This window comes from Aeromonas sp. V90_14, assembly GCF_029967615.1.
Classification (GTDB): Bacteria; Pseudomonadota; Gammaproteobacteria; order Enterobacterales; family Aeromonadaceae; genus Aeromonas; species Aeromonas hydrophila.
The window spans coordinates 228,313-284,999 of record NZ_JASCAS010000002.1; the positions used below are offsets into that span (position 1 = coordinate 228,313).

Sequence of the window (56,687 nt, forward strand, 5' to 3'; positions counted from 1 at the left end):
TGGCGACCGAGGCCGAGAAGCAGGTCACCAGGAAGATGGGCCAGTCACCGCCAAACAGCAGGCTGAAAGCGCCGCAGGAGAGCCCCACCATGGGCACCACCAGCCAGGGGTGATAGTGAAACGGCACTATGGCATCGAGCCGTTGACGCACTTCCCGCGCGCCGATCAGCTCCTTCTCCGCCATGATGCAGATGCGCTGGATCTCGCACACCACCTGCATGTTGATGCCATGCTCACGCACTCGCCGGGTGGTGGTGACGCAACTGCCCTGATAGAGGCTGGTGAGCACGATGGCGCTGGAGGAGATGGCCATCTCGACGCTCTCCAGCCCGAGCGCCATGCCGAGCCGGACCGTGGTCTGCTCGATGATGCGACTCTCGGCGCCGAACTGGGCCAGCATCTGGCCCACCTTGACGATAATGCGGGTGATCTCCGTCTGCTGCTCCCGCGACAGCACCCGTCTTGGTGTGATACTTCTCATAATCCCTTCGAGTCGTAGCAAATTAAAAAAGTCTCGCCATATTAGCCTAACAATCGGCGCCATACATCTACACATATCACGCCAATAACCAAACTCAAATAAAATAAAAGACGACACAAAAATACATCAAATGGATTACAAATCACGCCAAACTATACAACGTTGGTCAGCCGGCCTCACCCGGCAACTGCGCAGAATAACGGGGATACATTTCAATAATTACTCTGGAATAATATTATTTTTTCTTGCGGTAATAATCGCTGAAATAGAAGACATTGTTCTCCTTATATTCCGGCAGTGGTTCAGCATAATCAGGATCATTGAGATGAACCATTTCACAGCGCATGGAATAAAAGGAGTCGTGCATCATGGCGGCAATCCGGATGCAGCTGTCCAGGTTGTTTTTGGCCAGCTGACGCTGACAGTCGATGCGAAATTGCAGGCCGCGCAGACGCATTTGCTGCTGCGGGCTGACCCGGTCGATCAGTCCTTCAATCTGCTGCTGCAGCAACTCGTCGAGCCGCTCGGGCTCCGCCACCGCCAACCGTTTCAAGGTATCAAAATCAGGCAACTCCATATGCCCTCCCGCGGCCAGCCGCTGCATGGTGATACTCAAACAACAACAATCGGTTCATATTTTCACCAATCGCATATGGAGTTATATAAGCCGAACCCCGCCGCGGTTCAATCTGCCGGGCCCGCTTTCCCCTCCTCTTGCGCCAAAAGATGACGGCGCGGCGGGACCTCAGGCGGGTTATTCGTTATGGATCAACCGATTATTCCTGAATATCGATGGCGGGTTCGTTTATACATTTTTGGCACGGCAATATGCCGATGTTATGTCTTATTGAAAGGAGGCTGCCAATATGGCTTGCCATTTGACGCTCGCCTTCGCGCCACCATCCGGCTGGTTTAACATATCTTGCTGATTATGTTATTTTATTTGCCACTTATAGCGGCAACCAAGAGCAGACCATGAGCAAGGCAAGAATCGGTATCGTCACCGTCAGCGATCGCGCCAGTGCAGGCATCTATGAAGACCTGTCCGGCAAAGCCATCATCGACACGCTGAACGCATATTTGACCTCGGCGTGGGAGCCCGTCTATCAGGTGATCCCCGATGAACAGGAGCAGATCGAAGCGACCCTGATCCGGCTGGCGGACCAGGAGCTGTGCAGCCTCATCGTCACCACCGGTGGCACCGGGCCGGCCAAGCGGGACGTCACCCCGGAGGCCACCGAGGCGGTGTGCGATCGCATGATGCCGGGCTTTGGCGAGCTGATGCGGGCCGAATCCCTCAAGTTCGTGCCGACCGCCATCCTGTCGCGCCAGACAGCCGGCCTGCGCGGCAGCTCGCTCATCGTCAACCTGCCGGGCAAACCCAAGTCGATCCGCGAGTGCCTGGATGCGGTCTTCCCCGCCATCCCCTACTGCATCGATCTGATGGAAGGCCCCTATCTCGAATGCGACGAGACCATCATCAAGCCGTTTCGTCCGAAGAAATAAGGGCTGACTGGACGGGGGATTTGAACCCCCGTCCAGCGTTTATTTGCGGCCGTACACCTTGACCCCGGCCTTGCTCCCTTCCGAATTGCCGTACACCTCGATCCGCTTGATGCAGAGCCGACTGCCAAGGGATTTCCACCCCGACTCCTGATCCTCTTTCAGATCCTTGTCGAAATAGAGGGTCTTGCTGCGATCGTTGCCATAAAACACCTTGACCCGCTCCAGGGTCAATTCCCGCCCTGCCTTGACCATGATGGATTTGGTCGGCCGGCAGGCGAGCATGGGAATGATGGCGGGGTGATCGCCAACCCCGAGCAGAATGGTCTTGCCCAGCCGAAATTCATCATCGGCCATGGCCGGGGCGGCCAGCGCCCACAACAAGCTGGATAACAGAACGCCCTGCAGGACACGCAGCCGCGCGGCGGCACAAGAAAAACCAGATAACAAAGACATGATGCCTCCCGAAAAAAACGGGGGGCATATTAATTCATCAAGGCTAAACCCAGCCTGTACCGGCGCCCTGCCTGGCAGGGCACCGACACTCAGGACCAGCGTTTGAAGATGAGGGAGGTGTTGATGCCGCCGAAGGCGAAGTTGTTGGACATCAGGTACTCCACCGCCAGCGTGCGGCCGCTGCCCACCACGTGATCGAGGGGGGCGCAGGCCGGGTCCGGCTCGGTCAGGTTGATGGTGGGGGCAAACCACCCCTCCTGCATCATCTCCAGCGCCAGCCAGGCCTCGATGGCGCCGCAGGCCCCCAGGGTGTGGCCGAAGTAGCTCTTGAGCGACGAAATTGGGGTGCGAGCGCCGAAGATGGCGGCGGTGGCGTGGCTCTCGGCGATGTCGCCGCGCTCGGTGGCGGTGCCGTGAGCGCTGATATAGCCGATCTCCTCAGGCTGGAGCCCGGCCTGGGCCAGCGCCATCTCCATGCAGAGCTGCATGGTCTCCTGCTGGGGCTGGGTCACGTGGGCCGCATCGCAGTTGGTGGCAAAGCCCACCAGCTCGGCGAGGATGGTGGCGCCGCGCGCCTGCGCATGCTCCAGCTCCTCCAGCACCAGGGTGCCGGCCCCCTCGCCTATCACCAGCCCGTCCCGCTGCCGGTCAAACGGACGCGGTGCCAGTTCGGGGTTGTCGTTCATCTGGCTGGTGGCAAACAGGGTATCGAACACCACGGCCTCCGACGGGCAGAGCTCCTCCGCCCCGCCGGCCACCATCAGGGTCTGGTAGCCGTGCTTGATCGCCTCATAGGCGTAGCCGATGCCCTGGCTGCCGGAGGTGCAGGCGCTGGAGGTGGGAATGACCCGCCCGCGCAGGCCGAAGAACAGCCCGGTGTTGACCGCCGCCGTGTGCGGCATCATCTGCACATAGGTGGTGGCCGTGATGCTGGCGGTGCTCTTGTCGTTGAGCATGACCCCGAAGGCGCGGATGGGGTCCGTGCTGCCGGTGGAGGAGCCGTAGGCGATGCCGGTGCGCCCGTCGGTGAGCGCCGGGTTGTCCAGCAGCCCCGCCTGCGCCAGCGCCAGCTCGCTGGCGACGGTTGCAAGCGCCGAGACCCGCCCCATGGCGCGGGTCTTCTTGCGCGGATAGTGGGCCGGCAGCGTGAAGTCCGGAATGGGGGCCGCCAGCCGGGTGTTGAGGCCGTCGTAGATGGCCCACTCCGGCATGTTCACCACGGCGTTGCGCCCCGCCTGCAGGCGGGCCCGCACGCTCGGCCAATCCTGCCCGAAGGCGGTCACCCCGGCCATGCCGGTCACCACGACCCGCTTCATACCATGCCTCCGTTGATGGAGATGACCTGGCGCGTGACATAGCCGGCGATGTCTGACATCAGGTAGGAGACCAGGCCGGCCACCTCGTCGGCCTGCCCCATCCGCTTGAGCGGGATCAGCTTCAGCGCCTCCGCCTTCACCTCTTCGTCCACCATGCCGGTGTCGATGAGGCCGGGGGCCACGCAGTTGACCGTGATCTTGCGCTTGGCGAGCTCGAGCGCCAGCGCCTTGGTGGCGCCCATGATGCCCGCCTTGGCGGCGCTGTAGTTGACCTGGCCCCGGTTGCCCATCAGCCCGGACACCGAGGAGATGGTCACGATGCGCCCACCCTGGCGCAGGCCGATCATCGGCATGATGCAGGGTTTGAGCAGATTGTAGAAGCCGTCCAGGTTGGTGTGCAGCACCCCGTCCCACTCCTCGTCGGTGAGGGCGGGGAAGGCGCCGTCACGGATGATGCCGGCGTTGCAGACCACGCCGTAATAGGCGCCGTGTTCGGCCATGTCGGCCTCCAGCTGCGCGCGGCAGCCCTGCCGATCGGCGATGTCGAACTGGAGCAGGCGCCCCTGCCCACCGGCCGCCTGCAGGCTGGCCAGAGTGGCTTCGGCCCCGGCCCGATCGCTGTGGTAGTGCACCACGATGGAAAAACCGTCGGCCGCCAGCTTGAGGGCGATGGCGCGGCCTATCCCCTTGCTGGCGCCCGTGACCAATACGCTAGAGATCATGAAGCTTCCTCAGGCTAACAAATCGGACAATTCGCCGGGGCTCGGCTGGTAGGTGGAGAGCCGCGCCTGGGCGCACTCCTCCCCCGCCAGCAGGATCCGGCAATCAAAACTGGCCATGCCGCCGTCTTGCAACAGGCAGCAAGCCTCGATGGTGAGCAGGCTGCCGGCTGCAAAGGCGGGGCGCAGGCAGCGGTACTTGCGACTGCCGAGCAGCATGCCGATGCGCACCGGCTCGCCGCGCAGACGCCCCTGCATGCCGGCCCAGGCGGCGATGGTCTGCGCCATCAGCTCGATGCCGACCCAGCCGGGCAAGTTGCCCTCGCCATCGAGCAGCAGGGCATGGCGGGCACCGATGCGGGTCTCGCAGCGCGCCTGCTGGGCATCCGCCGCGCAGAGCCGGTCCAGCAGCAGCATGGGGGCCTGGTGGGGCAGCAGGGTCTCGATGGCGGGCAGTGAACTTGGCTCATTCATGGTGCACGCTCCCAAGCAGCAGGCTGACATTGTTGCCACCGAAGGCAAAGGAGTTGGAGAGCACCCGGGGCGCCGCCAGCGGCACTTCACCGCTCACCAGCCGGATGGGCGCCAGCGCCGGATCCATCGTCGTCACCCGCTGGGGTGGCAGCGGCAGAGCGTGCTCCAGCAGCAGGCAGGCGAGCGCCGCCTCGATGGCCCCCGCCGCCCCCAGGGCATGACCGGTGAGCGGCTTGGTGGAGCTGCAGGGCACCTCGGCACCAAACAACCGATGCACCACCTGGCTCTCCATGGCGTCGTTGAGACGGGTGGCGGTGCCGTGCAGGTTGACGTAGCCCACCTGCGCCGGCGTCAGGCCCGCCTGGGCCAGCGCCATCTGCATCGCCGCCTCGGCGCCGATACCGTCTGGATGGGGTGCCGAGATATGCCAGGCATCGGACGATTCCCCCGCCCCCAGCAGCGCCAGCGGTGCAGGCGTGCGGCTCAGTAGAAACAGCGCCGCCCCCTCGCCAATGTTGATCCCCTGACGCGCCTCATCAAACGGCTGGCAGCGCGCACAGCTGAGGGACTCCAGGCTGTCAAAGCCGTTGAGAGTGAGCCCGCACAAACTGTCGGCACCGCCCACCAGCACGGCGTCCACCAGCCCGGCCGCCAGCAGCCGCTGGCCGCTGATGAAGGCGCGCGCGCTGGAGGAGCAGGCGGTGGAGATAGTCCAGGCCGGCCCGATCAGGCCGAGGTGGCGGGCCAGAAATTCCGACGGCGAGCCCAGCTCCTGCTGGCGATAGTCAAAGGCGGGCGGCACGGCCTCCCCGCGTCGGGCAGCCGCCACCGCCAGCTCCGCCTCGCCGATCCCGGCGGTGCTGGTGCCAAGCACCAGCCCCACCCGCGCAGGGCCATGGGCCGCCAACGCCTCGTCGAGGGCGGGCCGCACCTGGGCCAGCGCCGCCAGCAGCAGCTGGTTGTTGCGCGAAGCATAAGAAACCAGCTCCGCCGGAATGGCCGGCAACTCCCCCTCCACCCGCCCCACCGGGGTCAGGCGGCCATCCAGCAGCGGCGCCCGGTGGCGATCCAGCGGGCTCATGCCCGACTGCTGCCAGGCCAGCAGCGCCTCGGCGCTGGCATCGCGCCCGATTCCCAGCGCCGAGACGAGGCCATAGGCGGCGATATAACAGCTCATTGGCTCAGGGTCTCCAGTTGCAGGCGGTAGTGGAATACGTGCTGCTGCAGGCCGACCGGCTCGCGCACGCCGTCTGCGTCGCGGTAGCGGATTTCGGTCACCAAAGTGCCGTCGGGGGCCCGCAGCCGGCGCAGCGGCCCCTCGTCGCGCAGCGTCCAACCCGGTGGCAGCTGTGGCTGCCAGCTGGCGAGCGGCCAGTAGCAGAGCATCACGTCCGCCAGCACCTGGCTCACCGGCGGCATGCCGGTAGTGAGCAGCGGGCTGAGCTGGCGGGTGGAAATCCCCTGCTGGTCATAGCGCACCAGGAACAGCCGCACCCCGCTCGGGGTCAGCCCCACCAGGGTCAGCTGGCGGCCGTCGGCCTCCAGCACCGTCATCAGCTGGTGAGTGCTCTCCCCCACGCTGGCGGTCAGCAGCTGCTGGCGATAGAAGGGGGCTGCCAGCACGGGGGCCGGCAGCGTCATGACGGTCCCCTTGTCGAGATAGGCGGTGGGGGTCGGCAGGCTGCTGCAGCCTGCCAGCAAGAGAATGATAAAGGCGAACAGTGGTCTCATGGTTGCTCCTGCTCCCGGTGGCCCCGCACCGGCGGGGTGCATGCCGGCTTGTCCAATCCCTGTTTATCCAGCACCAGAGGCGACAACAGGAAGGCGGTAAAGATACCGCCGCTCAGCACCAGACCAAAGCCCGCGATGGCAGAGGTGTGGCTCAGCGCCAACAAACCGAACGAGAGCTGGGTGGTCAGGTTGGCCAGCAGGATGGCGAACATGGTCGAGCGCTGGCGCAGGGGATCCCCGCCGCTGTACGCAAAAAACAGGCTGTAGTCGATGCCGATGCCGAAGATGAGGCTCATGGCCAGCACCCCGAACAGGGTGAGCGGCTGGCCGCAGGCGGCCAGCAGGGCCAACCCCGACCCCAGCGAGAACCCGCTGATCAGCAGGATCCGCCCCCCCTTGCGCCAGCCGAAGCGGGCCCACAGCAGCCCCCCCACCAGGGTGATCGCCACCAGCAGCAGTTCGGTCAGCTTGACCCGGTAGTGGGCAAACAGCTGGCTCCACTGATTGCGCGGATCCTGCCAGAACACCCCCTCCTGCCCCTCGGCCAGGGCCGCCACGGCGGCCGCATCGGTCACGCCATTGACCGGCAGCCAGAGCGCCACCCGGCCATCGGCCATGGTATGCCACAGCAGCCGGCTGCCCTCGCTGACCGGGCTGGCCAGCCACTGCTGCGGGGTCAGAGGGTGCCAGGGGCGAGGCTCGGCCTTGACCGGCACCCCGGCCTGGTTGAGCCGCGACACCACCTCTGGCAACAGGCCCGTGAGGGCGGCGTGATCCGCCTGCTGCCGCGCCAGCGAGGGCAGCCACTGGGCCAATGACACGAAGCCCGTCAGCTGACCCTCTGCCTTGGCCTCGGCCAGTTTGCGGCTCATGGCTTCGAGCCGCTGCAACGCCGTTTCACCATCGGCCGCCGTCACCAGGAAGCCGGTCATGCCTCCCTGCTGGCCGGTGAGGCGCTGGATCTGCCGCTCCTGGGCCTGCAGCTCGACGGGCAGCGGTTGCAGGCGGGCGATGTCGTCGTCGACGGCCAGCCGGCTCAAGCCCGCCCCGATCAGGGCCAGCCAGAGCAGGGGCACACCCCAACGCAAGAGACGCCACTCGCGCCACCACCTGAGCCAGAGCGCCATCGGCACCAGCACGCGCGCCTCCCGCTGGGGCAGCTCCCCGAGCCAGAGCGGGTACAGGCAGAGCACGGTGATGAACGACGCCGTCAGCCCCACCAGGGCGCACAGGGCCATCTGCTGCAGGCCGGGGAAAGGGGCGAGCCAGAGCAGGCCATAGCCGACCAGGGTGGCGAACAGCGCCATCGACAGGCTGGGCAGCAGGCGGGCACGGGTCTGGTGCGGGCTCTCCTGCCGGCCATGCAGGCGCCGCTCGGTCAGGAAGTGGATCCCGTAATCTATGATGCCGACCAGGCTGGAGCTGATCACCAGGGTGAACATGTGCACCTCGCCAAACCACAGCAGCACCGCCAATACCCCCCAGGCGAGGCCGACGGCGATGGGCAGCAGGGAGATCCAGAGCACCCGCAACGAGCGAAATGCCAGCCACATCAGCAGCAAGACCCCGACCGTGGAGCCAAGCCCTATGGTGGAGATGTCCTGCTGGGCCAGCTCGCTGGCATGCTGGCTGTAGAAGAGGGTGCCACGGCGCAGCAGCTCCACGCCCGGAAACTCGGCCTTGAGGCGCTGCTCCGCCTCGTTGAGCCGGCTCAGCAGCTCGCTGTTGCGGGCAAGATCGAAGGCCGACAAGTCCAGCTCGGCGCGCAGCAGGTACCACTGCCGCCCGGCCTCGTCTCGGCTGATCAGCCAGCCGTGGTCGAGGCGCAGGGGGCTGGCCATCTGTCCCTGCACCGCGGCCCGGGTCAGCAGCAGGGGATCGGCCAGCCACTCGGTGCGAGAGACGCCGCCAAAGGGGCTGTAGATCTGGCCGAGCACCCACTGGCTCCAGACCTCTGGCCCTGCGGCCAGCCGCGCCCGGCTGCCCTCGTCGAGGCGCTGCCAGCCATAGTCATAGATGAAGCCTTGCCAGGCGGAGGCCAGCTCCGGCTGGGCGGCGCGCACCGCGCTGAGCTCGGGCAGGGACTGCAGGTTGTTTGCCCACACCTGCGCCGCGGCCAACCCATCCTGCCCCGCCGGCAGGCTCAGCATCCAGACAAGCTGCCTGTCGACCTGGCGCAACAAGCCCTCACGCAGGGCGGGATCCAGCGCGGAGCGCTCCTCGTGGGGCAGCAGGTCCATCAGGCTGGTGTTGATGCGGCTGTGGGAGAGTTGCCAGCCGAGCAGCGCCAGCGCCAGCGCGCTGAGCAGCAGCCAGAGCCAGGAGAGCCAGCGCCAGGTGGTTTCAGCTTGCAGCAAGAGGGGCACTCCTCGTCCCGGCGGGGACGCCGCGCTGGCGCGTCATCGTGCTAGTGGGCAGCAAAGCGGGCCTGCTCCTCGGGGGTCAGCGGCAGGGCGCGATCACGCCAGGCCGTGAAACGGATACGGGTGCTGTCGCCCTGCTTGTCGGCGATGAGCAGCTGCTCCAGCTGCCCCTGCCCGCTCAGGGTGAGGCTGGCAAACACCTTGTCGAGCGGTGCCAGGGTCGGCACCAGCACCAGCTGCCAGCCCGCCTCCGTGCTGTGAAAATCGATGCTGAAGTAGCGGCTCAGGGTCGCCTCGTCCGAGCCGAACAGCGCCAGCAGCATCTGGCTGAACTCCAGCAGCTGGGGGTTGTCGATGACGGTGGCGGGCTGGCCCGCCATCTGCTGCACCATGCGCGTCGGCGTCAGGACAAGGGTCAGCGGGAAGGGTTTCTGTTGCTGCCACCAGAGCCCCTGATCGCGCACCAGCAGCAGCTCGCCGGAAGCTTTGAGCGGCTGGCTCAACCCCGCCACCAGCTTCTCCTGCTCGAAGCTGGCCTGCTTGGCCTCGTTCAGGGCGAGCAACTGCTGCACCTCGGCCCGGCTCAGGGGCGCCGCCTGCAGCGGCCATGTCAGCAGCAGGAGCAGACCGGCCAGCAGCGGCCTTGTCAGCCGGCTCATTGGCTCACCCCCAGCTTGTCCAGCAGCACCTGGGGCGAGGCCAGGCACATTTCGCCGCTCGCCTTGCTGACCGCCACCTGGATGCTGTAACCCTTGCTGGTGCGGGTGCCGCTCGCGGCGTCGCTCAGCAGATAATCGATCTTCAGGCGGTTCTGGTACTCGGTCAGGGTGGCGCGCACCCGCACCCGCTGGCCGAAGCGCAGCGGCGCCAGGTACTTCATCCGGGTGTCGATGATGGGCCAGAGGTAGCCAGAGGCCTCCATCTGCGGGTAGTTGTAGTCGATGAGATCGAGCAGGGCGCAGCGGGCCAGCTCGATGTAGCGAAAGTAATGGCCGTGCCAGGCTACCGCCATCATGTCCACGTCGTGGAACGGGATGGTCACCTCGATCTCAGCACAGATCTGCCAGGGTTCATTCTGCATGGCTTGTCTCATCAATAGTGACCTTGTCTCAGTTCCGGTTCGGCCCATAGAGGGGATAGTGGCGCTGGCGAATGCGGGCGATCAGCGCCCTCAGCTCGGGCTCGAGCCCCCGATCTTCCAGCAGCGGGGCAAACTCGGCCCGCACCTGTGCGACCATGGCGGCCAGCGCCGTGCCAAGCGGGCGGGTGAAGGGGGTCGGCCGGGCCAGGCGCAGCTCCACACCCTGCACCGCCGCCAGCAGGCAGGCGGCCGCCACCTGTTCGGTCAGGGTCAGCACCCGCAGCGCATCGCGCGCCGCTATGGTGCCCATGCTCACCTTGTCCTGGTTGTGGCACTCGGTGGAGCGGGAGAAGACGCTGGCGGGCATGGTCTGCTTGAGCGCCTCCGCAGTCCAGGCCGAGACGCCGATCTGCACCGCCTTGAAGCCGTGGTTGATCATCTGCCGCCCCTCTGGCGCGCCGGAGAGGTTGCTCGGCAGACCGCCGTTGAACTTGCTGTCCACCAGCTGGGCCAGCTGGCGATCCAGCAGGTCGGCCAGGTTGGCGACGGCCGCCTTCATGCTGTCCATCGCCATGGCGATGTGGCCGCCGTAGAAGTGGCCGCCGTGCATCACGTGCTCCTCCTCGCCGTCGATCAGCGGGTTGTCGTTGGCGCTGTTGAGCTCGTTTTCGATGAGCTGGCGCCACCAGGGCAGGCTGTCGGCCACCACCCCGATGACGTGGGGGGCGCAGCGCAACGAGTATCTGTCCTGCAGCCGGTCGCTGTGGCGCGGCAGCTCGCCGGCCACCAGGTCCTCCCTCAGCCAGGCCGCGATGCCCTGCATGCCGGGGTGCGGCTTGGCGGCAAAGAGTCGCTCGTCGAAGTGGAAGGCGTTGCCCCCCATGGCGACGCTCACCAGGGCGGTGATCCGGGTCGCCAGCCGCATCAGGTAATCGGTACGGGCGTAGGCGAGGCAAGCCAGCGCCGTCATCACCGAGGTGCCGTTCATCAGCGCCAGCCCCTCTTTCGGCCGCAGGGTCAGGGGGGCGACCCCCAGCTCCCGATAGACCTCGGCGGCGGGGCGCAGCACACCATCATGATGGAGCTCACGCTCCCCCACCAGCACGGCGGCGACGTAGGAGAGCGGGGTGAGATCGCCGCTGGCGCCCACCGACCCCTCTTCGGGAATGCGCGGCACCAGATCCTGCTCCAGCAGCCAGCAGAGCCGCTCGAGCAAGGCCGGGCTGACCCCGGAGACCCCCTGCGCCAGCGAGCAGAGCCGGGTCGCCAGCACGGCGCGGGCGGCATCCAGTTCGAGATCCGCCCCCAGCCCGCAGCCGTGAAAGCGGGTCAGGTGCAGCGGCAGCTCGGCCACCAGCTCGGTCGGCACCGGCCGGGTCACCGAGTCGCCGTAGCCGGTGGTCACCCCGTAGATGACCCCCTCTTCGGCCAGCAGCCGGTCGAGAAAGTCGGCGCCCCGCTGGATGCGGGCCATGAAAGCCGGATCCGGATTCAGTGCGGGGGTGGCGCGCCCTTCGGCCAGCGCCACCACGTCCTCTATGGTCAGCGGCTTCGCGCCAAAGGTGACCCGTCTCATCTCACTCTTGTTCATCGGTCAGCTGCCAGAAATCAAAAAAGTTGAACCAGTCCAGCGGGGCCTGCAGGCAGTGATGCTGCAGGCGATCGGCATAGGCCTGCACCCGGGACGCAAGAATCTGTTGGCGCCCCTGCCGTGGCAGGGGTTGGCCATCGGCAAAGGGCTCGAAATGTACCCGAAAGCGCCCCTGCTCCTTGAGGCCGAACATCAGGTAGACCGGGCAGCCCAGCACGCTGCTGAGCACGAAGGGCCCGAGCGGAAAGGGCGCCGGCGCGCCGAGAAAGTCGGCCCAGATCACCCGCTTCTCCCGGGTCACCGAGGTGCGATCGCCGACGATCACCACCCACTCCCCTAGCTCCAGCTTCTCCTTGAGCAGGATGGCGGTATCAGCCCCCAGCTCCTGCACCTGGATGAGATTGAGGTGCGAATCCGGGTTGATCTGCTTGAGCAGGGCGTTGAAGCGGGCCGCGTGGCGGGTGAACACCAGCGCATTGATGCGCAGTCCCTGCTTGCGGCTGCCAAGGGCGCGGCACAGCTCCAGATCGCCGAGGTGGGAACCCAGCAGCAACACCCCCTGACCGCTGTTGATGGCCGCCTGGTAGTGCTCCGCCCCCACCAGTTCCACCTCTTGCTCGGTGATGTCGCCGCGCCAGCCTGCCAGCTTGTCGAGCGCCGCCTCGCCAAAGCGCAGGAAGTGGCGAAAGCTCGATCTCGGCTCAGGGGGCAGCGCCACACCGCTCGCATCGGCGAAGGACTCGAGGCGGGTCAGATAGGCTTGGGATGCCTGGCGCTGGGCCCGACCGGTCAGCCAGAAGTAGCCGATGACCGGGTAAAGCAGCAGGGAGAAGCCGCGCCGCCCCAGCAGGCGATAGCTGGTCAGCATGATCTGCATGCCGAGCAGGGATCCCCGCTCCGGGGTGCGCGACCAGTGGGTGCGCCGCTCGCGCCACAGCTGCGCCGCCCGGGCGCCGAGGCGGCGGGGCCAGTGGCAGAGGCGCAGCAGCTGATCCCACAGCAGGCGGCACACCAGCCGGGTGTGCATCCAGGAGATGTCGCGGTTGTCGCGCCAGAGCTGGAAGTGGGAGCTGCCATCGGCGGGATAGATGACCCGGGTCGGTACGAAACGCACCGCCACCCCGGCCCAGTAGAGGCGCACCATCACCTCGGTGTCGAAATCCATCCGCCGGCCGAGCGCCACCCGTTCAAGCAGTGCGCAGGTGGCCGCCAGCGGATAGACCCGAAAGCCGCACATGCTGTCCTTGATGGCGAACGACAGCGTCTCGATCCAGACCCAGACATGGGTGATGTAGCGGCCGTAGAGGCGCCCCCTTGGCACGGAATCATCGTAGAGCGGGCGGCCGGAGACCAGCGCCGCCGGGTGCTTGTCCGCCTCGGCCAGCAGGGCCGGAATGTCAGCCAGATCGTGCTGGCCGTCGGCATCCACCTGCAGGGCGTGGCTGAAGCCGAGTGCATGGGCGCGGCGCAGCCCCGTCATCACGGCGCCGCCCTTGCCCTGGTTGTGGGGGTGGCGCAGCAGGGTGACCCAGGGGTAACGCGCAGCCAGCGCAGCCAGCTCGGCGGCGGCGACCGGCTCGCTGCCATCGTCGATCAGCAGGCAGGGCAGCCCGTATTCGGCCAGCCGTGCCAGCACGGCGGCCAGTGGGCCGGCATGGTTGTAACAGGGGATCAGGATGCAGGGTGTCATGGGGCCAGCCGCACCCGGCCGCTGCTCGCCGGCTCATCGCCGAGCAGATAATGAAAGAGAAGCTGGCCCTTGTCCGCCTGCCACTGCAGGCGCAGGCTGCACTCGGCCCCGGGACGCAGGGGGCGCTGGAACTTGAGCTGATCCACCCCGTGAAATGGCTGCGCCAGCTTGAGCAGGCTGGCGGCATAGTGCATCACCCAGTGGATCTGGGTCACCCCGGGCAGCAGGGGTGCACCGGGGAAATGGCCTGCAAACCAGGGCAAATCGGGATCGAGTCGCAGTTGCAGGCGCACCCCGTCGGCCAGCGTCTCGCAGGCCAGCACGGTGGGCAAGGTGTTCGCTGGCAGAGAGTCAACCGAGAGGCTCATCGAACAGCTCCTTGAGTTGTGGCCAGGGGCGCTTGCCCTGGGCGTTGACGGGCATCTGTTCGACCCGGCGCACGCTGCGCGGCAGGGCGACCGGCTCAAGCCAGGGACGCAACTGCTGGCGCAGGGCCAGCAGGAAACGTCCGGGCCCGAGCTCAGCCCAGCGGGCGGCGCCCAATTCGCTCAGCACCAGCACGGCGCCGAGGATCTGGCGCTGGCCCTGCTGTAGCGGCAGCACGGCGGCCGCTTCCACCTCCTCCAGCGCCTGCAGGCGCGCCTCCACCTCGTCGAGGGAGATGCGCTTTTCTTCCAGCTTGACCACCCGATCCTGGCGGCCCAGCAGCTCGAAACCGCCCTCGTGCAAGGCGATGCGATCGGCGCAGGCCAGCCACTCCGCCGTCGGCAGGAAGGGGGAGCGCAGCAGCAGACCCTGCTCCGGGCCGACCCGCACCTCGACCCCGGGCAGCGTCGTCCAGGGGGTCTGTACCTGGTGGCGCTGGCGCCAGCCGATGCCGCCGGTCTCGCTGCTGCCGAAGATCTCTACCGGCAGCTGACCGAACAGCTGTCTGGCCTGCTGGGCATCGCCCGGTTGCAGGGGGCCGCCGGAGGAGACGATCAGCCGGCAGCCGGCGGCAGCAATGGCCGGGTCGAGCCGGCTCAGAAACGCTGGCGAGGCGATCAGGCACCAGGGGGCCGTTTGCAGCGCCAGCTGCTCCGGGTAGTCGATGCTGCGGCGATCAAAGGGGCGGCCGAGGCCAAGCGGCAACAGAATGCGAAACAGCAGGCCGTAGATGTGCTGGTGACTGACGCTGGCCAGCACCCGGGTATCGGCCAGCCGCTCGCCCCACAACGCCATCTGCACCCGCAACTCCGCCTCCAGCTGGGGCCAGGCCTTGGGGATCGCCTTGGGCTCGCCGGTGGAGCCGGAGCTGAACAGGGTGAGACTGAGGCGCTCGGGCGGCAGGGTTGCGCCGTCTGCCTCCCGCTCCTCATCCACCGCCAGCAGCGGCAGCCTGAGCTGCGCCGCCGTGAGCGCCGCCCCCGGCAGCTCGCCGTCGGTGAGCAGGCCGTCGAACTGGCTCTGCAGCGCCTGCAGACCGGTCAGCCGCTGATGACCCGGCAGGATGGCCCGGTGCCCGCCGAGGGCGCAGGCGAGCAACGCCTGGGCAAACAGCAGGCTGTCATCGAAACAGAGCGCCCAGCGCATGCCCGGCCGATCTGGGCCGGCCAGACGGGCCATGGCCCGCGCCAGCTGCAGGCTGCCAAGGCGCAGCTCGGCCAGGGTGACCTCGCCATCCGGGCCGAACGCCACCACGCGCTCGCCGTCCCGCTGCCAGATAGTTTGCAGCAGGGTCATGGGGCCAGCCTCTTGAGCAGGCGGCGGCGCACCAGATACTCAGCGCCCATCAGGCCGCCCATCAGGGCGTAGCTGATGAGGCCGTTGTAGAGGCTCCAGAGCGCCAGATCCCCGTGCCAGATGGTGAAGGCCGCCAGCGCGCCGTTGATGACGAAGAAACCGCACCAGACCTGGGTCACCCGCCGGGTATAACCGATGGCTGCCGGTGGCAAAGCGGGATCCTGCAGGCGGGCCAGTCGCTCCACCAGGCTCATGGGGCGGGTCAGGCTCCAGCCGAACAGGCAGAGCAGCGCCAGGCTCACCGCCAGCGGGTAGTAGAGCAGCCAGTGCCGGGCGCTGAACAGGGCCGACAGCAGGGTCAGCCCCAGCCCAATGCACGCCAGCAGGCGGCCCAGCCAGAGCCACTCCGGCAAGGGGCCGAGCCGGACCCGCCCCTTGAGCAGGCCAGGCAAGAGTCGCAGCGAGAAGATGAGCAGCAGGCCGAGCAGCAGCGGGGTCTGACCGGCGTGGGTCAGCCCCCAGTAGACCGCCAGCGGGTAGAGCAGCAGGGCACCACCGGCCAGCCAGGAGAGCCAGCGCATCATGGCAGGGCGTGCACCGGCATCAGGCGTCGGCCAGCAGACGCTCGACCGCATCCACCACGTCGTTGACGCTGCGCACCGACTTGAACTCTTCCGGCTTGATCTTCTTGCCGGTCAGCTTCTGCAGGTGCACCACCAGATCGATGGCGTCGATGCTGTCGAGCTCGAGATCCTGATAGAGACGGGCCTCGGGGGTGATGGCCTCTTCGTCGACCTCGAACAGCTCGACGAGGGCAGCCTTGATCTGGGCAAAGATGTCGTCACGGGTCATGGCTCAGGCCTCCCCTTTCGACTGGGCCTGCACCAGGGCGACCAGCGCCGCGACGGAGGCAAAATGACGACGGGTGTTTTCATCCTCGGCGGAGAGCACGATGCCGTAGCGGCCCTTGATGGCAAGGCCCAGCTCCAGCGCATCGATGGAGTCCAGCCCCAGGCCGTCACCGAACAGCGGTGCCTGACTATCGATGTCGTCAGGGGTGAGCCCCTCGAGGTTGAGGCTGTCGATGATGAGTTGTTTTATCTCTAGATGCAGGTCTTGCATAACTGTTCCACATGCTGTCATTGGGGCCCCGGTTGCAGGGCCTGGGTGAGAAACCGGGTCAACTGGCGGGCGGCCAGCGCACTGCTCTGGCCGGTGGCGACCACCTCGTCCGCCGCCACTTGCTGCAGGAATTCTATGGTGAAAATCGGCTTATTTTCCGGGATCTTGAACCATTTGTCCTGCTTGGTGAGAAATCGGGTGCTGCAGTGGATCCGCACCAGTTGCAACGGCACCTGGCTGCGCACCGCCAGCTGGGCGGCGCCGCGCTGCAGCTTGATGGGCTCGCCCGGGGTGGTGCGGGTTCCCTCCGGGAACACCAGCAGCAGGCCGCCGGCCCGGATCCGCCCCTGGCACAGGGCCAGCAGATCCTCCCCTGCCACGTTGGGCAGGTAGTCGGCCGCCCGCACCACGCCGCCGATGAAGGGGTTGCGCCAGAGGGACTGCTTGACGATGCAGTCGCACACCGGCATCTCCGCCGCCAGCATGACATAATCGAGCAGGCTGGGGTGATTGGCCACCACCAGGGCTCCGCGCAAGTGGGCGGGCATGCCGCTCACGCTGTAGTCGAGCACTCCCCAGCCGCGTAGCACGCCGAGAAACAGCCGAAAGCTGTGGCGAATGGTGAGCTGGGCCAGGGTACGACGCCGCTCGCCGCGCAGACAGAGCGCCAGCAGCGGAAACCAGAACAGGGAGAGCAGCAAGCCCCCCACCCCGAACAGGGTGAAGCCCAGAGCCGTGCCGATCAGTCGCCAGCCCCGGTTCAGCAACGCAGCCATCTCCACTCCTGACGGTCGTCAGCGAGGAGCAGGGTCGGCTCGCCTCGCAGCAGGGCACGCCAGCAGGCCAGACTCTGCGGCAGCGGGCGGGCAGCCGACTCGACTGTGCCACGCGCCCCCGCACAGTGCCACTCTTCGCCTGCCGTCAGCACCAGCCCCAGCGCGTGGGGCGGCGCCTCCTCCGCCAGCCAGGGGCGGTGAAACTCGGGCACCGGCCCCTCGAAAGCCACCAGCAACACCCGACGGGCGCCGGCCTGCAGGGCGCAGACCGCTTCGGTCAGGCCCGCCATCAGGCTGTTCTCCCCCGCGGCCAGCGAGGTCATGGGGATGGCGGCCTTGCCCTGGATGGAGCAGAGTCCGGCGGCGGTGTTGTGCACCGACATGGAGAAATCGGTGGGCGACAACGCCTGCCCGTCCGCCAGCGCCTGCAGCAGGGTCATGGAGCGGGCGAGCTCGCCGTGGCGGCTGACGAAGACGGCACTGTCTATCTGGTGGCGGGCCAGCAGGCTCAGCCCCACCTGCACCGCCAGCCGGGCGCCCTGACTCAGGCGGCGCGCCATCATCATCGGCAGCAAGGGGGTGGCGGGAAACGGCGGGTCGACCGGCCAGCGGCCCTGCTGCGCCCACGCCTGCCAGGCAGCCTCATCGGCCAGACCGGGTGACAGGGCCTGACTATCCAGCAGCGAGAAAGAGAGCATGTTTCGGGCAACCTGTCCTTACATCGATGGGTGGACGCGAAGACGATAAAAGGCACTCACCCGGCGGGCAGTGCCTGCTCCACGACATTGAATGGCGTCATCGGCTTAATACCGGCGGATAATACCATTATTCATCAAAAATAATAGCCAGCGCAGATTATCAACCGCCTTGGTGATTGAAAATAAACTATTTGTGTTGTCTCATTGCCACGCCCAAATTGATGAATATCCTTCTCAAGGAAAATATTATGAAACTCATTAATAAAATATCCCTGCTGCTGGCCTGTGCCCTGCTTGCCGCCTGCTCCACCAGCCAGCCAATTCGCAATATGGCAGCCAATCCGGTGCCCTTCAATCTGACCGAAGAACAGGTAGCCAATGCCATTATTACGGCCGGCATCAGCAAGAGCTGGGTAATGCGCCAGGAGCAGCCAGGACTAATTCGAGGCCAGGTCAATGTGCGCCAGCATCAGGCGGTGATCAATATTCCTTATAGCGCTCGCGATTATTCCATTAATTATGTGAGCAGCGTCAATCTGGACGACAAAGGCAAGGGCAGCATCCACCGCAGTTATAACCGCTGGGTACTGGGTCTGAACCAGGCCATTCAGGCGGAACTCGCCCGCACCCAGAGCCGCTGATCAGGCAGGAGCCACCCCGTGAATCACTATCAGGCGGACCCCTACAACGCGCTGGAAGCCATCAGCGAGGCCCAGAAAATCGCCTTCGGGCCCATGTTGTTTCAGGCCAGCTGGTGCCTGCGTGAAACCGGGGTGCTGGCCTATCTCGAGACCTGCAGCTCGCAGGGGGCCGCGCTGGCCGACATCGCCCAGGCGTGTCAACTCAGCGAGTACGGCGCCGGCGTGCTGCTGGACATGGGGCTCGGCGGTGGGCTCTGCTATCTGAGCGAGGAGCACTATGTGCTGGGTCGGGTCGGCAAATACCTGCTGCACGACGCCATGAGCCGGGTCAATCTCGACTTCACCCAGCACGTCTGCTATCAGCCCCTCGCCCACCTGCTCGACGCCATCCGCGACGGCACCCCGGCCGGTCTGCAGGAGTTCGGTCCCTGGCAGACCCTCTATCCGCACCTGAGCGAGCTGCCCGAGCCGGCCCGCCGCAGCTGGTTCGCCTTCGATCACTTCTACTCCGACTGGGCCTTCCAGCAGGCCCAGGACAAGGTGTTCGGCTACGAGCCGCGCCACCTCTACGATCTGGGCGGCAACACCGGCAAGTGGGCCATCGCCTGCGCCAGGCGGGATCCGGCGCTGCAGGTCACCATCCTGGACTTGCCCGAGCAGCTGACGCTGGCCCGCTGCAACATCGAGGAGGCGGGGCTGGCGGCGCGGGTGCATGGCCACCCGGTGGACCTTCTGCAAGCGGGCCCCCTGCCCGGCGAGGCGGATATCTGGTGGATGAGCCAGTTTCTGGACTGCTTCAGCCACGCGCAGATCGTCGCCATCCTGAACCGGGTCCGGCTGGCCATGAAACCGGACGCCCGGGTCTGCATCCTGGAGCTGTTCTGGGACAGGCAATCCTTTGAAGCCGCCAGTTTCAGTCTCAACGCCACCTCCCTCTACTTCACCTGTCTGGCCAACGGCAACAGCCGCTTCTACCACTCCAAACAGCTGTACCAGTGCCTGCGCGAGGCCCACTTTCACGTGGAGGCCGAGCACGAGATCCCGGGGCCTGGCCACACCCTGCTGGTTGCCCGCCCGTTGCACACGAGGCCATAATGCCGCCATCGGCATGGAGATGATGATGAAACGAGAAGGAGCACGGCATGAGGCGTGACTGCATGACCCTGATGGCCCTCGACCTGACCCTGGGCAGCCTGCTCGGCGGCTGTGCCGACATCAAGGAGGCGGGCAGAACCGTGGGGCACACCACCCGCAACGTGACCCGCGAGATTGGCCACACCACCCGCGACGTGACCCGGGAGATCGGCCACGGCACCCGGGATACCGTCAAGAAGGTCGGGGATGAACTGAGCAAATGAAAACAGGGGCCGCGGCCCCTGTTTTCATGGTGCTCATGACCAGGCTCAGTTGCCCCACATGGCCATCAGCTGAGACTCCATGGCCTCTTCCTGCTCATCCGGCAGCTCGGCGAAGAAGTCGAGTCCGGTCTGCTCCTCCACCGCATCCACCGTCACTATGTAGTCTGCCAGCTTGCTGGCCGACACGTTCTGCTGCGGCAGGATGAAGGCGATCGCCTCCTTGTTGGCCACATCCATCACCACCCGGTAATAGGCGTGGGGCACGGTCACGCCGTTGCCGATGGAGGCGTCGGAGTTGGTGAAGATGGGGCCGGTGATCACATAGACATCCTGATAGGCGATGGCCCACTGCCGGGTCTTCTCCTCCAGGATGCGCCAGGCCCCCTGGTTGAGCGCCGGCAGCTGCGGGGTCATGTTGGTCAGCAGGAAGCTCTGCTTCATGGTGGTGGCGGTGGAGCGCATGTCCGCCGCCGGTGCCTGATGGCCGCGGTCATAACCGGAGCCCTTGTAGTCGGCCAGGGTGGCGCGGAACTGCACCGGCACCTCCTTGTCCTCGGCAAAGGCGTCCTTGCGCGGCACCTGGCCCTGGGCGCTGGCGGCCGTCATCCGGTAAGAGACCCAGTCAGAGACCTTGGTGTCGTAGTTGTAACCGGCGGCATAGCCGTCCCGGCACAGCAGTTGACTGGATTGGCTGGGCACCCCGAGCTTGACGTGATCCTTGCATTGGAAGCCCGCCGCCAGGCTCGGGAAGGTGGTGAGAGTGAATCCGATAGCCAGAACTAATTTATTGATATTATTCATTATTATGCCACTCCTTGTATTAGGCGGAGTGATTTGACACCAGGTCGGATGAGTAAGGCAATCGAACAAATTGTGAGCGTGCCGGAAATGTGAAGAGAGCTGCAAATCGGTAAAATCGCCGCCGCCAGCTGGGGGATTGTCATCCCTTTGTCATTGTGTAGTGCAGTAACTTCGAGAGGCTTATCAGATAGATAGGAATGAAAAAGCGGAGCCGGTGACTCCGCTGCAATCATCAATCCCGCTCAGCTCTTGACCTGAGGCCTGGGAGTATCGGGTTGGGAGGGCGGCAGAATAGGCAACACGATCTGCGGCTGCTCGCCGGTCAGGCTCTTGAGGTAGGCGGTCATGTCGTCCGCCTCCTGCTCGCTCAGGGTCTGGCCGAGCTGGATGTCAGCCATGATCTGCACCGCCTCCTTCAGATCCCACACCGAGCCGTCGTGGAAGTAGGGGTAGGTCAGCTCTATGTTGCGCAGGGTCGGCACCTTGAACCAGCCGATGAACTGCTTCTCGCCGGTCACCCCACCGCGTCCCTGGGCCGGGTTGTCGGTCTTGAACGGCTTGACCAGCCCCATCTTCTGGTAGGAGTTGCCGCCGATGGCCACCCCGTTGTGGCAGGCGGTGCAGCCCTTCTCCTTGAACAGCTGATAGCCCTTCAGCTGCTGCGCGGTCAGCGCCTTGGCATCCCCCTTCAGCCAGCGATCGAACGGCGCATCGGGGGTGACCAGGGTCTCCTCGAAGGCGGCGATGGCATCGGTCACCTCGTCGATGCCGAAGTCCGCCTTGCCGTACACGGCGCTGAATCGGGCCCGGTACTCGGGCAGGGTGTGCAGGGTCTCCACCGCCAGCTTGTGGGTGAAGGCCATCTCCAGCGGATTCTCGATGGGGCCCGCCGCCTGCGCTTGCAGATCCTTGGCGCGCCCATCCCAGAACTGCACGAAGTTGAGGCTGGAGTTGAGCACGGTGGGCGAGTTGATCGGCCCCTCCTTCCACTTGTGGCCGAGGGAACTGACCTGGTTGTCTACCCCGCCGGTCGCCAGGTTGTGGCAGGAGTTGCAGGAGATGGCGTTGGATTTCGAGAGCCGCGGCTCGAAGAACAGCATCTTGCCCAGCTCGACTTTTTCCGGTGCGCTCACCTTGACCGCTTCCACCGGCTGGATCGGCTCGTTCGCCCACCCCATCCCTGGCAGGCCCAGCGCCAGCAACAGACAATATTTATTCATTTTTTCTCTCTCCCTTGTGGCTGTGCATAACAGCAGCCTCAGCCTGCCCGGGAAAGCCTGTGCATTATTTGTTCAAGATCAAATGAGACCAACAAAAACCACATTAAAAACAATGGATTAATATATTGCAGACGGACTGGTGGCGGGGACTTGCGCGGCAAAAAAGAGCTGAATTCCGATGAATGAATTATGAGCGAATTCATCTGCGATAACAGCCAATTAATTAGATTGCTGTCATTGAATAAAGCGATTATTCAATATGCAGACGTGACTGCCCATTATTTAGATTCATCTTGAATACATCATAAATATCGTCGGCGATCACCCAACCAATAATAAAAATACCGTCTGACCTTCTGTATCCCGCAATTCAGATGATGCCTTCCGTTATTTCCTCGTCAATGCAGGAAACGGATCGCCGTGCTTTTCAATCAAGATAAGGATGCATGATGAGAAAGTCCCTGTTGGCCGTTGCCCTGTTGCTCTGCCCCGCCGCCTTCGCCGCCACCCCGCATTGGGAATACAGCGGTGAGGCCGGCCCGGCGCAGTGGGCCAGACTGACCCCGGAATTTGGCCAGTGTGCGGGCAGCAACCAGTCGCCGGTCAACCTCGACGGTCTGGTCGAGGCCGAGCTGGCCCCGCTGCAGTTTCACTACCTGGCGGGGGGCCGCAGCGTCACCAACAACGGCCACACGGTGCAGGTCGACTATGCCCCGGGCAGCAGCCTTGAGCTCGACGGCATGCGCTTTGAGCTCAAGCAGTTCCACTTCCACGCCCCCAGTGAAAACCTTATCAAGGGCAAATCCTACCCGCTGGAGGGGCACCTGGTGCATGCCAACGCCAAGGGTGAGCTGGCAGTGGTGGCGGTGATGTTCGAGCCGGGCCAACCCAATGCGGCCCTGAGCCAGGCCTGGCAGGTGCTGCCAGCCAAGGCGGGAGAGAGCCACGCCTTCAAAAAACCGCTCTCGGCCGAACAACTGCTGCCCGCCAAACGCGACTACTACCGCTTCAGCGGCTCGCTGACCACCCCGCCCTGCTCGGAAGGGGTGCGCTGGCTGGTGATGAAGCAGCCGGTGCAGGTGAGCCAGGCCCAGATCGACGCCTTCAAGGCGGTGATGCACCACCCCAACAACCGCCCCGTGCAGCCGCTGCACGGACGCCTGGTGCTGCAATAACGCCCCCGGCAGCTCACAGAGCCGAGATAAAAAAAAGAGGGCCCGCGGGCCCTCTTTTCCATTCTCCACGAGCCATTACAGGCTGGCGGCGATGCGCGCCCCCAGCGCGGCGTTGTTCAGTACCAGCTGAATGTTGGCTGCCAGCGAGTTGCCGCCGGTCAGTTCGCACACCCGGGCCAGCAGGAAGGGGGTGGACTCCTTGCCCTTCACCCCCTGCTCGTCCGCCTCTCGCAGTGCCTGGGCAATGGCGGCGTCGATGTCGGCCTTGGGCATGGCAAACTGGGTCGGGATCGGGTTGGCCACCACGGCACCGCCCGCCAGCCCCAGCTCCCACTTGAGGCGCAGCGCCTCGGCGATCGCCGCCGGGCTCTCGAGGCGGTAATCCACCTTGAAGCCGCTCTCACGGGTGTAGAAGGCGGGCAGCTCCTCGGTCTGGTAGCCGATCACCGGCACGCCCTGGGTCTCCAGGTACTCCAGGGTCAGACCGATGTCGAGGATCGACTTGGCACCGGCGCAGACCACGGCCACCGGGGTCTGGGCAAATTCCTGCAGGTCAGCCGAGATGTCGAAGGTCTCCTGGGCGCCGCGGTGCACGCCGCCGATGCCGCCGGTGGCGAACACCCGGATCCCGGCCATGGCGGCGATGATCATAGTGGAGGCCACCGTGGTCGCCCCCAGCCCCTTGTTGGCCAGCACGAAGGGAATGTCGCGGCGGCTGCACTTGGTGGCGGCATGACCGGCCCGGCCCAGCGCCTCCAGCGCCCCCGCATCCAGACCCACCTTGAGGCGGCCATCGATGATGGCGATGGTGGCCGGCACGGCGCCGTTGTCGCGCACCACCTGCTCGACCTGGCGCGCCGTCTCCACGTTCTGCGGATAGGGCATGCCGTGGGAGATGATGGTGGACTCCAGGGCCACCACCGGCTTGCCGGCAGCAAGGGCTTCAGCGACGACCGGTTGGATATCGAGGTAAGCGTTCAACATGGGTACTCCTCCAGCATGCGTTCAACGGCGGCCTTGGATAGGCCGGAAAAGACGGTATCGGAACAATTGACGGTGAGGGCGGCGCAACCGAGGGCGAACCGGGTTGTCTCCATGATGCCCTGCTCCTGCAACCAGGCGTGGGCCAGCCCTGCCATGAAGGCATCGCCGCCGCCGGTCACGTTGACGACCGGGCTGCCGAGCACGGGCAGATGGCCCTGGCACTCCCCGTCGCTATAGAAAATCCCCTGATCGCCGAGGCTCAGGAACAGCCGCTGCACCCCGGCGCGGTGGAACCAGGCCGCCGCCATGGGCCAGGTGTCGGGCCCGGCGATGGTGAAGCCGCACAGCTGCTCCGCCTCGCTGCGGTTGGGTTTGAGGGTGTGGATCCGGTGCAGCCAGGGGCGGATCTTCTCCACCTTGGCCACCGAGACGGTGTCGACGAAGATGATGTGCTCCCCCTGGCGCTCGAACAGCCAGTCGAGGGTGTGGGTGGCGAGGTTGGTGTCGAGCACCCAGAGCCGGGCTGCGCCGAGAAAACCGCTCAAGGGGGTGAGCCGGGCCGGGGTGAGCTGATCGATGATCGCCATGTCGTTGACGGCGCAGCTCATCTCGCCGCTGCCATCGTGCAGGCTGAGGTAACAGGAGGTCGCCTGGCCGTCCAGCATCAGCACCTGACGCACGTCGACGCCGGCGCGCTGGGTCACGTCCAGCAGGTGATGACCGTATTGATCGTTGCCCACCGCGCTCAGCAACCGGGTATCGGTACCGAGCCGCGCCAGGTTCTCGGCTATGTTGCGCCCCACCCCGCCGGCCGAGGTGCGTACCTTGCCGGGATTGGAGTCGCCGATGCGCAGGTTGTCGTGGCTGCAGCCGCAGATATCCATATTGGCGCCGCCGATCACCACGGCGTAGGGCCCTTCCCGCAGCACATAACCGCGCCCCTGCACATAGCCCTGGCGCATCAGGCTGGAGATGTGGCTCGCCAGCGCCGAGCGGCTGATGCCGAGCCTGTCCGCCAGCTCCTGCTGGGCAATCATGGGGTCCTGGCGCAGCAGGGCGAGGATCTCTTGCTCACGTTCCGTCATAGACAAACATCCAGTTACAAACGTTTGTCCATTATTTCCGAAAAACGTTTTCCCGCTATCACCCCGTGCAAAAATTGTCGGTTTGCGCACAAAAAATCACCGGGCAGAGCCCGGCGATGAAAAAACGGTTTTCAGATGATTCCACTCAGCCCAACAACACCCAGACTTCGCCGGCACTCTGCATCACGGGCCAGCAGGCCACCTTCAGCGCCGGGTCGTCCAGACAGCGGCCATCCACCAGGGCATAACGCTGCTTGTAGAGCGGCGAGGCAACCACGGGCTCGCCACCGCAATCCCCCACCAGGCCCCGGCTCAACACGGCCACCCCGGCCAGGGGATCCAGGTCATCCAGCGCATAGACACGCTCGCCGAGCCGAAACAGCGCCAGCGCCCGCCCCCCCAGCCAGGCGCTGCGCCCAGCCTGCTCCGGCAGGGCCGCCAGATCGCATGCCCGCAGCCATTCGCCATGCTCGGAATGCAACACGTTCTCTCTGCTCGGCCCCATATCTGCTCCTTGTCGCTGCTCATCCGGCGTCTCTTGCCATGCACTCTGGTTGGCCCCGTTCATATCACCTCCTTGATACTGATATCCGGCACCCACTGGCCCCGCTCCTCCCGTCTGGGGGGCGTGCTCCCCTCCGGCTGGTTGACGAAGGCCTCGAACAGCTGCAGCTTGTCCGGATCCGCCAGCGTGCTCTTCCACTCGCACTGCCAGCTGCCGACTATGCCGTCCATCATGGCCTCCAGCTCGGCCCCTATGCCGAGCCTGTCCTCTATGATCACCGACTTGAGGTAGTCGAGCCCCCCCTCCATGCTCTCCATCCAGACCGAGGTACGCTGCAACCGATCGCCGGTGCGCACGTAGAACATCAGCAGCCTGTCTATGTAACGGATCAGGGTCTGCTCATCGAGGTCAGTAGCAAACAGGTCGGCGTGGCGCGGCCGCATGCCGCCATTGCCGCACACATAGAGGTTCCAGCCGCGCTCGGTGGCGATGACGCCTATGTCCTTGCTCTGGGCCTCGGCGCACTCCCGGGTGCAGCCGGAGACCGCAAACTTCAGCTTGTGGGGCGCCCGCAGCCCCTTGTAGCGGTTCTCCAGAGTCTGGGTCAGGGTCATGGAGTCCTGCACCCCGTAGCGGCACCAGGTGGAGCCGACACAGGACTTCACGGTGCGCACCGACTTGCCGTAGGCCTGGCCTGTCTCGAACCCCGCAGCCACCAGCTCGCCCCAGATGGCGGGCAGCTGGTCGCGCCGGGCGCCGAACAGGTCGATGCGCTGGCCGCCGGTGATCTTGGTGTAGAGACCGTACTTGCGCGCCACCTCACCTATGGTGATGAGACCGTCCGGGGTGATCTCCCCGCCGGGGATGCGCGGCACCACCGAATAGGTGCCGTCCTTTTGCAGGTTGGCGAGGAAGGCGTCGTTGGTATCCTGCAGGCTGCGGTGGGGCTTCTCCAGCACATGCTCGTTCCACAGCGACGCCAGTATGGAGGCGACCGTCGGCTTGCAGATGTCGCAGCCAAGGCCATGGCCGTGTTTGTCGCGCAGCGCCTCGAAGCTCTTCAGCTCGCCGACCCGGGCCAGGTGATAGAGCTCCTGGCGGCTGTGGGCGAAGTGCTCGCACAGCCCCTTGTCCGCCTCGACCCCGATTTCGCTCAGGGTCTGCTCCACCACCTGCTTGAGCAGGTTGCTGCAGCCGCCGCAGCCGGTGCCCGCCTTGGTGCAGCTCTTGACCGCCGCCAGCTCGTGGTTGCCTGCCTTGACGGCGGCCACCACGGCCCCCTTGCTGACGTTATGGCAGGAGCAGAGGATGGCGCTGTCCGGCAGCACCAGAGGCGCGGGGGCGCCGCCCGCTTCCCCCACCAGCAGGGAGAGCGGCGGCTGGGGCAGCGCCACCCCGTTCTGGTAGTACTGCAGCAGCCGCTCATAATCGGCTCCGTCCCCCACCAGGATGGCGCCGAGCAGCCGGCTCCCTTCGCCGTCGGTCACCAGCTTCTTGTAGATGCCGTTGACCCTGTCCAGCAGCAGCAGCTCCTGAGCCCCGGCCGTGCTGGCGTGGGCATCGCCGATGGAGCCCACGTCCACCCCCATCAGCTTGAGCTTGGTGGACATGTCAGCCCCCGCGAAGCGGCTCTCGCCGCCGCACAGGCTGGCCACGGCGGCCCGGGCCATCTGATAGCCGGGGGCCACCAGCCCGAAGATGCGCCCCTGCCAGAGCGCGCATTCGCCGATGGCGAGGATGGCGGGGTCCGAGCTGTGGCAGCCCTCGTCGATGCAGATGCCGCCGCGCTCGCCGACGCTCAGCCCGGATTGACGGGCCAGGCCGTCGGCGGGTCTGATGCCGGCCGAGAACAGGATCACGTCGGTCTCAAGATGAGAGCCATCCTTGAACCTCAGCCGCTGACGGGCCTGCTCCCCATCCTCGATGCACTCGGTAGCCTTCTCCACCAGCACCTCGACCCCGAGCGCCCGGATCTTGTCCCGCAGCACGGCGCCGCCGTTGTCATCGAGCTGCACCGGCATCAGCCGCGGGGCAAACTCCACTACCTGGGTCTTGAGGCCGAGCAGGCGCAAGGCGTTGGCCGCCTCCAGTCCGAGCAGGCCGCCGCCGATCACCACGCCGCTGCGCGCTTGGGCACAGGCATCGCGGATGGCGGCGAGATCCGCCAGGGTACGGTAGACGAAGCAGCCCTCCCGCTGATGGCCGGGGATGGGCGGCACGAAGGGCACTGAGCCGGTCGCCAGCACCAGTCGGTCGTAACCGAACGGCTCGCCATCGGCCAGGGTCAGGGTGCGGGTATCTCTGTCCAGCACCTCCACCTCGGCCCCCAGCCGCAGCCTGATGCCCTGCGCCTCATACCAGGCGGGATCCGCCAGTTGCAGCGCCTCGGGCGCCTTGCCGCCAAACACCTCGGACAAATGCACCCTGTCGTAGGCGGAGTCCGGCTCGGCACCAAATACCGTCACCTCGAACCGGTTCAGGCCACCGGCCGCCACCAGCTGCTCGACGAAGTGGTGACCCACCATGCCGTTGCCGATCACCAGCAGACGTTGTTTCTCACCCCTCTCGGGCGATTCGACCAAGTGGTGGTCCATCTCACCATCCATGCCCTTGCCCACCACCAGCAATCTTTGTTTATTGTCCATGTTTCTCTTCCTTGAATTCTGGGGGCTCAGGCGCGCAGCTTGCTGCGCACCGGGTCGGCCGCCTTGAGCGGGGTCACCTTGCGCTGCTTCTCGTAGAGGAAGCGCAGCACCTGCTGGCGCAGCTTGTGATAGTGACCATCGTCCGCCAGGGCGACCCTGTCTCTGGGCCTTGGCAAGTCCACGGTCAGGATCTCCCCGACCGTGGCAGCGGGGCCATTGGTCATCATGACGATGCGATCGGAGAGCAGCACAGCCTCGTCCACGTCATGGGTGATCATGATGACGGTATTGCCAAGCTCGGCCTGAATGGCCATCAGCGCGTCCTGCAGATGGGCCCGGGTCAGGGCATCCAGGGCGCCGAACGGCTCGTCCATCAGCAGCACCTTGGGGGAGAGCGACAGGGCGCGGGCAATGCCGACCCGCTGCTTCATCCCCCCCGACAGCTCGTGGGGCATCTTCTGGCTGGCGTGATCCATCTGCACCAGGGAGAGGTAATAGTCGACCCGCTCCGAAGCCGCCCGCCGGTTCGGCTCAACCTGCCCCACCGCCAGCGCCACGTTCTGCCGGACGCTGAGCCAGGGCAGCAGCGCATGGTTCTGGAACACCATGGCCCGCTCCGGGCCGGGCCCAGCCACCTCGCGCCCGTCCAGAATGATGCCCCCCGTGGTGGGCTCCAGCAGTCCGGCCACCAGGTTGAGGACAGTGCTCTTGCCGCAGCCCGAGTGGCCTATGAGGGAGACGAACTCCCCCCGCTCGATGCGCAGGTTGACCCGGCTGAGGGCCTCGAAGCGCCCCTGCTCCGTCTCGAACGAGATGCCGACGTCGCTTATCTCCAGATAACTCTTCATTGGCGGTTCTCCTGCCTGAATATGTGTTTCGTCACTGAATCCTGTCCCTAGCGCAATATCTGGCGCTTGGCCTGAAGCAAAACCACTGCTGCAGGGCCTGGTTGCCTGCCGGCTGCCCTAGCGCAATACCTGGCGCTTGTCCTGAAGCAAGACCACTGCTGCAGGGCCTGGTTGCCTGCCGGCGGCCTTAGCGCAACACCTGACGCTTGTCCCAGGAGAGCCACTGCTGCAGGGCCAGCATGCCCCTGTCCAGGCCGCAGCCGATGAGGCCAATGGTGACCACGGCCACCATGATGCGGGCCAGGGAGGCCGAGCCGCCGCTCTGGAACTCGTCCCACACGAACTTGCCGAGCCCGGGGTTCTGGGCCAGCATCTCGGCCGCGATCAGCACCATCCAGGCCACCCCGAGGGACAACCGCAGCCCGGTGAAGATCATGGGCAGGGCGGCGGGCAGCACTATGCGCCGCACATGGGTCAGGAAAGAGAGCCGCAACACCCGGCTGACGTTGTGCAGGTCGCTGTCCAGCCCCGCCACCCCGACCGCCGTGTTGATCAGGGTCGGCCAGAGGGAGCAGAGGGTCACCGTCAGCACCGAGGTGACGAAAGACTTCGCAAGCCAGGGCGCAGAGCTGGTGTAGAGCGCGCTCACCACCAGCGTGATAAGCGGCAGCCAGGCCAGGGGCGACACCGGCTTGAGCAGCTGGATCACCGGATTGGCAGCGCGGTAGAGCCCCTGATTCATGCCGAGCAGCACGCCGCACGGGATGGCGATCAGGCTGGCCAGGGCGAAGCCGCACAGCACAGTGAGCAGGCTGGTGGCGATCTGATCGAAGAAGGTGGGGCGCCCTGTATAGGGGCGCAGCCTCACCTCGGCCGCCGGATCTGCGGCCAGCCGCTCGGCATTGCGCACCTGCTGACGCTCGAGGAAGGCGCTCGCCTTCTCCCGCTCGGCCAGATGCTCCTGCCCCAGCGACCAGAGCTGGCTGGCGGTCGCCAGCGGCCCCGGCAAGGTGCCCAGGCTGGTCTGCACCTGACTCGCCCCCCACTGCCAGAGGCCGAGGAACAGCAGCACGCCGAGCAGGGGCTGCACCATGGTTTTCCACTTGTGTCGTTTCATTGCGCTCTCCTCGCTCATTGCACCCGCTCATCGCCCTTGAGGCCGATGGCAAACTGTTGCAGGTAGGCGTTGGGGTGGCGGCCGTCGTAGATGAGGCCGTCGATGAAACCATCCTGCGGGCCCCGATAACCCTGCTCGCTGGCAAAATCGGGGAAGTCCTGCGCCTTGAACTTGCCCTCGGCGATCAACTCCTCGGCCGCCTGGCGGTAGACCTCGGGTTGATAGACGGCCCTGGCGACCTGCTCGAACCAGGCGTCCGGTTTGGCCGTCGGGATCTGGCCCCAGCGCCGCATCTGGGTCAGATACCAGATGGCGTCCGAGTAGTAGGGGTAGGTAGCGTGATGGCGAAAGAAGACGTTGAAGTCCGGCAACTGGCGCACGTCCCCCTTGCCGTATTCGAAGGTGCCTGTCATGGAGCTGGCGATCACTGCCTCGTCCGCCCCCACGTACTCGGGTTTTGCCAGCAGCTTGGCCGCCTCGCGCCGGTTGCCGTTCTGCTCGGCATCCAGCCACCAGGCCGCCCGCAGCAGCGCCTTCACCAGCCGTATGTGGGTATTGGGATGACGATCTGCCCACTGGCGGGTGACGCCGAACACCTTCTCCGGGTTGTTGCGCCAGATCTCGTAATCGGTGATGACGGGCACCCCTATGCCCCTGGCGACCGCCTGCTGGTTCCAGGGTTCTCCCACGCTGTAGCCGGCTATGGTGCCCGCCTCCAGGGTGGCGGGCATCTGCGGCGGCGGCGTGACCGACAGCAGCACGTCCGCCTGGCGCTGACCCGAGCTGTCGCCGAGGGCGGGGGCATAGAAGCCGGGGTTCAGCCCGCCGGCCGCCAGCCAGTATCTGAGCTCGTAGTTGTGGGGGGAGACGGGGAACACCATCCCCATGTTGAACGGCTTGCCCGCCTGCCGGTATTGATCCACCACGGGTTTGAGCGCGGCGGCGCTCACCGGGGCCGGCACCTGACCCGCCACCACCTTGGGCAGATGGGGCTGCATGGCGGCCCACACAGGGTTGGCGACCGTGATGGCGTTGCCGTTGAGATCCATGGCGAACGCCGTCACCAGCTCGGCCTGGGTGCCTATGCCGACATGGGCGGCCAGCGGCTGACCCGCCAGCATCTGGGCACCGTCCAGCTCGCCGTCGATCACCCGATCCAGCAGCACCTTCCAGTTCGCCTGCGCCTCCAGGGTGACGTAGAGCCCCTCATCCTCGAAATAACCGCGCTCATAGGCCACCGCCAGCGGTGCCATGTCGGTCAGCTTGATGAAGCCCAGCTTGAGCTCCTCCTGCTCCGGGGCCCCCACAGCCGCCAGCGTCGGCAGTGACAGCAGCGCCAGCAGCAGACCCCCACATCCTTGTCTCTTGTTCATTCGCCTTCCTCGCTCAGATCACAGTCATGGGCGGCCATTCCCCTGCGCCGTTGCAGGGTCGCGACCAAAAAAAAACCTCACCGATCCGGGATCGGTGAGGCCTCTTTGCCCTGTTGCGAGTGACGGGCCCGTGGGCGCCATCACTCCTTGTCTTCTGGGTAATCCACTTTCCGTGCCAAATTGGCCAAGCCGCCGAAACGGGCCCTATTCCGCCTTTTTCCTCCCGCTTTGCCTTCTCGTTTGCCTCAATTAGGCGCAGTTGCACCAAAACGGTTTGCCAGCCCAGCTCTCACGCCGGCAGTGCCAGCAGCAGCTGCCGTGCCAGCTCCCCCAGACTCAGGTGCCGACTCATGGCGGTGCTGCGCATCAGGCGGTAGGCCTGCTCCTCGTCCAGCCCCTGATGACGCATCAGCCGCCCCTTGGCCTGCTCGACCAGGCGTCGATCCACCAGCTGCTGGCGCAGTTCACTCTCGGTCTGCGCCAGCGCCTGCACCATGGCCAGCTGGCTGCGGGCCAGCCGCAGCCACTGCTCGACCGGCTCCCGCTCGCCGCACGGATGCGGCACCAGCAGCACCCCCTGCTGCAACAGGGCGATCTGGGGCTCGGTGCCGATCCGCTCGCAAAACAGCAGGCGCGGCACCCCGGGCCAGAGAGAGAGGCCGAGCCGCACCTCGGCGCCAAACTGGCGACTGCTGACGAGCAGGGCGTCTCCCTGCCCATCCGGGCTCAGCAGCTGGCGAGCGTCGAGGATCCTGGGCTGATGGCCATACTGGCTGACCAAGAGGGCCAGCCGGTTGGCCTGACCCGGCTCGTCGGCGTGGATCAGCAGGCGGGAAACGGGGCCAGCGGGGCCCCCTGAAGTGAGAATGGTCATGGCGCTCCTTGCCAACGGCATTCGATTGGTCTGCCACCACTGTGGTCTGTCACCACAGAGGCAACATGAGCGCCAACTGTTTGAATCTACCCCCTTTTTATTCCTCTGGAGGTAGTAGAGGTAGAGGGGGAACGGCGGCTCAGGCCACCCGATCCAGCGCCTGTCCCAGCAGGCCCTGCAGCTCGGCCCGCAGGCGCACCACCTCCCCCATGATCATCAGCACCGGGCTCTGGCCGAGCAGGGCCAGGGCGGCCTGCGCCAGCCCGTCCAGCGTGGTCTCATGGACCTGCTGGCGGGGGCTGCACCCGGCCACCACCAGCGCCACCGGCAGCGTCCCGACTGCCCCTGCCGCCAGCAGGCCCTGCCGGATCTGGGCCGCCCGCTCCAGCCCCATGTAGAACACCAGGGTGTGGCCGGCCCGGGTCAGCCCCTGCCAGCCCTGATAGTCCCGCTCGTCCATCAGGTGGCCGGTGACCAGGGTCAGAGAGCGGGCCAGCCCCCTGTGGGTCAGGGGGATAAAGGTGCTGGCGGCACAGCCCAGGGCCGCCGTGATGCCGGGCACCAGCTCGGCCTCGATACCGTGACGGGCCAGGTGCAGCGCCTCCTCACCACCGCGGCCGAACACCAGGGGATCCCCCCCCTTGAGCCGCACCACCCGCTTGCCGGTGCGGGCCAGGGCCAGCAGCAGGGCATTGATCTCATCCTGGGTCGGGCTCGGCTCGCCGCAGCGCTTGCCCACGTCGAAGCGGGCCGCTCTCTGGGGAATGCGGGCCAGGATCTCGCCCCCCACCAGGCGGTCATAGACCACCACCTCCGCCGCCTCGATGCGTCGCAGGGCGCGCAGGGTCAACAATTCGAGAGGGCCGGGGCCCGCTCCCACCAGACTGATTTGGCTCATCGCACACTCCTTGTGTTGCCCAAGCCTTCAGGCTGAGGCGATAAAAACATGTTTGATCAACAGCTTGTCGATCTCTGGCAGGCAGGTTCCGCAGTTGCTGCCGCAGCCGAGCAGGGCCTGCAGCCCCGCCCGCTCGCTCACCCCCTGCCGCACGATGGCGTCGACGATGCGCTGCTCCGACACCCGCAGGCAGGAGCAGATCAGCCGGCTCTCCCCCAGCAGGGCCGCGTTCAGGGTCTGGCTCAGGGCCCCCGCCTGCAGCGGGGTGCCGAGCAGACTTGCCAGCAGCTCGACCTTGATGTCCGGGCGCAGCTCCCCCACCAGCAGCAGGCCGTCGATGCGATCCCCGGCCAGCGCCACGGCGAGCCAGCCCGACGCCAGCGGCAGTCGCAGCCAGCGCCCCTGGGTTGCCAGCCGCTGCCACAAGGCTTCGGGCGCCTCTGACCAGGAGGCCAGCAGGGTGCAGTTGCCCTCCGGCAACGGGCGCCTGGCCCACCAGTCCAGCGGCTCGCCCCAGTCTCGCCGACCGAGCCAGAGCCCCTGCCAGCGAGTCGGCTGCGGCTCGGCCCGCACCCGCCCCTGCTTGAACATGGGCTGGCCAGAAAGGGGATCCACCACGGCGGCAATGAGGCGATTGACCGCCCCCAGACTGCACTGGCTGTCGGTCCAGTGCATGGGCAGGAAGGCCTCCCCCTCCCTGAGCCCCTCGTCCAGCCCCACCAGCAGCCGCGCCTCCCCCAGCCCGTTGTGAAGGCACACCAGATCCCCCTCCTTGAGCCCCAGTGCCAGCAGGCTGGCGGCGCCGAGCCGTACCCTGGGCCAGGGCTCGGCCTCCTGCAGACGCGGCACGTGGCCGGTGCGGGTCATGGTGTGCCACTGATCCCGCAGCCGACCGCTGTTAAGCAACAAGGAGAGGCCCGCCAGCGGCCGCACCGCTTCTGGCGCGGCGACAGGCTCGGGGGGAAAGAGCTGGGCCAGGGGCAACAGCCGGGCGCGGCCATCCTGGGTGGCGAAGCGCCCGTCCTCGAACAGCCGGGCCCGGCCCTGGGGCCAGCGGGTATTGACCGGCCAGCTCAGGGGCGCCAGCGCCTCGAACTCGGCGCGGCTGAGGCGGGCCAGCCCCGAGATGTCGAACTGGCGTTGCCCCTGATTCTCGAAGCCCGACAGGGCCGCGTGCTCGCAGAAGATCTCGTGCTCGTGCTCATAGGCAAACCCTTCGCCGAAGCCGAGCCGGCGAGCCAGCTGGGTCAGCGCCCACCAGTCGGGCCTGGCCTCCCCCGGCAGGGGCAGGAAGGCGCGCTGGCGGCTGATGGTGCGCTCCGAGTTGGTGACGGTGCCGCTCTTCTCCCCCCAGGCAGCGGCGGGCAGCAGCAGGTGGGCGAGGCGCGCCGTGTCGGTGTTGGCGGTCACCTCGGAGACCACCAGCAGCTCGCAGCGGGCCAGCGCGTCGCGCACCCGGTTGCCGTCGGGCAGGGAGACCGCCGGGTTGGTGCCGAGTACCCAGAGCGCGCGGATCTCCCCCCGGTGCACCGCCTCGAACAGCTCGACCGCCTTGTGGCCGGGGCCGCCCACCATGGTCGGGCTCTGCCAGAAACGCTGCACCCGATCGCGCTCGGCCTCGCCAAAGCCCATGTGGGCCGCCAGCTGGGTCGCCAGCCCGCCCACCTCGCGCCCGCCCATGGCGTTGGGTTGCCCCGTCATGGAGAAGGGGGCCGCCCCCGGCTTGCCGATGCGCCCGCCCAGCAGATGGGCGTTGATGATGGCGTTGGCCTTGTCCACCCCCTGGTTGGACTGGTTGATCCCCTGGCAGAACAGACTGACGGTTTTGGGGGTGCTGGCAAACAGCCGGTAGAAGCCGAGCAGATCCCCTGGCGCCAGATCGCAACATTGGGCCACCGCCTCCAGCTGCCAGGCCGGGTCGTCCAGCGCCGCTGCCAGCGCCTCGAAGCCGCTCACATGGCGCGCCACGTAATCCTTGTCCCAGCCGTCGTGATCGAGCAGGTAACGACACAGCCCGTTCCACAGTGCCACGTCGCTGCCGGGCCTGAGGGCCAGGTGCAGGTCCCCCTGCTCCGCCGTCATGGTGCGGCGCGGGTCCAGCACCACCAGCCTGAGCTCGGGGCGCCGTGCCCGCGCCTGCTGCAGGCGACGAAACAGCACGGGGTGAGTCCAGGCGGTGTTGGCACCCGTGATCACCACCAGATCCGCCAGCTCCAGATCCTCGTAGCAGGCAGGCACCAGATCCTCGCCGAAGGCACGCTGATGGGCCGCCACCGCCGACGACATGCAGAGCCGGGAGTTGGTGTCCACGTTGGCACTGCCGAGATAGCCCTTCATCAGCTTGTTGGCGACGTAGTAATCCTCGGTGGTGAGCTGGCCCGACAGGTAGATGCCGATGGCCTGTGGCCCGGATTCGGCCAGAATGGCGGTGAAACGCTCCGCCAGGGTATCCAGGGCCTGCTCCCAGCCGATGCGCTGCCCCAGCCAACGCGGATAGAGCAGGCGATCGGGGAAATCCAGGCTCTCCAGCAGGCTGGCCCCCTTGACGCACAGAGCGCCCGCGTTGGCCGGGTGCCCCTCATCCCCCTGCAACTGCCAGCCATTCCCCTCCCGGCTAAGCCGGATGCCGCAGCCCACTCCACAATAGGCACAGGTGGTGTTCATTCCCTTGCTCCTCGTCGTCCGGCGACCCATCCCTGGGTCACCGCTGCCATGGCCCATAAAAAAAGCGCCCGCCCCCGCTGGGGACGGACGCCTTTGTCCGGATAAGCCGCATTTACTCTCTCCTAGGATGACTGCAAACCCCGCGCCAGGATGCAAGGTGCGCCTGGAGGGCGATCGGCACCGAGCGGCTGCGCCGGGACGGTGCAAGCGACCCCTTGTTGGGCCCGTCAGGCGGGAGTTCATGCCCAGGCTGGGCAAGGGGCGGTGCGGGAGTATAATGCGGCCGCCACAGAGGAGAGCGAGATGAGAGAGTCAGACCACGAATGCCTGCCACCACAGGGGGACAAGTCAGCGCCGTACGGCGACGCAGGTTATTGCTGCATCGGGCTGGTCAACCCCAAGTCACCGGAGAACGTGGGGGCCGTGATGCGGGCCGCCGGCTGCTACGGGGCGGACGAGGTCTACTACACCGGCAACCGCTTCGAGCTGGCGCGCCGCTTCGCCACCGATACCAAGCAGATGGTGGAGAAGATCCCCCTGCTCGGGGTCGACGATCTGATGGAGATGGTGCCGGTAGGCTGCACGCCGGTGCTGGTGGATCTGATCGAGGGGGCCACCTCGCTGCCGGACTATGTGCACCCGGCGCGCGCCTTCTACATCTTCGGCCCGGAGGACGGTACCCTGGATCCCGCCCGCTTCAAGGCGGTGCAGGAAGTTATCTACGTCCCGACGCAAGGCTGCATGAATCTGGCGGCTTCGGTCAACGTGATCCTCTATGACCGGCTGGCCAAGCAGTTGCGTGCCAAGTAAGCAGCAGAGGCTCTACGTAGCCACAGCCAAGGGCTGCATGAACCTGGCGGCCTCGGTCAATGTGATCCTCTACGACCGGCTGGCCAAGCAGCTGAGACGCTGACAAAAAAGCTCCTGAACAGGTAACCAGCCCCCGGCGCAGGGCGCTTTAGTTGCCAGGGGCTAGCCTCTGCTCCTGCTGCTCGATGAAATCGCGGTAGTAGTCGTAGAGCCGATAGCGCCGGTAGATCTCGGCCAGGGTGCCGTGTCGCACCAGGTTGACCATGCCTTGATCCCAGAGCTGTTGCAGGCTGCGTCCCTTCTCGGTATCGGCAAAGATGGGATAGGTCGGGACCCAGCGCAGGAAGATGCGCTGCATGTTGGCGGGAATGGAGTCCGCCGAGTAGAGCACCCCGGCGGTCAGGTAGTAACGATAGCGCTCCTTGGCCAGCAGTTGCAGCGCCATGTCGTGGCTGTCGATCTCGTGCCAGCGCATGGAGACAGGTATGTACTTGTCAAAGGCCCAGCCCCGCAGCCACACCACTCCCTGCCCGCTCAGACTGTGCTCCCCTTGCCACTGGGGCCGCCACTTCTTTAGCATCAGCACCGTCAGATCATCGGCCGAGGCGGGATGGCGGGGTTGCAGCACGCCGCTCACCTCATCCCGATAGACCCCCATCGCCATGTCGCCCCCTTTCTGGGCGATCACCGCCAGGGCCCGCTTGTAGGGCACGATGCGCGGCATGACCTGGTAACCGCTGGGCTGATAGATGGCCCGCACTATGTCCAGATAGACGCCCCTGCCATCCGGCTGGCAGAAGCCCGGCCAGTCATCGCAATAGACATAGAGGGGATCGGCCCGACCCGGCCAGCAAATCAGCAACGTCAATGAAAGCAACAAACGAATCATGTCTTACCGTTTCTCCGCAGGCGATGCCATTTGCAGCCGCGCCCAAGCCATTCCCCATGATATGAAGATCTGCCGGCAACGCACCTCTTTTTCCCGGTTTTGCGAGCGAGTCGAGGGTTATTGCCCGCTGAATCGGTATTATTGACAATAAGATTCATTAGTAACCCAACATAGGGGAGCCTTCATATGCCATCCATTAAAACCCTGCTCTGTCCGGTCGATTTTTCCCAGATGTCACAGGCCGTGCTCGACTATGCCGTCTTCATGGCCCAGAGCCACAAGGCCGAACTCAAACTGGTTCATGTAGTGGATCAACTGCACGGCTTCGACAGCTACAAGATCCTGCACATGACCGCCATCGAGATCACCCACGAGATGGAGCGTCAGGCCAAGAGCCAGATGAAGGAGCTGATCGCCAGCCTGCCGATTCCGGCCACTTTCGAGGTGCGCTTCGGTCGCGCCGCCGACGAGATCGTCGTGCAGGCCAAGGAAGAGAAAGCCGACCTGGTGGTCATGGGCAGCCACGGCCGCTCCGGCATCAGCCATCTGCTGGTAGGCAGCGTGGCCGAGTCCGTGGTGCGCCATGCCCCCTGCCCCGTGCTGGTGGTGCGCAAGTAGCCGCCACGCCAGACTCACTGCAAAAGGCCAGCATTCGCTGGCCTTTTCTATTTGGGCTCGCGGGCCGGCCTCAGCCGTGGGCGTAGATGACGCTGCCCCCCTTGATGATGTCGATGATGGCCCTGGACTGCTCCTTGGGCAGTGCGGGGCAGCCCCAGCTGCGGCCCAGCTTGTCATATTTGCGCAGATGGCGCGGGCTGGCATAGTCGGCGCCGTGCACCACGATGGCCCGCTTGCGGGCATTGCTGTTCTGGCCCGGGCTCAAACCGTCGAGGCGCAGCGAATAGCCGTGCTTGCCCTGATAGGTCTCGGCGGTGCGATAGACCCCGAGCGAGCTCTTCATGGAGTTGAACTGGTTGGAAAACTGGTTGGCGGCCAGCTCGCCCGAGTTGCGGCCATGGCTGACCCAGGTGTGGTAGAGCAGCTTGTGGCGCTTCACGTCGATGACGAACAGCCGGCGCATGGTCGAGGGTTTGCTGTAGTCGATGATGGTGAGAATGGGTTTGCGCTTGTGGCGCACGCTCTGGTAACTGTTGATGGCCTTGCGAAATACCTGTTTGTCGAGCTTGCCGGCCAGCCCCAACTGGCGGTAGAGATCCTGATCCCAGCTGGCGTGGCTGTTGCTGCTGAAGCAGAGTGCCCCCAGCAGCAGCGGCAACCCCAGCCAGAGCGCGCCCCAGCGCTTCATCCAATCTGTTTGCTTCATCCTTGAATCTGCTCCCGTTTTTGTGGCTAGCGCAGCGCTCAAAATATCGCCACACCTCGCTGGATAGTTATATGCAAGCCCCTGATAGCAGGCAAGAAAAAAGCAAAAAAATGCCGACCTGAGTCGGCATCTTCACACAGGACCACAAAGGCGTCAGGCGCGACTCAGATAGTCCGCCAATCCCACCCACTTGTAGCTGGTGAGTTCGGTCAACCCCATGGGGCCGCGGGCATGCAGCATCTGGGTCGAGACCGCCACCTCGGCCCCCAGCCCAAACTGGCCGCCGTCGGTGAAGCGGGTGGAGGCATTGACATAGACCGCCGCCGAACCGGCCCCGTTGACGAAACGCTCGGCATTGGCCAGATCGTTGGTGAGGATGGCATCGGAGTGACCGGCGTTGTGCTCGCGCATATGGGCCAGCGCCTCGTTCACATCCGCCACCAGCTTGACCCCCAGAGTCAGCGAGAGCCACTCGGTATCGAAGTCTTCCGGGCCGGCGGCACGCAGGCTGTCGGCGCCCGCCAGCAGCGGCATGGCTTCGGGGGTAGCGACCAGGGCCACCTTGCGCTGGTTCATCAGACCCACCAGCTGCGGCAGCAGGGTCGCGGCGACCTTCTCGTGCACCAGCAGGCTGTCGAGGGCATTGCAGGCGGAGGGGCGCTGCACCTTGGCGTTGTCGATGACAGCCAGGGAGCGCGCCAGATCGGCGCTCTCGTCCACAAAGATGTGGCTGATGCCAAAACCGCCGATGATCACCGGAATGGAGCTGTTCTCCTTGCACATCTTGTGCAGCCCGGCGCCGCCGCGGGGGATGATCATGTCCACGTAGCGGTCGAGGCGCAGCAGCTCGCCCACCAGCGCCCGATCCGGGTTGTCGATGTATTGCACCGCATCGCGCGGCAGGCCGGAGGCCGCCAGCGCACTCTGGATCACCCGCACCAGCTCCAGGTTGGAGTGGAAGGTCTCGCGCCCGCCACGCAGTATGCTGGCGTTGCCGGTCTTGAGGCAGAGGCTGGCGATATCGATGGTGACGTTGGGGCGCGCCTCATAGATGACACCGATGACGCCGATGGGCACCCGGCGGCGGGAGAGGCGCAGGCCGTTCTCCAGCACCCGGCTGTCGATTTCGGCCCCGACCGGATCGTCCAGAGAGATCACCTTGCGCACGTCCGCCACGATACCGGCCAGCCGGGCCGGGTTGAGCAGCAGCCGATCCAGCATGGCTTCTGACAAGCCCGCCGCACGGCCGGCGGCGATGTCTTTCTCGTTGGCGGCCAGGATCTGGTGGCTGCGTGCCTCCAGCTCGTCGGCGATGGCGGCCAGCGCCCGGTTCTTCTGCGCCGTGCTGACAGTGGCCAGCTGATAGGCGGCTTCACGGGCCGCCTGCCCCATTTTCTCCAGACTCATCTCTCTTCCCTTTGGTTCTTGCGGGGCCGCCCGATGGCGGCGTCCCCCTTATCTTGATGTGCTGCTGCCCTTGCGTTGCAGCGGCTGGCGACTCACAGCAGCACCATGTCGTCGCGGTGGATGGCCACGGCACCATAGCCGTAACCCAGCACCTGTTCGATGTTGTCCGAATGGACGCCGCGCAGCTTGTCCAGCTCCAGGTGATTGTAACGGCAGATGCCGCGCGCCAGCTCGGCCCCCTTGGGGTCGAGAATGCGCACCACATCACCACGCACGAAATCTCCCTTCACCGCCACTATGCCCTTGGGCAGCAGGCTGGAGCCCTTCTCCTGCATGGCGGCCACGGCGCCCTGATCCACCTGTACTTCGCCGTGAGGAGGAGGCCCTGCCAGGATCCAGCTCTTGCGCCCTTCCAGCGGCGACGCCAGCGCCGGGAACAGAGTGCCGATGCGCTCGCCCTTGGCAAGACGGCCGACCACTTCCGGCATCTGGCCGGTGGCGATCACCACGTTGACGCCGGCGCGGCGCGCCACGTCGGCGGCCTGCAGCTTGGTGGCCATACCGCCGGTACCGAGCCCGCTGACGCTGTCACCCGCCAGCTTGCGCAGGGTGTCGTCGATGGTCTGTACCTCTTCGATGAGCTGGGCATCCGGGTTGGTACGGGGATCGGCGGTAAACAGCCCCTTCTGGTCGGTCAGCAGGATCAGCAGATCCGCATCGGCCAGGATGGCGGCGCGGGCGGAGAGGTTGTCGTTGTCCCCCACCTTGATCTCGGCTGTCGCCACCGCGTCGTTCTCGTTGATGACCGGGATGATGCGGTGATCGAGCAGGGTGCGCAGGGTGTCGCGGGCATTGAGGTAACGCTCCCTGTCCTCCAGATCAGCGCGGGTCAGCAGCATCTGGCCGATGTGCAGCCCATAGAGGTTGAACAGATCCTGCCATACCCGGATCAGCTGGGTCTGGCCGACGGCCGCCAGCATCTGCTTGTTGGGCAGGGTTGGCGCCAATGGAGGGTGGCCCAGATGCTCACGGCCGGCCGCAATGGCCCCCGAGGTGACCACCACGACCCTGTGGCCGTGACGGTGCAAGGCTGCACACTGTCTGACCAGCTCGACCATGTGGGCACGATTGAGCTGGGAAGATCCCCCGGTGAGCACGCTGGTGCCCAGTTTGACGACTATGGTTCTGTTTTCCATGGGAGCAAAAAGGCTGAAATATAAGGAATCCCTTTATACCCACGGCCCTGTTGCCCTGCAAGGCAATTAACACCAGGGCAGAGGCGGGTGCAGGCAAAGCGGAGCAAGCAGCAAAGAAATGCCCCGCCAGCCGATGGATGGCTGGCGGGGCGGCGGGTCATCAGGCGGCGGTGACGGTCAGCTCGTTGGTGACCTGCTCGGCGGGAGCGAGCTGGCAACCAAGCTGGTGCAGCTTGTCACTGATGAGCTTGTAGAAGTGGTTGAGGGTACGTTCGACTTCTGCCTGATGCTTCTTGGGCAGCGGCTTGTTGAGCCACTCCCCTTCGGCGTTGTAGAAGCCGACCTGATAGTGATAGCTGAAACTGTGATCCTGCTGCTCCAGCACCAGCCACCAGCCCCAGAATTCCCGTTTGTCCGGCGCCGGCTTGGCGCTGACACAGACGGAAAGGCAGTCGAAACGGTAACGCCCCTCTTCACACAGGTCCTCACGTAAATAGGGGCCAATCGCGGCAAACTGCCTCAGCAGTCGCTTGTAGGTCACTCTTTCTGACATGTTAACCTCCCTGTTGAACAAGCCACATCACCCTGGGATGACGTTATATTTTAGCGCTATATCATGTACATAGGTGCTTCTTGAGCCAGTCGACCATCTCTTTCAACGCCTCGTCGTATACCTCCAGCAAGGGTTGCTTGTCGAACACCACCGCCTTGCCGTTGCGGCTGGCGGACGCCAATGCCCGGACATCCTGCTCGGGACAAATAAAATCTTTCTTGTGTCCAATACTCAATATCGGCACGGAAGTGCGAGTCCCCAGCAATCCTTGCGTCTTGAGTGAAAATACCTGGCACTTGGTACGCAGCGACTCCCACTGGGCCGCATCGGCCCCCAGCCGGTTGGCCAGCCCGTCCCGCATCATGCGCGGGCAGCGGGCAAACATCTCCTGGTTGGTAAACACCTGATTGACGCCGGCGCCGATGCAGACCACGGTCCTGAGCTTGAACGGCTCGATGAAGGCGAGGCGCGCCGCCACATTGCCCGCCAGGCGAAAGCCCACCATGGCGATGCGCTGGTGATCGACCCAGGCCACTTCGGACAGATGATTCAATACCGCCTGATGCAGCCGGCTGGTGTCCTGCACCAGCGGCCAGTGCTCGGCATAGCCGATGCCCGGCATGTCGAGCGACAACATGCCGATGCCGTTGGGCTCCAGGCACTTGAGATAGAAATTGAGGAAGTCGACCTGCAGCGAATCGATGCCGCCGCTGACGATGACCAGGGGCACCGGCTTGTCGGTGGTCGGCAGATGGAGGTAGCCCTGAATGTGCTTGCCGCGAAACGGCACCTGCAGCTCCTTGAGCGGCACCTTGAACAGGCGTCCCGCCTCGCGGTAGGCCATGTTGCCGAGCAGCTGGGCCTGATCCGCCAGCTCGTCATTCTTCAGATGGGGATAGCTGGCGATGGAGTAGTAGCGCACCGCCTTGAGCAGGCTTTTCAGGGCTGCGGCCCGCTCGCCCTGTGCCACCAGCTCGCGCCCCCGATTGAAGTAGCGGCCGGCCAGCTGGCTCCACTCATAGACCCAGTTGCCGGGCACATAACCCTTGATGGTATCCAGGAAGCGCTCGTGGGTACGCTCGCCCTCTCCCATGGCGATGCAGGCCAGGGTCTGCTCCACCTCGACCGGGTCCGCCCCTTGCCAGGCCCAGGTCGGCCGGCGCAGCAGACGATACCAGCGCGATGACATGGAACCGTCGATGAAGGTCTCATCGACATTGTCATCCTGCTCCGCGACCGGGCTGGAGTTGGAGACTTCCGAGGTCTCCAGCACCTTTTTTACCCGAGTAAAGAGCTTCTCGGTCAGGTTAAGGTCGTCGTTCAAGTCCAAAGCTATTACTCATACTGTCATGCAATGGCTCCATCTTAACCACTTTTCCCGCCCGGCAGCCAGTTGCACCACAAAAAAACAGGGCTCCATATAGGAGCCCTATGAAGCTTATTCGCTGCTTACTCTTCGTCGCAGATCGGCGTGGCAAACTCCAGCGCCATATCCCACGGCTGTTCGATCCAGGTGTCCTGCGGAATGGCGACTTCGAAGTCATCCAGCAGTTGCTCACCCATCGGCTTGGCGAAGATCGCGATGAACTTGGCCTTGGGGTAGAGCTCACGGATCGCCTTGGCGGTGGTGCCAGTGTCCACCAGATCTTCCACCACCAGCCAGCCTTCGCCGTCACCCGCGGTGGTGGCGGCCTTCACCACCACCAGATCACGCTGGTTGTTGTGGTCATAGCTGGAGATGCAGAGGGTTTCGACGTTGCGGATGCCAAGTTCACGCGCCATCAGTGCAGCCGGTACCAAGCCGCCGCGGCTGACCGCGATGATCCCTTTCCACTGGCTGACGGGCAGTTGACGACGGGCCAGACGGCGCGCTTCACGTTGCAGGTTGTCCCACGATACGTAGAATTTTTTTGGCATGCTATCGATCTCAACGAGTTATAAAAACAATCACTTACGACTTGAAAACCCGTGCTGACGCACGTGATTTCGTTAATGCTGACGGCCCTTTTTCCCAAATTCGGCTTGCACTACGACCGCCTCGGGAGAAGACCCTCGGCAGCGAAAACAGATGCAATGGAAGCAGGATGGGCAGAGCTGGCGGTCATGTCACAGAGGGGGCAGGACCGCAGACAGGCTGTTGGGCGGGCATGATACCATCGTTTGCGGATAAATTGACTGGCAAACGTATGCGAAATGCAGGAAAAAAATCGAAGCAAGTCCGGCTGACTCCCTCTTTTCCCTCTCACGGGCGACGCTCGCCGAGCAGCAGATAAAAAAATAGCAGGGGGAGGATGGATTCCTCACTCGCCTGCTGTTTTCGATCTGCCTGTCAGCCCGGCCGGCAACCCGCCTTAACGGCGGCTGGCGTAGGGGTTCGGATAGTTGAAACCCTGGGTATAAAGAGACTGGGCGAACCAATAGGTTGAATTGCTGCCTGACATCATAAACTCCTGATTGCTTAACAAGTTACGTACCTTAATGCGGGTTCAGATCCTTGAACGGACACTCGGTTCCATGGAGGCGCACTTGCTTTGCTTCGGTTCCCTGGAGGCATTCATCGTCATCCTGACGGGTGGCGAACCACGGTCGTTAATTTACCAGCCGGCGCCATAAACTCAATATTTTTGTGATGCGAGTCACAAATTTTCTTTTGTGCTGGTTCGTTTCGTCCATACCGGAGCTGTACGCTGCCATTCCCCCGCTTGCCAGCACAAGCCGCCCGCAATTTGCGCTGATCGCTCACATTTTTGTGTGATTGACTGTATTATCGTTATCCTCTTGCTCGCCCCGCTACCGGGGCCCTGTCATCTTCCGTGCTGGTAAGGAGTCCCGACGTGGCACAGCTTAGTTCTCTCTCTCCCAAACTGATTTGGCATTTCTTCGAACAGATCTGCTCCATCCCCCACCCTTCCAAGCACGAAGCCCAGCTGAGCGCCTGGATCGTCCAATGGGCACAAGGGGAAGGTCTGGCGGTCAAGCAAGATTCCGTCGGCAACATCATCATCAAGAAACCGGCCACGCCGGGGATGGAAAACCGCAAGGCCGTGGTGCTGCAGGCGCACATCGACATGGTGCCGCAGGCCAACGCCGACACCCAGCACGATTTCACCAAGGATCCCATCGATGCCTACATCGACGGTGAATGGGTCACCGCCCGCGGCACCACCCTGGGCGCCGACAACGGCATGGGCATGGCCGGCTGCCTGGCCGTGCTGGCCGACAAGACCATCAAGCACGGTCCGCTGGAAGTGCTGCTGACCACCGACGAAGAGACCGGCATGACCGGCGCCTTCGGTCTGGAAGCGGGCTGGCTGGAGGGCGAGATCCTGCTCAACACCGACTCCGAAGAGGATGGTGAGGTCTACATGGGCTGCGCCGGCGGGGTGGATGCCAATATCCGCTTCCCGCTGGAGTTGGTCGCCGCCACCGAGGGTGAAGGGTTCGAGCTGCAGGTCAAGGGCCTGCGCGGCGGTCACTCCGGGGTCGACATCCATCGCGGCCGCGGCAACGCCAACAAGCTGCTGGTGCGTCTGCTCAAGGCCGCCGAGCCGCTGGGCGTGCGTCTGGCCGAGATCCATGGCGGCACCCTGCGCAACGCCATCCCGCGCGAGGCCCGTGCCAAGCTGCTGGTGCCCGCCGCCAGCGTCAACGAATTCAAGGCCCTGGTTGACCGTTATACCGGCATCTACCAGAGCGAGCTCGCCGCCACCGAAGCCAACCTGACCGTGCTGCTCACATCCCAGGAAAAACCGGCCCAGCTGATGAGCGAGTCCCTGCAGGCCCGCCTGCTGGACTCCCTGATGGCCTGCCCGAACGGCGTCATCCGCATGAGCGATGCCATCCCGGGCGTGACCGAGACCTCCACCAACCTGGGGGTCATCAAGACCCAGGATGGCGAAGTGTACGTACAGTGCCTGATCCGCTCCCTCATCGACTCCGGTCGCGAGAGTGTCGAACAGATGACTCGCTCCCTGTTCAATCTGGCTGGCGCCAGCTGCGAGTTTACCGGCGCCTACCCGGGCTGGGCACCGAACGTGGACTCCCCGGTGATGGCGCTGGTACGCAACAGCTACCAGACCCTGTTCGGCGAGATGCCGAACGTCATGGTGATCCACGCCGGCCTCGAGTGCGGTCTGTTCAAGAGCGCCTACCCGGAGTGGGACATGGTCTCCTTCGGCCCGACCATCCGCGGCGCCCACGCCCCGGGCGAGAAAGTGCACATCCCGGCGGTCGAGCGGTTCTGGCAGCTGCTGGTTCACGTGCTGGAACAGATCCCGGCCAAATAAGCCCGCAGGCCAAGGCCGACCGGCCACACCACATACCCCGCCAGGTGCGGGGTATTTTTTTACCTGCTCCTACCCTTGGCATGTTTCCCCTCGAAACCGCCGGACGGCTCTGCTGTGCCCATCCGTGGCTCATCCAGACCCGTCAACCAGACCACGAGTATCAATCTGAGAGCCTGCTGAAACCGTCTCCATAAGCAACCTTAGATTTGAAAACCCTTTCTATGATTTATGTAAATTTACAACACAAAAAGTTGATCCAGCTCACAGAAGACCATAGGATTAAAGCGTGACCCAGGTCACAGATAACAAAACAACGACAGAGCGATGAGGTGAATATATGTTTGAGAATCTGGCAGTCCTGTTCCACCTGAAGGGTGTAACCAGCAAGAAAGGCGTCGTAGAGAAAGATACCTATGCGCCGGCAACCCGCAACTACTACTTCCGCTATGGCGCCTGATGCCGCCAGCGGGCAATTTCGTGAAAGCGTGATCGAACATTTAAGTAGTAAAATTACAAAAAAACAGCAACCCACACAGCAGCCATCCCCTTGCGGGGGAGCTGTCCTGCCCTGGCCAGATGTTCCACGGCCAAACCTGAACTCCAACCATGAAGATGGGGCCCGCAGGCCCCATTTTTTATTCGCTGTTTCCCGTGCCATCTTGCTGCGATGCGGGCACCGGCATCATACCGCCTTTCCCAGGGGGATAACCTCGGCCAGCGGCAACGGCGTGTGGCAGGCCACCTGATGATCGGCCCCGTCACACGGCTGCAGGCTCGGCGCCTTGGTGCGGCACAGCTCGCCGGCGTAAGGGCAGCGCTGATGAAAGTGGCAGCCGCTCGGCGGCGAGATGGGAGACGGCACATCCCCCGTCAGCAGGATACGCTGGCTGCGCCGACGCGGGTCCGGCACCGGAATGGCCGAGATGAGCGCCTGGGTATAGGGGTGGCGGGGGGCCAGATAGAGCGACTGGGCCTCGGCCAGCTCGACGATCCGGCCCAGGTACATGACTGCAATCCGATCCGAGATGTGCTTGACCACCGACAGGTCGTGGGCGATGAAGATGATGGCGAGGTTCATCTCCCGCTGCAGGGTGAGCAGCAGGTTGACGATCTGGGACTGCACCGACACATCCAGCGCCGACACCGCCTCGTCACAGACCAGCAGCTTGGGCTTGAGGGCGATGGCCCGGGCAATGCCGATGCGCTGGCGCTGGCCGCCAGAAAACTCATGGGGGTAGCGATCCACCGCGCTGCCGGGCAGCCCCACCTTCTCCAGCAGCTCCTGCACCCAGACGCGCCGCTGTTCGGCGTTGCCCTTGCCGTGGATGACGAAGGGCTCCTCCAGGATCTGCCCCACCGTGTGGCGGCTGTTGAGGGATTCCGCAGGATCCTGAAACACGATCTGCATCTCCTGGCGCAAAGATCGCATCTCTTTGGGCGGGAGGTCGGTGATGTCACGCCCCTCGAAGGTGATGGTGCCGGCGGTCGGCTCGAACAGCTTGAGCAGGGTGCGCCCCAGGGTGGACTTGCCGCAGCCGGACTCGCCCACCAGCCCCAGCGTCTCCCCCTGCTTGAGATCGAAGCTGATGCCGTCCACCGCGTAGACGTGATACTTCTTGCGCAACAAGCCACCGCCCAGCTGGAAATGCTGCTTCACGTCGCGCACCGATAAAAGCGTCTTCATACGGCTAGCTCCCTCCAGTGGTGGCAGGCCACTCCATGCCGCTCGGCGAGCTGCTCGGTGGCCGGAATGGCGCTCACGCAGATCTCGGTGGCATGGGGACAACGGTTGGAGAAACGGCATCCGGCCGGCATCTCGTGCAGGGCGGGCACCTGCCCCTTGATGGTCTTGAGCAGGCTCTTGGGCTCATCTTCGAGCCGCGGGATCGAGCTCATCAGACCATGAGTATAGGGATGGCGCGGGTGGTCAAACAGCTCGAACACGTCGGCCTGCTCCACCGCCCGGCCGGCATACATCACCACCACCTCGTCGCACAGCTCCGCCACCACCCCGAGATCATGGGTGATGAAGATGATGGCCATGCCGGTCTGGGCCTGCAGCTCCTTCATCAACTCCAGGATCTGGGCCTGAATGGTCACATCGAGCGCCGTGGTCGGCTCGTCGCAGATGAGCAGCGCCGGCTCGCAGGCGAGCGCCATGGCGATCATCACCCGCTGGCGCATGCCGCCGGAGAGGTTGTGGGGATAGACGGCAAAGCGCTGGGCAGGCTCGGGGATCCCCACCTTCTGCAGCATGGCGATGGCCGCCTCCCTGCGCTGGGCCTTGCTGTAATCGGGACGATGAAGGTGGAACACCTCCATCAGCTGATCGCCGACCGTCTGCACCGGGTTGAGCGCCGTCATCGGCTCCTGAAAGATCATCGAGATGCGGTTGCCGCGCACCTTGTACATCTGATCCGGCGCAAGCGACAGCAGCTCCTCCCCCTGAAAGCGGATGGAGCCCGCCACCACCTGACCATGGGGCTTGGGCAACAGCCCCATGATGGCAAGCGAGGTGACGCTCTTGCCACAGCCGGACTCACCGACCACCCCCAGCGTCTGACCCGGGGCCACCTTGAAGCTGACCCCGTCGAGCACCTTGATCTTGCCGTCGTCGACGGCAAACTCCACCTCCAGATCGCGCACCTCCAGAATGGGGGCCTTGCTCTGGTCATCATCAACGCCGAGCTGCCCCCCATGATCCTGGTGGGCGCCGGGGTGGGGAGCCTGTGTGTTGGGCATGACTGCTGCTCCCTTCTGCGCCATATCAATGACGTGCATAAGTCTTGTCGAGCAGGTTGATGGGCGTCAGCGCCTCCCCTGCCTCCTTGGCCTTCAGGGTCTCTTCCTTCACCTTGGGATCGAGCCAGAGCAGGCCGCCGCTGCTGTGAGGGTAGCCATCCATGGGCCAGTAGAGCAGATCCGGCGTGTTCTTGGTGGCAGGCACCTCGGGCAGCATCACGTAACGCCAGCTGCTGGCCCGCACGTAGTTGAGCTGCACCCCGGGCACGAAGATGGCGAGATCATAGATACGCTGCTGGATCTGGCGAGAGAGCTCGGCCCGCTTGGCCATGTCGAACTCGACGTTGTAGGCGTCGATCAGCCCATCGAGCTCTTTGTCAGCCACGTTGAACAGGTTGTTGGTCTGCGGCTTGTTGGCGTTGGCCGAGTGGAACGACTCCCAATACTGCGGATAGAGACCGCCGCCGGCCCAGCCCATCCAGGCCGCCTCGTGTTTCTTCTCCAGCATCGCCTTGAAGCCGGTGGCGCCATCCACCAGGTTGAGCTCCAGATCCAGCCCCGCCTTCTTGGCCTCTTCTTTGAGTACGGTCAGTCGCTTGGAGTGCTCCTGGCTGGTGTAGGTGAGCGCCAGGGTCAGCCGCTCCCCCTTGTCGTTTTGCAGGATGCCGTCCGGCCCCGGTTTGCTGTAACCCGCCTTGGCAAAGTAGTCGCGCGCCTTGGCGATGTCGTAGGCCCGCTCCGGCAGCTGCATGTCGGTGAACTCGCCAAAACCCGAGCCGAAAGTGGTGGCTCTGTCATAGTCGCCGCGCAGCACCGTCTTGATCATCTTGTCGATGTTGAGGGCATGCTGAATGCCGAGCCGCACGTTGATGTCCGCCAGCTTGGGAGTGGCGATATTGAGATGCAGCCCCTGCCCGCCCTGCTTGGTGTCGGTCATGGCCATCACCTTCTGCACGTATCCCTGCTTGTACTCGGGGGTGACCGCTTTTTCATGCCACCAGTTGGGCAGGATCATCTCGAAGGTATCGAGCTCCCCTTTCAGGAAGTGACGGAAGGCGATGTTGTGATCGCGGATCACCTGCACCTTGATGGTGTCGAGGTTGAACCTGTGCTGGTTGTAGCGATCGTCCTTTGCCCACCACTCCTTCTGCTTGCTGAAGGTGATGGACTTGCCCTTCTTCACGTCGGTCATCACGTAAGGGCCGGTGGTGGGCACTACGGCCCAGTTGTACTGCTTCACCCAGTTGGGGGTCAGCTTGTAGTAGTGCTTGGGCTGCGGCCACAGCTCGGTGGTGTTGAGCAGGTCCAGCTTGGCCTTGCGGGTACCCGCCTTGACCAGAATGGTGTGGTCGTCAACCTTCTCCACCGCCACCACTTCGGTGGTGTAGTAGTTGTTGAACCAGGGCCCCTTGATGTCCTTGGAGCGCATCATCTCGTAGCCGAAGGTATAGTCATCGGCGACCACCGGCTTGCCGTCCGACCACTTGGCGCGCGGATCCAGCTTGAAGTAGACGGTCTGGTTGTCCGGCGCGATGGCCCAGTGGGTCGCGAGCGACGGAATGGGGTTGCCGGTATTGGGATGGAAGCTGATGAGCCTCAGCTGGTTGTCCATGATGAAGGAGCGAAACGCGCCGTTGGAGTCGGGCCCCACAGTGCGAAACGTCAGTGGGAAACTGTCCACGAACATGGTGATGCTGCCACCGGGCAGCGCCTTGGGCGAGGCGAACACGGGGTCGGTGTCGTTGGTCTCCCATTTGAGATCTGCAGGCAGGCTGGCCGCCCACACCCAGGATCCGTTCACCAGCACAAAGAGAGCACCTATCCATTTGATTTTATTTTTCATGTTTGACTTCCAGGTCATACCCCTGCACTGGGGGCTTGTCGATTCAAGGGTGAGCAACCGGGGCCACAAGCCCGCCCCAGGTCACTGATAACGGGTAAATTTACGCGGATCGAACGCCTCGCGGATCGCCTCGCCGATGAAGGAGACCATGATCAGCACCAGGCTCACCGCTGCCACCACCGAACTCACGATCCAGATGGCATCCAGGTTGTTGATGCCCTGGGAGAGCAGCTCCCCCCAGCTCGGGGTGGGCGGCGCCAGGCCGAAGCCCAGATAGTCCAGCGCCGTCAGGGTGGATATGTTGCCCACTACGGCAAACGGCGCCAGGGTCACGATCATCATCAGGGTGTTGGGCAGAATGTGGTGGAAGATGATCCGCCCGGTGCCGGCCCCCTGGGCCCGCGCCGCCATCACGTAGTCCCGCGCCCGCTCCTTGTAGGTGAGGGTGCGCATGTACCAGGTGATGCCCATCCAGCCGAACAGCACGTTGATGGCCACAAACAGGCCGAAATTGGGCTTGGCCAGCGACACCAGGATCATGATGACGTAGAGAAACGGCACCTGGGACCAGATCTCGATAAAGCGCTGCAGCACCAGATCAAACCGCCCGCCAAGAAAGCCCATCATGCAGCCGATGGTGACCCCGATGGCATAGCTGGCCACCAGCGCGATGAAGGCGAAACCGATGGCGATGCGAAAACCGTAAACCAAGCGTGCCAGCACGTCGCGGCCGCTGGTGTCGGTGCCAAGCAGGTGGCGCTCGGCCAGGCTCGGCGCATAGGGTGGGTAGGCATCCTGCTTGAAATCCTGCTCATAGGGGTTCCAGGGCACCGGCGGCAACACCACCCAATCCCCCTTGCCATCGGCAGCGAATTTGTCTTTGAGCTGGCGATAATTGGTCTCGTACTCGTAATCGAGCCCGAACTGCTGACCCGGGATCACGTCGCCATAGGTGGGAAAATAGAGCTCCCCCTGATAGCTCACCATCAGTGCCCGACTGTTGACCAAGAGCTCCGCCAGCAGGGAGAGCAGCACCAGGGTGGTGAAGATGATGAAGGAGTAGTAACCGCGCTTGATCGACTTGAAACGTTTGAGTTTTTTTAAGGTGACAGGGTTCATGTTCACTCTCCGAACCGCACGCGGGGATCGACCGACAGGATGGCTACACAGATATCGGTGACGATAGGGCGCATCATCAAACTGGCCATGACTAGCGACAGGTGACTCATGCTCACTCTCCAAACCGCACGCGGGGGTCTACCAGGGCAACGCAGATGTCGGAGACGATATTGCCCACCAGCATCAGCATGGAAGTGATGGCCAGAATGCCCATCACGGTGGGGTAATCCCGCTCGACGATGGCCTCGTAACCGAGCAGACCGATGCCGTCGATGTTGAAGATGGTCTCGATGAGAAAGGAGCCGCCGAAGAAGACGGTGAGCACCGACCCCAGGTGACTGGCGATGGGGATCAGGCTGTTGCGCATGGCATGATCGGTCACCGCCTTGCGAAACGGCAGCCCCTTGGCCACGGCGGTGCGCACATAATCCGCCGACAGGTTCTCCATCAGGCTGTTCTTCATGGTCATGGTGAGGATGGCGAAATCACCGATGGCGTAGGCGATGAGCGGCAGCAAGGCATGGGCGAACACGGTGCGGATCTGATCCCAGCTGCTCTCCATGCCGTCGAACTCGTCCCCTGGGAAGCCCCCCATGGGCAGCCACTCCAGATGGAACGCGAACACTGTAATGAGGAAGATGCCCACCACGTAGGCGGGCAGCGCATAGGCCATGTAGATGAACATGGAGCTGAGCGAATCGAAGCGGCTGTTGTGCCTGAGCGCCTTGGCCACCCCGAGCGGAATGGAAACGGCATAACTGAGCAGAAAGGTCGCCAGCCCGAAGAAGGCGGTCACCGGCAACCTGTCCTTGATAAGGCCCCACACCGGCTCGTAATAGCGGGTCGATTCGCCAAGATCCAGCACCGCCAGCTTCTGCAGCCACTCCCAATAGGCGACCAGCATGGGCTTGTCGAGCCCGTAAAAGGCCTTGAGCTCCTCGATCTGTTCATCGGAGAGCGCCTGCGCCCCCTTGCTGCCGCTGGAGCGGCCCGATTCGTTCTGAGAAACCTGTGCTTGCAGCAGCATGCGTTCGACCGGGCCGCCCGGCACGAAGCGGGTGATGGTGAAGACGAGCAGGGTGATACCGAGAAACGTCGGGATGATCAAAAGCATCCGACGTAAGAAATACGACAGCATGGTGGAACCTCGTCCTTGTTGTTCTTTTATGGCCAGTCACATCCGGTGACGGGCCTGTCCTTCCTGGCATTACTCACTGGATAGCCGGTTATTGACAGACTATCCGCTCGGTCACTGTAAAAGCTCTGCAACAAAAATCAAGTAGAACGAAGGGAATGACATGCCCCTTTGGCAAACCGTGGAATTTACTGTGAGTTTTTTATGAAAAAGCCAACTTCAAGATAAAAAACTGCGACATGAACAATTTAAATAACGTTTAAATTTTCAATCAAATTTACAAGAACAGCCAAACAAAAACATCTTTTTTATATAAAACAACAAGATATGATAAAACAGAATTAAATCACCCTTCTCTATATGGGCAAGCTGAAATCCGGCTCAACAATGCAATCTGAACCTCAGCCGAACACACTACCAAAACAGAAAATAATGCTAAAAAAGTCTTGGTTAACAATATAAAAACTAGCGAGACATCCCCCCTATCGATAAGTTCAAAATTAATCAATAAAATGGAAACCACTCATTTTAACATCGATTTCACATCGTAAAATATCATCAAGTCAGAATAAACCGCTGCGAAACCGGAAGTATTAAAACATAGTCAGCTTATTGCGCCCCCCTTCCCCATCCACACCGCCTCAATTGACGTCAACCGTCAAAGCTTGATAAGCCTTACGCATCGCTCCAACGAGGGCGGTATGGAAGCAAACAAAAAAACAACCAGGAAGGATATAAGCGATGCTTAGGAAAAGCAGACTCTCTGCTGCCGTAGCGTTTGCCTTGGCGAGCGCGGCAGTAGTAGCCACCCCTGTTTTGGCCGAAGAGGGTCAAAACGTCGAAAAACTCCAGAAGATCAAGGTCACCGGCTCCCGTATCTCGCGCGTCGACGTGGAAGGTGCCACCCCGGTTGTCTCTGTCACCAAAGCCAAGATCGAACAATCCGGTCAGCAGACCGTGGCAGATTACCTGAAACAGGCCTCCTACAACTCCTTCGGCGGCGTATCCCCCTCCTCCGGCAGCTCCTTCCAGTCCCAGTCTACTGTTGGTCTGCGCGGTCTTGGCTCAGAGCGTACCCTGGTGCTGCTCAACGGCAAGCGCGTCGCCGGTTCTCCTACCATGGGTGGTACCTCCATCAACCTCAACACCATCCCCATGGCGGCTGTTGAGCGGGTGGAAGTGAACCTGGATGGCGGCTCAGCCATCTATGGTTCTGACGCCATCGGTGGCGTCATCAACGTGGTGCTGAAAGAGGGTTACGAAGGTCTGACCTTCCAAGGGCGAATTGGTAGCCCAAGCGAAGACGGCGGTGACGAAAAGAGCGGTTCCATCGTAGCCGGTATTACCGGTGAAAAAGGCTCCCTGATGACTGTCTATGAGCACGACAAGAAGGACATCATCTACAGCCGTGACCGTGACTACCTAGCCAAACAAGGCAACGAATCACCCAGCGTTTACGGTCGCAACGTGGAAGGCATCACAGGCCTGGACGGCAATGGCGATCCTATCTGGACATATGGCCCGCTGGCAGGTTCCACCAATCCTGATGGCACCTGTAAAGACCCCTTTGTAAACGCTGATGGTGGCTGTAACTTCAACTACGGCCAGGTTGCTGCCAAGACTGCGTCCCGCAGCCGTGACACCCTCTATGTAAATGGCCGCTATCACATCAATGACAACGTCGATTTCGTACCCCAGATCATTGGTTCCCGGGTCGAGAGCTTTAGCCGCTTTGCACCTGCTGCAGGCGCCTTTGCCATAGATCCTGCCAACCCGAAGAATGCGCAATTTTTCACCGACAACGGCCTGGATGCCGCGGCAACCCAAGGACTGGGCGAAGCTGCTTACGCCTACTACCGTTTCAACAACGTCGGTACCCGTGACAACTTGGTCACAGACACTACTGGCAGTATGAACCTCGGCTTTGAGGGCACCATCACAACTGAAAGCGTTGGTGACATGCAGTGGAATGCCGGCTACATGTACTCCAAGACCGACAACAAGGAAAACGGCACTGGCTATGTGCTGAAGTCTGCCGCCCAAAAGGCTATCGAGGATGGCAAGTTTGTCGGTGGTGAATTTGATTCCTCCACCACGGCCTCCATGGCCGCCGACACCAGCCGCCGTTCCACCATGGACTTCTACCAGTGGTATGCCGGTGTCCAGTGGGACATGGGAGAACTGCCGGCAGGGCCGGTCAGCTGGTACGCAGGTGCCGAATACAACGACTGGGTCTATGCCGACAAATACGATGCCCAATCGGAAGCTGGCAACATCATAGGCTCCGCCGGTAACTCCTCTGGTGGTGTTCGTGACGTGACTGCTGCCTACATCGAGTCCCTGGTACCCATCACAGATCAGATTGAGCTCAACGTCGCCGGTCGCTTCGACAAATACAGCGACTTCGGCAGTGCCTTCTCACCCAAGACCAGTCTGCGCTACCAGCCGCTGGACAACCTGATGCTGCGCACTTCCTGGTCTCGTTCGTTCCGGGCTCCCAGTCTGAGTGATCTCTACTCTGCAGACTCCTTCTCGGCCGACTGGGCCAAGGACTATGTCTATTGCGAAGCAAACGGTATCTCGGCTGCTGCTTGCCCCAACAAACAGTACGATACCACGCGGACTTCAAACGAAAAGCTGAAGGAAGAGACCGCAGACACTTGGAACTTCGGCGTGGCCTACAGCCCGCTGGATGACCTGAACCTGTCACTGGACTACTACACGGTCAAAATCACCGACGTCATCCAGCTGAACTCTCTGCAGTCCATCATCTATGACGAACTGAACAACGGCAGCTCCAGCAACATCACTCGTAACAGCCAAGGCAAGATCAAGGGCGCTATCGCTCCCATGGTCAACCTGGGTGAACTGAACACCAGCGGCCTGGATTTCAAGGCTGACTACAAGTACGACCTGAACGTGGCAACCATTCGTTATGACTTCGGTGGTACCTACATCCTGGAATACAAGGAAGGTCTTTATGCCGGTGGGCCGGTTGTAGACAAGATTGGCCAGAACGGCAAGCCGCAGCTGCGCTTCAACTCCGGTGTCGGGGTCAATGTGCCGCAGTGGTGGAACATGGACACCTACCTGAGCGCCAGCTACATCGACTCCCAGAGCCAGGACTACATTGCCGATACCGGTGAGGAAGTGGGTCATATCGCCTCCCAGACCACCTGGAACCTGAACGTCGGTGTGGATGCCCCCTGGGACGGCAAGATCCAGGTCGGTGTGAAGAACATGTTCAACGTAGGTCCGTCTCTTGAGAGCGATGGTTTCACCTACGACGAAGATGTGTACAGCATCGATGGTCGTATCTACTACCTCGACTACACCCAGAAGTTCTAATCAACTCCCGTTGAGATATAAACCCAAGCCGGCCCGGTCGGGCCGGCTTTGCCCAACGTCCAAGGAAGTTACGGAGATAGGGTAATCCTATGAAAACAAGGACAATTACAATGAAGAAAGCGCT

At 63.9% G+C, this 56,687-nt stretch carries 54 protein-coding genes and 1 pseudogene (2 of these 55 only partly in view); 11 read left to right on the forward strand and 44 right to left on the reverse strand.

Features of this window, described 5'->3' with window-relative positions; genetic code table 11:
• Both QLG02_RS03375 and QLG02_RS03380 read right to left on the reverse strand, forming a co-directional pair.
• Positions 1-481 carry the 5' portion of a threonine/serine exporter family protein gene (locus QLG02_RS03375; RefSeq protein WP_011707144.1) on the reverse strand. It extends 317 nt beyond the left edge of the window, so only the first 481 of its 798 coding nucleotides appear in the window; the start codon lies at positions 479-481; the stop codon falls past the left edge of the window.
• A gap of 235 nt (positions 482-716) precedes the next feature.
• Positions 717-1,058, reverse strand: a complete 342-nt coding sequence (locus QLG02_RS03380) for a DUF3135 domain-containing protein (RefSeq protein ID WP_282464538.1) — start codon at positions 1,056-1,058, stop codon at positions 717-719.
• Positions 1,059-1,456: 398 nt separating this feature from the next.
• Between QLG02_RS03380 and mog the strand changes: the two genes are divergently transcribed.
• Complete coding sequence (gene mog, locus QLG02_RS03385) at positions 1,457-1,987, forward strand: molybdopterin adenylyltransferase (RefSeq protein ID WP_282464500.1); 531 nt, start codon at positions 1,457-1,459, stop codon at positions 1,985-1,987.
• Between the two features lie 39 nt (positions 1,988-2,026).
• On the opposite strand, the gene QLG02_RS03390 is transcribed toward mog, so the two are convergent.
• The 18 genes from QLG02_RS03390 to QLG02_RS03475 all read right to left on the reverse strand — a co-directional run bounded on the left by QLG02_RS03390 (position 2,027) and on the right by QLG02_RS03475 (position 17,723).
• Positions 2,027-2,365: a DUF2541 family protein gene (locus tag QLG02_RS03390; protein WP_017409337.1), complete on the reverse strand. Its 339-nt coding sequence runs from the start codon at positions 2,363-2,365 to the stop codon at positions 2,027-2,029.
• A gap of 164 nt (positions 2,366-2,529) precedes the next feature.
• A complete protein-coding gene (locus tag QLG02_RS03395) occupies positions 2,530-3,756 on the reverse strand; it encodes a beta-ketoacyl-ACP synthase (protein WP_282464501.1) in 1,227 nt (408 codons plus the stop codon).
• Entirely contained in the window at positions 3,753-4,478 is a 726-nt protein-coding gene (locus tag QLG02_RS03400; RefSeq protein ID WP_282464502.1) for a 3-ketoacyl-ACP reductase FabG2, read from the reverse strand. Before QLG02_RS03400 ends, QLG02_RS03395 begins: the two co-directional genes overlap by 4 nt.
• Positions 4,479-4,487: 9 nt before the next feature.
• Complete coding sequence (locus tag QLG02_RS03405; RefSeq protein WP_029304317.1) at positions 4,488-4,949, reverse strand: hotdog family protein; 462 nt, start codon at positions 4,947-4,949, stop codon at positions 4,488-4,490.
• A complete protein-coding gene (locus QLG02_RS03410; protein WP_282464503.1) occupies positions 4,942-6,126 on the reverse strand; it encodes a beta-ketoacyl-[acyl-carrier-protein] synthase family protein in 1,185 nt (394 codons plus the stop codon). The genes QLG02_RS03405 and QLG02_RS03410 overlap by 8 nt, the downstream gene beginning before the upstream one ends.
• Positions 6,123-6,680: a DUF3261 domain-containing protein gene (locus QLG02_RS03415; RefSeq protein WP_282464504.1), complete on the reverse strand. Its 558-nt coding sequence runs from the start codon at positions 6,678-6,680 to the stop codon at positions 6,123-6,125. Before QLG02_RS03415 ends, QLG02_RS03410 begins: the two co-directional genes overlap by 4 nt.
• Positions 6,677-9,037, reverse strand: a complete 2,361-nt coding sequence (locus QLG02_RS03420; protein ID WP_282464505.1) for an MMPL family transporter — start codon at positions 9,035-9,037, stop codon at positions 6,677-6,679. Before QLG02_RS03420 ends, QLG02_RS03415 begins: the two co-directional genes overlap by 4 nt.
• Positions 9,038-9,087: 50 nt before the next feature.
• Complete coding sequence (locus QLG02_RS03425) at positions 9,088-9,702, reverse strand: outer membrane lipoprotein carrier protein LolA (RefSeq protein ID WP_282464506.1); 615 nt, start codon at positions 9,700-9,702, stop codon at positions 9,088-9,090.
• Positions 9,699-10,124: a thioesterase family protein gene (locus QLG02_RS03430; protein ID WP_282464507.1), complete on the reverse strand. Its 426-nt coding sequence runs from the start codon at positions 10,122-10,124 to the stop codon at positions 9,699-9,701. The genes QLG02_RS03425 and QLG02_RS03430 overlap by 4 nt, the downstream gene beginning before the upstream one ends.
• 28 nt (positions 10,125-10,152) lie before the next feature.
• On the reverse strand, positions 10,153-11,715 hold the full coding sequence (locus QLG02_RS03435; RefSeq protein WP_282464508.1) for an aromatic amino acid ammonia-lyase: 1,563 nt from the start codon (positions 11,713-11,715) through the stop codon (positions 10,153-10,155).
• Positions 11,702-13,405, reverse strand: coding sequence for a glycosyltransferase family 2 protein (locus QLG02_RS03440; protein ID WP_282464509.1), 1,704 nt, complete (start codon positions 13,403-13,405; stop codon positions 11,702-11,704). Before QLG02_RS03440 ends, QLG02_RS03435 begins: the two co-directional genes overlap by 14 nt.
• Positions 13,402-13,773 (reverse strand): hydroxymyristoyl-ACP dehydratase, encoded by a 372-nt coding sequence (locus QLG02_RS03445; RefSeq protein WP_282464510.1) that lies wholly within the window; start codon positions 13,771-13,773, stop codon positions 13,402-13,404. Before QLG02_RS03445 ends, QLG02_RS03440 begins: the two co-directional genes overlap by 4 nt.
• Positions 13,757-15,127 carry an AMP-binding protein gene (locus tag QLG02_RS03450; RefSeq protein ID WP_282464511.1) on the reverse strand — a complete coding sequence of 457 codons (1,371 nt, stop codon included), beginning with the start codon at positions 15,125-15,127 and terminating at the stop codon, positions 13,757-13,759. Before QLG02_RS03450 ends, QLG02_RS03445 begins: the two co-directional genes overlap by 17 nt.
• Positions 15,124-15,711, reverse strand: coding sequence for a hypothetical protein (locus QLG02_RS03455; protein WP_016351791.1), 588 nt, complete (start codon positions 15,709-15,711; stop codon positions 15,124-15,126). Before QLG02_RS03455 ends, QLG02_RS03450 begins: the two co-directional genes overlap by 4 nt.
• Before the next feature lie 19 nt (positions 15,712-15,730).
• On the reverse strand, positions 15,731-15,979 hold the full coding sequence (locus tag QLG02_RS03460) for an acyl carrier protein (RefSeq protein WP_011707160.1): 249 nt from the start codon (positions 15,977-15,979) through the stop codon (positions 15,731-15,733).
• A gap of 3 nt (positions 15,980-15,982) precedes the next feature.
• The gene (locus QLG02_RS03465) at positions 15,983-16,249 is read right to left on the reverse strand and encodes a phosphopantetheine-binding protein (RefSeq protein WP_005297932.1); all 267 of its coding nucleotides are present in this window, start codon (positions 16,247-16,249) and stop codon (positions 15,983-15,985) included.
• Between the two features lie 17 nt (positions 16,250-16,266).
• Positions 16,267-17,025 (reverse strand): lysophospholipid acyltransferase family protein, encoded by a 759-nt coding sequence (locus tag QLG02_RS03470; RefSeq protein ID WP_257689053.1) that lies wholly within the window; start codon positions 17,023-17,025, stop codon positions 16,267-16,269.
• Positions 17,010-17,723, reverse strand: a complete 714-nt coding sequence (locus QLG02_RS03475) for a beta-ketoacyl synthase chain length factor (RefSeq protein WP_270827188.1) — start codon at positions 17,721-17,723, stop codon at positions 17,010-17,012. Before QLG02_RS03475 ends, QLG02_RS03470 begins: the two co-directional genes overlap by 16 nt.
• 176 nt (positions 17,724-17,899) lie before the next feature.
• Between QLG02_RS03475 and QLG02_RS03480 the strand changes: the two genes are divergently transcribed.
• The 3 genes from QLG02_RS03480 to QLG02_RS03490 are packed head-to-tail and all read left to right on the forward strand — an operon-like array spanning position 17,900 to position 19,722.
• A complete protein-coding gene (locus QLG02_RS03480; RefSeq protein WP_202001683.1) occupies positions 17,900-18,364 on the forward strand; it encodes a hypothetical protein in 465 nt (154 codons plus the stop codon).
• Between the two features lie 18 nt (positions 18,365-18,382).
• The gene (locus tag QLG02_RS03485) at positions 18,383-19,459 is read left to right on the forward strand and encodes a methyltransferase (protein ID WP_282464512.1); all 1,077 of its coding nucleotides are present in this window, start codon (positions 18,383-18,385) and stop codon (positions 19,457-19,459) included.
• A gap of 47 nt (positions 19,460-19,506) precedes the next feature.
• Entirely contained in the window at positions 19,507-19,722 is a 216-nt protein-coding gene (locus QLG02_RS03490; RefSeq protein ID WP_282464513.1) for a hypothetical protein, read from the forward strand.
• Positions 19,723-19,767: 45 nt separating this feature from the next.
• Here QLG02_RS03490 and QLG02_RS03495 read toward each other — a convergent pair whose 3' ends face one another.
• Positions 19,768-20,523, reverse strand: a complete 756-nt coding sequence (locus QLG02_RS03495; protein ID WP_011707167.1) for a DNA/RNA non-specific endonuclease — start codon at positions 20,521-20,523, stop codon at positions 19,768-19,770.
• Between the two features lie 242 nt (positions 20,524-20,765).
• Positions 20,766-21,743, reverse strand: coding sequence for a cytochrome-c peroxidase (locus QLG02_RS03500; RefSeq protein ID WP_282464514.1), 978 nt, complete (start codon positions 21,741-21,743; stop codon positions 20,766-20,768).
• Between the two features lie 449 nt (positions 21,744-22,192).
• Here QLG02_RS03500 and QLG02_RS03505 point away from each other — a divergent pair, with 449 nt between their 5' ends.
• The gene (locus QLG02_RS03505; protein ID WP_282464515.1) at positions 22,193-22,918 is read left to right on the forward strand and encodes a carbonic anhydrase; all 726 of its coding nucleotides are present in this window, start codon (positions 22,193-22,195) and stop codon (positions 22,916-22,918) included.
• Positions 22,919-22,993: 75 nt separating this feature from the next.
• On the opposite strand, the gene QLG02_RS03510 is transcribed toward QLG02_RS03505, so the two are convergent.
• From QLG02_RS03510 to QLG02_RS03555, 10 genes are all read right to left on the reverse strand, one after another.
• A complete protein-coding gene (locus QLG02_RS03510) occupies positions 22,994-23,902 on the reverse strand; it encodes a pseudouridine-5'-phosphate glycosidase (protein ID WP_044800662.1) in 909 nt (302 codons plus the stop codon).
• Entirely contained in the window at positions 23,896-24,987 is a 1,092-nt protein-coding gene (locus tag QLG02_RS03515; protein ID WP_043161981.1) for a PfkB family carbohydrate kinase, read from the reverse strand. The genes QLG02_RS03510 and QLG02_RS03515 overlap by 7 nt, the downstream gene beginning before the upstream one ends.
• Positions 24,988-25,132: 145 nt before the next feature.
• Complete coding sequence (nirD, locus tag QLG02_RS03520; protein WP_282464516.1) at positions 25,133-25,492, reverse strand: nitrite reductase small subunit NirD; 360 nt, start codon at positions 25,490-25,492, stop codon at positions 25,133-25,135.
• 59 nt (positions 25,493-25,551) lie between these two features.
• Positions 25,552-28,137: a nitrite reductase large subunit NirB gene (gene nirB, locus QLG02_RS03525; RefSeq protein WP_282464517.1), complete on the reverse strand. Its 2,586-nt coding sequence runs from the start codon at positions 28,135-28,137 to the stop codon at positions 25,552-25,554.
• 26 nt (positions 28,138-28,163) lie between these two features.
• Positions 28,164-28,985, reverse strand: a complete 822-nt coding sequence (locus tag QLG02_RS03530; RefSeq protein ID WP_043556226.1) for an ABC transporter ATP-binding protein — start codon at positions 28,983-28,985, stop codon at positions 28,164-28,166.
• Positions 28,986-29,172: 187 nt separating this feature from the next.
• A complete protein-coding gene (locus tag QLG02_RS03535) occupies positions 29,173-30,102 on the reverse strand; it encodes an ABC transporter permease (RefSeq protein ID WP_282464518.1) in 930 nt (309 codons plus the stop codon).
• 14 nt (positions 30,103-30,116) lie between these two features.
• Positions 30,117-31,475 carry a CmpA/NrtA family ABC transporter substrate-binding protein gene (locus QLG02_RS03540; protein WP_282464519.1) on the reverse strand — a complete coding sequence of 453 codons (1,359 nt, stop codon included), beginning with the start codon at positions 31,473-31,475 and terminating at the stop codon, positions 30,117-30,119.
• 289 nt (positions 31,476-31,764) lie between these two features.
• A complete protein-coding gene (locus QLG02_RS03545) occupies positions 31,765-32,349 on the reverse strand; it encodes an ANTAR domain-containing protein (protein ID WP_282464520.1) in 585 nt (194 codons plus the stop codon).
• 139 nt (positions 32,350-32,488) lie between these two features.
• Complete coding sequence (cobA, locus tag QLG02_RS03550; protein WP_282464521.1) at positions 32,489-33,247, reverse strand: uroporphyrinogen-III C-methyltransferase; 759 nt, start codon at positions 33,245-33,247, stop codon at positions 32,489-32,491.
• Positions 33,248-33,274: 27 nt separating this feature from the next.
• Complete coding sequence (locus QLG02_RS03555; protein WP_282464522.1) at positions 33,275-35,911, reverse strand: nitrate reductase; 2,637 nt, start codon at positions 35,909-35,911, stop codon at positions 33,275-33,277.
• 303 nt (positions 35,912-36,214) lie between these two features.
• Here QLG02_RS03555 and QLG02_RS03560 point away from each other — a divergent pair, with 303 nt between their 5' ends.
• Both QLG02_RS03560 and QLG02_RS03565 read left to right on the forward strand, forming a co-directional pair.
• A complete protein-coding gene (locus QLG02_RS03560) occupies positions 36,215-36,721 on the forward strand; it encodes an RNA methyltransferase (RefSeq protein WP_282464523.1) in 507 nt (168 codons plus the stop codon).
• A complete protein-coding gene (locus QLG02_RS03565; RefSeq protein ID WP_282464524.1) occupies positions 36,711-36,824 on the forward strand; it encodes an RNA methyltransferase in 114 nt (37 codons plus the stop codon). Before QLG02_RS03560 ends, QLG02_RS03565 begins: the two co-directional genes overlap by 11 nt.
• Before the next feature lie 45 nt (positions 36,825-36,869).
• On the opposite strand, the gene QLG02_RS03570 is transcribed toward QLG02_RS03565, so the two are convergent.
• Positions 36,870-37,610: a hypothetical protein gene (locus QLG02_RS03570; protein WP_282464525.1), complete on the reverse strand. Its 741-nt coding sequence runs from the start codon at positions 37,608-37,610 to the stop codon at positions 36,870-36,872.
• Between the two features lie 186 nt (positions 37,611-37,796).
• Between QLG02_RS03570 and QLG02_RS03575 the strand changes: the two genes are divergently transcribed.
• On the forward strand, positions 37,797-38,228 hold the full coding sequence (locus tag QLG02_RS03575; RefSeq protein ID WP_011707183.1) for a universal stress protein: 432 nt from the start codon (positions 37,797-37,799) through the stop codon (positions 38,226-38,228).
• Between the two features lie 70 nt (positions 38,229-38,298).
• Here the strand turns inward: QLG02_RS03575 and QLG02_RS03580 are convergent, their stop codons facing one another.
• From QLG02_RS03580 to gpt, 6 genes and pseudogenes are all read right to left on the reverse strand, one after another.
• Entirely contained in the window at positions 38,299-38,934 is a 636-nt protein-coding gene (locus QLG02_RS03580; protein WP_011707184.1) for a murein L,D-transpeptidase catalytic domain family protein, read from the reverse strand.
• 153 nt (positions 38,935-39,087) lie between these two features.
• Positions 39,088-40,344, reverse strand: a pseudogene (locus QLG02_RS03585) (glutamate-5-semialdehyde dehydrogenase); the annotation flags it as partial.
• A gap of 89 nt (positions 40,345-40,433) precedes the next feature.
• The gene (gene proB / locus QLG02_RS03590) at positions 40,434-41,537 is read right to left on the reverse strand and encodes a glutamate 5-kinase (RefSeq protein ID WP_011707186.1); all 1,104 of its coding nucleotides are present in this window, start codon (positions 41,535-41,537) and stop codon (positions 40,434-40,436) included.
• A 160-nt stretch (positions 41,538-41,697) separates the two neighbouring features.
• Complete coding sequence (gene crl / locus QLG02_RS03595) at positions 41,698-42,090, reverse strand: sigma factor-binding protein Crl (RefSeq protein WP_011707187.1); 393 nt, start codon at positions 42,088-42,090, stop codon at positions 41,698-41,700.
• Positions 42,091-42,151: 61 nt separating this feature from the next.
• Complete coding sequence (gene frsA / locus QLG02_RS03600) at positions 42,152-43,420, reverse strand: esterase FrsA (RefSeq protein WP_011707188.1); 1,269 nt, start codon at positions 43,418-43,420, stop codon at positions 42,152-42,154.
• A gap of 119 nt (positions 43,421-43,539) precedes the next feature.
• Positions 43,540-44,007, reverse strand: coding sequence for a xanthine phosphoribosyltransferase (gpt, locus tag QLG02_RS03605; RefSeq protein ID WP_011707189.1), 468 nt, complete (start codon positions 44,005-44,007; stop codon positions 43,540-43,542).
• 917 nt (positions 44,008-44,924) lie between these two features.
• On the opposite strand from gpt, the gene QLG02_RS03610 reads away from it, so the two are divergent.
• Entirely contained in the window at positions 44,925-46,376 is a 1,452-nt protein-coding gene (locus tag QLG02_RS03610; RefSeq protein ID WP_282464527.1) for an aminoacyl-histidine dipeptidase, read from the forward strand.
• Positions 46,377-47,058: 682 nt separating this feature from the next.
• On the opposite strand, the gene QLG02_RS03615 is transcribed toward QLG02_RS03610, so the two are convergent.
• From QLG02_RS03615 to QLG02_RS03635, 5 genes are all read right to left on the reverse strand, one after another.
• A complete protein-coding gene (locus tag QLG02_RS03615) occupies positions 47,059-48,060 on the reverse strand; it encodes a dipeptide ABC transporter ATP-binding protein (protein WP_282464528.1) in 1,002 nt (333 codons plus the stop codon).
• Positions 48,057-49,118, reverse strand: coding sequence for an ABC transporter ATP-binding protein (locus QLG02_RS03620; RefSeq protein ID WP_282464529.1), 1,062 nt, complete (start codon positions 49,116-49,118; stop codon positions 48,057-48,059). Before QLG02_RS03620 ends, QLG02_RS03615 begins: the two co-directional genes overlap by 4 nt.
• A 25-nt stretch (positions 49,119-49,143) precedes the next feature.
• Positions 49,144-50,961 (reverse strand): extracellular solute-binding protein, encoded by a 1,818-nt coding sequence (locus tag QLG02_RS03625; protein WP_282464530.1) that lies wholly within the window; start codon positions 50,959-50,961, stop codon positions 49,144-49,146.
• An 81-nt stretch (positions 50,962-51,042) separates the two neighbouring features.
• Entirely contained in the window at positions 51,043-52,086 is a 1,044-nt protein-coding gene (locus tag QLG02_RS03630; RefSeq protein ID WP_026080473.1) for an ABC transporter permease subunit, read from the reverse strand.
• A 106-nt stretch (positions 52,087-52,192) separates the two neighbouring features.
• Positions 52,193-53,218 (reverse strand): ABC transporter permease subunit, encoded by a 1,026-nt coding sequence (locus QLG02_RS03635; RefSeq protein WP_017410946.1) that lies wholly within the window; start codon positions 53,216-53,218, stop codon positions 52,193-52,195.
• A 738-nt stretch (positions 53,219-53,956) separates the two neighbouring features.
• Between QLG02_RS03635 and QLG02_RS03640 the strand changes: the two genes are divergently transcribed.
• Entirely contained in the window at positions 53,957-56,563 is a 2,607-nt protein-coding gene (locus tag QLG02_RS03640) for a TonB-dependent receptor (protein ID WP_206818731.1), read from the forward strand.
• 110 nt (positions 56,564-56,673) lie between these two features.
• On the forward strand, positions 56,674-56,687 hold the 5' portion of the coding sequence (locus QLG02_RS03645; protein WP_273776059.1) for a DUF3450 domain-containing protein. 751 nt of this gene lie beyond the right edge of the window; 14 of the gene's 765 nt are visible here — the first part of the coding sequence; the start codon lies at positions 56,674-56,676; its stop codon lies beyond the right edge, outside the window.

Coding starts and splice junctions, on each gene's coding strand:
- QLG02_RS03510 (WP_044800662.1), bottom strand. CDS start 23,902: ATGTTGAACGCTTACCTCGATATCCAACCGGTCGTCGCTGAAGCCCTT.
- nirD (WP_282464516.1), bottom strand. CDS start 25,492: ATGGGGCCGAGCAGAGAGAACGTGTTGCATTCCGAGCATGGCGAATGG.
- QLG02_RS03580 (WP_011707184.1), bottom strand. CDS start 38,934: ATGAAGCAAACAGATTGGATGAAGCGCTGGGGCGCGCTCTGGCTGGGG.
- QLG02_RS03555 (WP_282464522.1), bottom strand. CDS start 35,911: ATGAACACCACCTGTGCCTATTGTGGAGTGGGCTGCGGCATCCGGCTT.
- mog (WP_282464500.1), top strand. CDS start 1,457: ATGAGCAAGGCAAGAATCGGTATCGTCACCGTCAGCGATCGCGCCAGT.
- QLG02_RS03425 (WP_282464506.1), bottom strand. CDS start 9,702: ATGAGCCGGCTGACAAGGCCGCTGCTGGCCGGTCTGCTCCTGCTGCTG.
- QLG02_RS03515 (WP_043161981.1), bottom strand. CDS start 24,987: ATGACGGAACGTGAGCAAGAGATCCTCGCCCTGCTGCGCCAGGACCCC.
- QLG02_RS03415 (WP_282464504.1), bottom strand. CDS start 6,680: ATGAGACCACTGTTCGCCTTTATCATTCTCTTGCTGGCAGGCTGCAGC.
- QLG02_RS03505 (WP_282464515.1), top strand. CDS start 22,193: ATGAGAAAGTCCCTGTTGGCCGTTGCCCTGTTGCTCTGCCCCGCCGCC.
- QLG02_RS03440 (WP_282464509.1), bottom strand. CDS start 13,405: ATGACACCCTGCATCCTGATCCCCTGTTACAACCATGCCGGCCCACTG.
- QLG02_RS03465 (WP_005297932.1), bottom strand. CDS start 16,249: ATGCAAGACCTGCATCTAGAGATAAAACAACTCATCATCGACAGCCTC.
- proB (WP_011707186.1), bottom strand. CDS start 41,537: ATGGAAAACAGAACCATAGTCGTCAAACTGGGCACCAGCGTGCTCACC.
- QLG02_RS03405 (WP_029304317.1), bottom strand. CDS start 4,949: ATGAATGAGCCAAGTTCACTGCCCGCCATCGAGACCCTGCTGCCCCAC.
- QLG02_RS03380 (WP_282464538.1), bottom strand. CDS start 1,058: ATGGAGTTGCCTGATTTTGATACCTTGAAACGGTTGGCGGTGGCGGAG.
- QLG02_RS03470 (WP_257689053.1), bottom strand. CDS start 17,025: ATGGCTGCGTTGCTGAACCGGGGCTGGCGACTGATCGGCACGGCTCTG.
- QLG02_RS03615 (WP_282464528.1), bottom strand. CDS start 48,060: ATGAAGACGCTTTTATCGGTGCGCGACGTGAAGCAGCATTTCCAGCTG.
- QLG02_RS03530 (WP_043556226.1), bottom strand. CDS start 28,985: ATGAAGAGTTATCTGGAGATAAGCGACGTCGGCATCTCGTTCGAGACG.
- QLG02_RS03445 (WP_282464510.1), bottom strand. CDS start 13,773: ATGAGCCTCTCGGTTGACTCTCTGCCAGCGAACACCTTGCCCACCGTG.
- QLG02_RS03490 (WP_282464513.1), top strand. CDS start 19,507: ATGAGGCGTGACTGCATGACCCTGATGGCCCTCGACCTGACCCTGGGC.
- QLG02_RS03450 (WP_282464511.1), bottom strand. CDS start 15,127: ATGACCCTGCTGCAAACTATCTGGCAGCGGGACGGCGAGCGCGTGGTG.
- gpt (WP_011707189.1), bottom strand. CDS start 44,007: ATGCCAAAAAAATTCTACGTATCGTGGGACAACCTGCAACGTGAAGCG.
- QLG02_RS03570 (WP_282464525.1), bottom strand. CDS start 37,610: ATGATTCGTTTGTTGCTTTCATTGACGTTGCTGATTTGCTGGCCGGGT.
- QLG02_RS03540 (WP_282464519.1), bottom strand. CDS start 31,475: ATGAACAAGAGACAAGGATGTGGGGGTCTGCTGCTGGCGCTGCTGTCA.
- cobA (WP_282464521.1), bottom strand. CDS start 33,247: ATGAGCCAAATCAGTCTGGTGGGAGCGGGCCCCGGCCCTCTCGAATTG.
- QLG02_RS03640 (WP_206818731.1), top strand. CDS start 53,957: ATGCTTAGGAAAAGCAGACTCTCTGCTGCCGTAGCGTTTGCCTTGGCG.
- QLG02_RS03620 (WP_282464529.1), bottom strand. CDS start 49,118: ATGCCCAACACACAGGCTCCCCACCCCGGCGCCCACCAGGATCATGGG.
- QLG02_RS03395 (WP_282464501.1), bottom strand. CDS start 3,756: ATGAAGCGGGTCGTGGTGACCGGCATGGCCGGGGTGACCGCCTTCGGG.
- QLG02_RS03495 (WP_011707167.1), bottom strand. CDS start 20,523: ATGAATAATATCAATAAATTAGTTCTGGCTATCGGATTCACTCTCACC.
- QLG02_RS03560 (WP_282464523.1), top strand. CDS start 36,215: ATGAGAGAGTCAGACCACGAATGCCTGCCACCACAGGGGGACAAGTCA.
- QLG02_RS03625 (WP_282464530.1), bottom strand. CDS start 50,961: ATGAAAAATAAAATCAAATGGATAGGTGCTCTCTTTGTGCTGGTGAAC.
- QLG02_RS03430 (WP_282464507.1), bottom strand. CDS start 10,124: ATGCAGAATGAACCCTGGCAGATCTGTGCTGAGATCGAGGTGACCATC.
- QLG02_RS03545 (WP_282464520.1), bottom strand. CDS start 32,349: ATGACCATTCTCACTTCAGGGGGCCCCGCTGGCCCCGTTTCCCGCCTG.
- QLG02_RS03410 (WP_282464503.1), bottom strand. CDS start 6,126: ATGAGCTGTTATATCGCCGCCTATGGCCTCGTCTCGGCGCTGGGAATC.
- QLG02_RS03400 (WP_282464502.1), bottom strand. CDS start 4,478: ATGATCTCTAGCGTATTGGTCACGGGCGCCAGCAAGGGGATAGGCCGC.
- nirB (WP_282464517.1), bottom strand. CDS start 28,137: ATGGACAATAAACAAAGATTGCTGGTGGTGGGCAAGGGCATGGATGGT.
- crl (WP_011707187.1), bottom strand. CDS start 42,090: ATGTCAGAAAGAGTGACCTACAAGCGACTGCTGAGGCAGTTTGCCGCG.
- QLG02_RS03575 (WP_011707183.1), top strand. CDS start 37,797: ATGCCATCCATTAAAACCCTGCTCTGTCCGGTCGATTTTTCCCAGATG.
- QLG02_RS03460 (WP_011707160.1), bottom strand. CDS start 15,979: ATGACCCGTGACGACATCTTTGCCCAGATCAAGGCTGCCCTCGTCGAG.
- QLG02_RS03475 (WP_270827188.1), bottom strand. CDS start 17,723: ATGCTCTCTTTCTCGCTGCTGGATAGTCAGGCCCTGTCACCCGGTCTG.
- QLG02_RS03500 (WP_282464514.1), bottom strand. CDS start 21,743: ATGAATAAATATTGTCTGTTGCTGGCGCTGGGCCTGCCAGGGATGGGG.
- QLG02_RS03455 (WP_016351791.1), bottom strand. CDS start 15,711: ATGATGCGCTGGCTCTCCTGGCTGGCCGGTGGTGCCCTGCTGCTCTAC.
- QLG02_RS03635 (WP_017410946.1), bottom strand. CDS start 53,218: ATGCTGTCGTATTTCTTACGTCGGATGCTTTTGATCATCCCGACGTTT.
- QLG02_RS03435 (WP_282464508.1), bottom strand. CDS start 11,715: ATGAACAAGAGTGAGATGAGACGGGTCACCTTTGGCGCGAAGCCGCTG.
- QLG02_RS03535 (WP_282464518.1), bottom strand. CDS start 30,102: ATGAAACGACACAAGTGGAAAACCATGGTGCAGCCCCTGCTCGGCGTG.